The organism is Tsukamurella hominis, from assembly GCF_965137015.1.
Lineage (GTDB): Bacteria > Actinomycetota > Actinomycetes > Mycobacteriales > Mycobacteriaceae > Tsukamurella > Tsukamurella hominis.
Window position 1 is genome coordinate 1 of record NZ_CBCRZG010000004.1, and the last position, 56839, is coordinate 56839.

Consider the following 56839-nt stretch of genomic DNA (forward strand, 5'->3'; position numbering starts at 1 on the left):
GTCCCCGCCGCCGACGTTCCGACCTGGGATCTGGAGGCCGACGTGGTGATCGCCGGGTACGGCATCGCGGGCGTCTGCGCGGCGATCGAGGCGGCCCGCGCCGGCGCCGACGTCCTCGTCCTCGACCGCACCGGCGGCTGGGGCGGCGCGGCCGCCCTGTCCGGCGGGTGGATCTACCTCGGCGGCGGCACCCCGCTGCAGCGCGCACTCGGCTTCGAAGACAGCGCCGAGAACATGGAGACCTTCCTGACCGCCGCGCTCGGGCCCGGCGTCGACGGGGCGAAGATCCACGCCTACGCCCACGGCAGCACCGAGCACTACGACTGGCTGACCGGCTGCGGCGTGGTCTTCAAGGAGAAGTTCTGGGGCGAGCCGGGCTGGGAGGTGCCGCATGACGAGGGCCTCGGATACTCCGGCGGCGAGAACGCCGCGCCCTTCAACGCCGTCGCGGCGCCCGCGCCGCGCGGGCACGTCCCGCAGATGACCGACAAGCGGACCGGCGTGCGCGGGGCCGGATACATGCTGATGAAGCCGCTGGTCGAGACGGCCGAAGCGCTCGGGGTGCGCGCCGAGTACGACGTCCGCGCGCAGACCCTGGTGACCGGCCCCGAGGGCCGGGTCGAGGGCTTTCGCGCGCGCCGGTTCGGCTCGGACCTGTACGTCCGGGCCCGACGGGGCGTCGTCCTCGCCACCGGCAGCTTCGCCTACAACGCGGAGATGATCGAGACCTACGCGCCGCGGCTGATCGGGCGCCCGGCAGCGGCGATCGAGGAGCACGACGGGGCCGGGATCCTGATGGCGCAGGCCGCGGGCGCCGCGCTGGCCCACATGGACGCGACCGAGGTCGCCTTCTTCGGCGACCCCCAGATGATGGCCCGCGGGATCCTCGTCAACGGCCACGGCCAGCGGTTCATCGCCGAGGACACCTACGGCGGCCGGATCGGCCAGGCCGTACTGATCCAGCAGGACAACGCGGCGTACCTGGTCATGGACATGGACGCGCACGAGGAGGCACTCGCCACCGAGACCTCGACGCCCTACTTCAGGCAGCCGCCGACCTGGGCCGCCGAGACGGTCGCGGAGCTCGAATCCGACATGGGCCTGCCCGCCGGCGCGCTGACAGGCACCGTCGACACGTACAACCGGCACGCGGAGAACGGCACCGATCCCCTCCTGCACAAGAAGGAGCAGTGGGTGCGGCCGCTCGCCGGGCCCGTGGCCGCCTGGGACATGCGCGGCTTCACCGCCGGATTCACCCTGGGCGGGTTGCGCACGGACGTCGAGGCGCGGGTGCTGCACGTCGACGGTGCGCCGATCCCCGGCCTGTTCGCGGCCGGGCGGTGCACGTCGGGGGTGTGCGCGGGCGGGTACGCCAGCGGGACCAGCCTCGGCGACGGGAGCTTCTTCGGTCGTCGCGCGGGCATCGCCGCCGCAACCGGATAGCGGTTCGATTTGCAGTGACGGTTCACTCCGTGCCACCTTCGACCTGGGGATTGTCGAAGTCGCAAACATCGCGACGGATTCACCTCGGCGCAGGATCGACGCGGCATCGAATTCCTTGTGCGACAACCACACCGGCTCGCATCCCGACCTCCCGCAAAAGGCCGAGGACTGCGAAGATGGAGCGATGACTGCGACAGCGTCCGCCGCACCCTCGACCGTCCGGGACCGGTACACGGCATGACCCACCGGGTGAACACATCGGGCTCCGCACGCCTCGGCGGCTTCACCGGGCGGGTGCTCGCGATCGCGGCCGCGACAGCGCTCTGCGTCGCGGCGATCGCGGTCAGCGTGAGCATGTGCAGCGGCCCGTCGACCGACCCGCGACCCGTCGTGGCACCGTCGGGCTCGCTCCCGTCGACCGAGGCCGTGCCGAGCGTCTCCCCGTCGTCCACGACACCGTCGAGCCCTGCTCGCGCGAGCACGACCGCGCCGTCGGCGCCGAGCCCCACTCCTCCGTCGACGACCGTCGCACCGCCGCCCGAGCCGGTCACCACCACCCCCGCGCCCGTGCGGACCGCGCCGCGCGTCACCACGCCGGCCCCGACGCCGCGATGCACGCCGCAGCCCAAGTGGGTCTTCCGTCCCAGTACCGGGACCTACGAGCGGATCACCATCCCCTGCTGATCGCCTGACGATCGACCTCCTCGGCGGCGGCGCCGCGTGGCGCCGCGGCCCGATCACCGCTGAACCCTGGCGAGTGAAACGTGTTCTAGTCTATGCTGCAGTTGTAGCGCGTACCTGCTGCCCATCGGCGCAGGTGAGGCTAGAGAACTTGTTTCATCAGCGAGGAGAGTCGATGACGGCGGAGACCACCGAATACGACGTGATCGTGGTGGGGAGCGGCGCGGCGGGCATGACCGCCGCGCTCAAGGCTGCGGACAGCGGGCTCAGCGTGCTGGTCGTGGAGAAGGCGGCGCACTACGGCGGGTCCACCGCCCGGTCCGGCGGCGGCGTCTGGGTGCCCGGCAACGAGTCGCTGGTGAAGGCGGGGATCAAGGACACCCCCGACGAGGCGCGCAAGTACCTGCACGCCATCATCGGCGACGTGGTGCCGGCCGAGCGGATCGACACCTACATCGACCGCGGCCCCGAGGTCATCTCGATGGTGCACCGCATGAGCCCGCTGGAGCTCACCTGGGTGCCGGGCTACTCCGACTACTACCCGGAGGCGCCGGGCGGCCGGGCGCACGGCCGCTCCTGCGAGCCGAAGCCCTTCGACGGCAAGCAGCTCGGCGACGAGCTGAAGAACCTCGAGCCCGATTACACCAAGGCCCCCATGAACCTGGTGGTCACGCAGGCCGATTTCAAGTGGCTCAACCTGATCATGCGCCACCCCAAGGGGCCGCTGCGCGCGCTCCGGGTGGCCGGTCGCTACTACGGCGCCCGGGTTCGCGGCAAGCACCTGCTCGGCCGCGGCCAGGCGCTGATCGCCGCGCTGCGCGTCGGCCTGCAGCGCGCGAACGTGCCGCTGTGGCTCAACACGTCCCTCGTCGGGCTCACCGAGGAGGACGGCCGGGTCACCGGCGTCACCGTCGACCGCGACGGCACGCAGGTGCACCTCACCGCCCGGCGCGGCGTGATCCTGGCCGCCGGCGGCTTCGAGTCCAGCGCGGAGATGCGCGCGCAGTACCAGCGCGCCCCCATCGGCACCGAGTGGACCAACGGCGTCCCCGCCAACACCGGCGACGCGATCCGCGCGGGAGCGGCGGTGGGCGGCGCCCTCGAGTTCATGGATGACGCCTGGTGGGGCCCGTCCATCCAGCTACCGAAGATGGCCTGGTTCGCCCTGTCCGAGCGCTCGCTGCCGGGCAGCGTCATGGTGAACACCGCGGGCGAGCGCTTCGTCAACGAGTCCGCGCCCTACGTCGAGGCCGTGCACGCGATGTACGGCGGCCGGTACGGCCAGGGCGAGGGCCCCGGCGAGAACGTGCCGTGCTGGCTCGTCTTCGACCAGCGCTACCGCAACCGGTACATGTTCGCCGGCCAGCCGCCGCGCCAGCCGCTGCCCAAGCGCTGGTACGAGTCCGGCAACATGGTCCGCGCGAACAGCCTGGCCGAACTGGCCGAGAAGATGGACGTCCCGGCGGCGGCGCTGACCGCCACCGTCGACAAGTTCAACGGCTTCGCCCGCGCCGGGCGCGACGAGGACTTCCACCGCGGCGAGAGCGCCTACGACCACTACTACGGCGATCCGCGGAACAAGCCGAACCCCAGTCTCGCCGAATTGAGCACCGGTCCGTTCTACGCTGCACGCATGGTCCCCGGTGATCTCGGTACGAAGGGCGGCCTGCGCACCGACGTCGCGGGCCGGGTCCAGCGCACCGACGGCACCGTCATCGACGGCCTGTACGCCTCGGGCAACACCAGCTCGCCCGTCATGGGCCACACCTACGCGGGCCCCGGCGCCACCATCGGCCCTGCCATGGTCTTCGCCTACCTCGCGGTCGAGGACATGGCCGGTAAGGAATCAGCCCCCGCGGCGGCAGCCCCCGCCCGCGCGGAAGAGGAGATCGCATGAGCAGCACCAACACCGAGGCGGCAGCCCGCCTCATCGACAGCGGCACCGCGCCCACCCGGTACGCCCGCGGCTGGCACTGCATCGGCCTGCTGAAGGACTTCGCCGACGGGAAGCCCCACTCCGTCGAGGCCTTCGGCACCAAGCTCGTCGTCTTCGCCGGCGAGGACGGCAAGGTCAACGTGCTCGACGGCTACTGCCGGCACATGGGCGGCGACCTCACGCAGGGCACCGTCAAGGGCAACGAGATCGCCTGCCCGTTCCACGACTGGCGCTGGGGCGGCGACGGCAAGTGCAAGGCCATCCCCTACGCCAAGCGCGTGCCGCTGCGGGCCCGGACCCGCACCTGGCCCACCATGATCGAGAACGATCAGCTCTTCATCTGGCACGACGTGGAGAACTCGAAGCCGCCTGCGGAACTGGACATCCCGAAGATCGACGGCGACGTCGACGGGCCCGAGTGGTCGAACTGGGTGTGGAACGAGATCATCATCGAGGGCAGCAACTGCCGCGAGATCGTCGACAACGTGGTCGACATGCCGCACTTCTTCTACATCCACTACGGCCTGCCCACGTACTTCAAGAACGTCTTCGACGGGCACATCGCCTCGCAGTACCTGGACACCAAGGGCCGCAACGACGTCACCGACATCGGGCTCTCCGGCGGAGACGACGTGCTGCTCAAGTCCGAGGCGCACTACTTCGGACCGTCGTACATGATCAACTACCTGCACAACGACTACAAGGGCTTCCAGATCGAGAACATCCTGATCAACTGCCACTACCCGATCGATCAGCACTCGTTCAAGCTGATGTACGGCGTGAAGGTCAAGAAGCTGCCCGGTTTCGACGACGAGAAGTCCGACTACCTGGCCGGCAAGTTCGCCAAGAACGTGGGCCTGGGCTTCCTGCAGGACGTGGAGATCTGGAAGAACAAGACCCGCATCGACAACCCGCTCCTGTGCGAGGAGGACGGCCCCGTCTACCAGCTGCGCCGGTGGTACGAGCAGTTCTACGTCGACGCCGCCGAGGTCTCCGAGGACATGACCCAGCGCTTCGAGTTCGAGATCGACACCACCCACGCCGTCGAGGCGTGGGAGGCCGAGGTCGCGCAGAACATCGCGCGGCAGGAGTCCGAGAAGGCCGCCGCGGACGCGTCCGGGGCAGGAGCCTGATCCCATGTCCCCCACGGTGACGATGTTCGGCGAGCCGGTCGTACTGCCGTCGACGGTGTCCGATCGGGAGGGCTTCCTCACCGACGGTTTCACCCCGCTGAACTGCGGCACCTGCGGCGTCGCGGTGCAGGTCCGCAAGAACAGCCGGGAGCACACGTCGATCCAGTGGTGCGGTTCCGCGCGCGAGTGCGCGGTCTTCGCCACGGACGGGGCCGGGTCCGCGCTGCGGGCCACCTGCCCGCGCCTGATGGAATCGATCACGCGCGCCGCGAAACTCGGCGAGGTACCCGTGCCGACGGAGACGGATCCGCCGGACACCGACGAGGAGATGACGAAGAAGTGAGCATCCACCGACTACTCGTCGCCAAGGTGGTCTCGGAGACGCACGACGCGCACTCCATCGAGTTCGAGGTGCCCGCCGACCTGGCGGATGAGTTCACCTACAAGCCGGGCCAGTTCCTGACGTTGCGCGTGCCGAGCGACGAGACCGGCTCGGTGGCGCGCTGCTACTCCCTGTGCAGCGCGCCCCACGACGGCGGCCCGCTGCGGGTCGCCGTCAAGCGCACCGCCGACGGGTACGCATCGAACTGGCTGTGCGACAACGCCACCCCCGGCATGGAGATCGACGTGCTGGTGCCCGCGGGCATCTTCACGCCGAAGTCCGTCGACGTGGACATGCTGCTCTTCGCCGGCGGCAGCGGCGTCACGCCCATCCTGTCGATCCTGCGGTCGGTGCTGGAGACCGGGACCGGATCCGTCGCACTGATCTACGCGAACCGCGATGCGCAGTCGGTGATCTTCGCCTCCGCGCTCGCCGAACTGACCCGGACGTACCCGGAGCGGCTCGTCGTGGTGCACTGGCTCGAATCCGTACAGGGCCTGCCCAGCGCCGCGAACCTCGCCACGCTCGCCGCGCCATACGCCTCCCGCGAGGTCTTCGTCTGCGGTCCGGGCCCGTTCATGGACGCGGTCTCCGAGGCCATGACCTCGCTGGGCAAGGGCCGCCGCGAGGTGCACATCGAGAAGTTCCGCTCCCTGCCGCGCAATCCCTTCGAGGTGGAGGCCGCGCAGGAGGAGGCGGAGGAGAAGGCCGCGATCGCCGAGGCGGAGGATCTGCCCGCCGACGACGCACCGGCGACCGCGGACGACGGCGGCACCGTCACCGTCGAACTCGACGGGACGACCACCGAGCTCGCCTGGCCCGCCGAGAAGAAGCTGCTGGACGTGATGCTCGAGGCGGGCCTCGACGCGCCGTACTCGTGCCGCGAGGGCGCGTGCAGCGCCTGCGCCTGCCGCATCGTCGAGGGGAACGTGGAGCTCGCCCACAACGAGGTGCTCGACCAGGAGGACCTCGACGACGGGCTCATCCTGGCCTGCCAGTCGATGCGCCGCACCCCGTCCGTGCACATCACCTACGAATAGTCCGTCCCCGACGGACCCACTGCTGAGGGAGTCCCATGCCCATCGACCCGTCGGTCGCGATCGGTGCCGAGCTCGGCACCGCCGAGTTCTCCTGGAGCACCTCCGACGTGCTGCTCTACCAGCTCGCGCTGGGCGCGGGGGCGGACCCGCTCTCCGCCCGCGAGCTGCGCTACGCCACGGAGCAGGACACCGTCGTGCTGCCGACCTTCGCCACCGTGGCGCAGAACTTCCACGCCACCGAGCCGCCGAAGGTCTCGTTCCCCGGCGTCGAGATCGACCTCGCCAAGGTGGTGCACGGCAGTCAGTCGGTCACCGCGCACCGGCCGCTGCCCGCCTCCGGGACCGCTGTGGCCCGCACCAGGATCAGCGACGTGCACGACAAGGGCAAAGCCGCGGTCATCTGGCAGGAGACCGAGGTCGTCGACGGGGCCGGAGAGCCGCTGTGGACCGCGCGGTCGTCGATCTTCGCCCGCGGCGAGGGCGGTTTCGGCGGGGAACGCGGGCCGTCGGAGAGGATCGAGCTGCCCGAGCGGGACGCCGATGTGACGGTGGACGTGGCGACGCTGCCGCAGCAGGCCCTGCTCTACCGGCTGTGCGGCGACCGGAACCCCCTGCACTCGGATCCCGCGTTCGCGAAGGGCGCCGGCTTCGACGCGCCGATCCTGCACGGGCTGTGCACCTACGGGATCGTGGCCAAGGCCGTGACCGATGCGGTGGTGGACGGGGACGCCTCCGCGGTGGGCTCCTGGTCGGCGAAGTTCGCGGGGATCATGCTGCCGGGCGAGACGCTGCGCGTGCGGATCTGGCGCGACGGCGACCGTCACCTGGTGACCGCGGAGTCGGTGGAACGCGCCGCCCCGGTACTCGCGGACGCGGTGTTCACCGCGCGCTGAGCCGGCTGTAGCGCGCCAACACAGCGCTCCCGACGCGCACCTACCCTATTGGATGGGGCGCTGTTGAGGAGCCATGCGCGCGACGCATACCTGATGCGCTTCTCGCACACCCCGACGGTCGTCGCGGAGTAACCGGCCTTCGGGGCGCGACGGGCTCGGCGCCGTCGGTCACCCGCCCCCACCGCCATGCCGGACCGCAGTCCACCGATCGGTTCGTGCTGTTCATAGCGTTGCAACGCTATGACGAGATGGAAATGGTAGCGGGAGGGCCGGATTCAGGAGTTCGACGATGCGTGGCGGCGGCATCACGATCACCACCAGCGAGATGATGGCGGCACCACGGCATCATGACTGCTCCATCCCGTGCCAAGACCCGGCTCCGTGAATCCACGGCTGAGGTGTTCAGACGGGGCGGGCGGTGGCCATGGCGCGGTCGACCTCCCAGAAGGCGCGCAGCGCCACGATCTTCCCCGCGTCGTCGACCTTGTAGGTGAACACGCCCTCGGCGTCGATGACGTGCCCGCCGATGACCGTGCGGATGAGGCCGGTGAAGGCCACCTCGTTGCCGCACGCGAAGCCGTCGCCGAAGAGGAACTCCAGCGACTCCGCCACGCCGATGGTCTTGTCGTAGAACGCCGCGATCTCCTCGCGGCCGTGGTGCCCCTTGCCCTCGGGGTCGAAGCCGGAGGGGCCGACGGGGTCCTCGACCACGCCGTCGGCGGCGAACAGGTCGAGCCACTCCTCCTTGCGGCGGCCGCTCGCCGCCGCCTGCGAAGCGCGGCCGGCCAGGACTGCGGGGTGATCGTCCTTCATGAGCCCTCCTAGAACTTGCTGATGACGGAATCGGCGTAGCGGCGCAGGTGGTCGATCTTGGGCTGCAGCGGCTCGGTGTCAGGGCCGAGCTGGTAGGGCAGCCGGAAGCCGACGATCACGTCGGTGACGCCCTTGTCCTCGAGTCGCTTGATGCCGTCCACGGTGTAGGCGTCCAGCGAGATCACGTGGATCTCGAACTCCTTCTTGTCGTGCTCGGCGCGCAGTTCGTCGATCCGCGCGAGCATCCGGTCGAGCTCCTCGCCGTCGCCGCCGGCGTGCATCCAGCCGTCGCACAGCCGCACCGCGCGGCGCAGCGCCGCGTCCGCGTGGCCGCCGACCAGGATGGGTAGCGGCTCCGTGGGCACGGGGGAGATCTTGATCGACGGGATGTCGAAGAACTCGCCGTGGTACTCGAAGTACTCACCCGTCGACAGGCCCTTGATGATCTCGATGCACTCGTCCATCCGCTTGCCGCGGCGCGCGAAGGGCACGCCCATGATCTCGAAGTCCTCGGGCCACGGGCTGATGCCCACCCCGAGCGAGAAGCGGTTCCCGCTCAGGGAGGCCAGCGACGCCGCCTGCTTCGCGACCAGCACCGGCGGGCGGATCGGCAGCTTCAACACGAACGGGGTGAAGCGGAGGGTCTTCGTGGACGCGGCGAGGGCCGACGCCAGCACGAAGGTCTCGACGAACTCCTTGCCGTCGAGGAACTCCCGGCTGCCGTCGGGGGTGTACGGGTACGTCGAGTCCGAGACCTCGGGATACGCGATGCTGTCGGCGACGCACATGCTGTGGTAGCCGGCCTCCTCCGCCGCCTGCGCGAGCGGGACGTAGTACGACGGATCCGTCATCGCCTCGGCGTACGTGAATCGCATGGTCACCCTTTCGTCGAACTGCTTGCGAGCGTTCACTCCACTTGCTAAAAATAGAACACGTTTCACCGTTTGTACGCGGTATCGAGATCAGGAGTGCGCGTGGACTTCCGTCCGGACGAGAACCAGGTGGCCGTCGCCGGCCTCGCGGCCGACGTGCTGGGGCACGCCGCCGCGCGCGAGAGCGGAGGCGCCGAGACCGGGGACGCCTGGCGCGCGACATGGGCGGACCTCGCCCGGGCCGATCTCCTCGGCCTCCCCGCCCCCGAGAGCCTCGGCGGCGCCGGGCTCGGCGCCGAGGAGGTGGCAGCCGTGCTCACCGAGGCCGGCCGGCTCGCAGTCGCCGCCCCGCTGCTCCCCGCCCTCGCGCTGGGCATCCTGCCCGTCGCGACCCACGGCACCGTCGAGCAGCGCGAGCGGCTCCTGCCCGCCGCCCTGACCGGCGACGAGCTGATCGTGGGCGCGCTGGGCGAGGCCGGGGCCGCCGTGCCGTCCGCACCGTCCACGCGCGCCGTGCGCACCGCGAGCGGCTGGGCGCTGACCGGCCGCAAGGTGGCCGTCGGGTATGCGCAGCACGCCGCGCACCTCCTGGTCAGCGCCGCCACCGACGACGGCGCCGCAGTCTTCGTCGTGCCCGCGTCCGCGCCCGGCGTCACCGTCTCCCCCAGCCCCACGTCCGCCGGGACGCCGGAGGGCACCGTCGACCTCGCCGGCGTCGAGGTGCCGACCGAGGCCGTACTGGGCGGTTCCACCGACGGAACCGTCGCGCAGGCCGTGCGCGAGTGCGGGCTGGCCGGCGCGGCCGCCGTCGCCGACGGTGCGCTCGCCGGAGCCCTCGCGCTCACCGTCGACCACCTGCGCAAGCGCGAGCAGTTCGGGCGCCCGCTAGGGGCCTTCCAGGCCGTGGCGCAGCAGATCGCCGACGTCTACATCGCCTCCCGCACGCTGCACCTGGCCGCGGTCTCAGCCGCCTGGCGGATCGGCACCGGCTCGCCGGCCGAGGAAGCCACCGCGCTCGCGGCGCACTGGCTGGCCGCGGAGGCACCGTCGGCCGTGCGGACCTGCCACCATCTGCACGGCGGTATCGGCGTGGACGCGACCTACCCGCTGCATCGGTTCTACTCGGCGATCAAGGACCTCACCCGGTTCGTGGGCGGCGTCCCGCAGACCGTACGGGCGCTGGCGACCGCGCACCGCGACGACGCGACCAGCGCGGACGAATCGGGCCGGTTCCTCGCCCTCACCACCGCACAGCGCGCCCTGCAGGCCGAGCTGCGTGACTACTTCTCGACCCTGATGACGCCGGAGGAGCGCACCGCGATGCTGGTGCAGCGGCACGGCGACGTCTTCCGGGACGTGGTGCTGCGCATGGGCCGCGACGACCGGCTGGGCGTCGGCTGGCCCACCGAGTTCGGCGGCAAGGGCTTCGGGCCGATCGAGCAGTACCTCTTCGTCAACGAGGCCTCCCGCGCCGACGTGCAGCTGCCCTCGGTGACGCTGCAGACCGTCGGGCCGACGCTGCAGGCCTTCGGCACCGAGGAGCAGAAGGCGAAGTTCCTGCCGAAGATCCTCTCGGGCGAGGTGCATTTCGCGATCGGGTACACCGAACCGGAGGCGGGCACCGACCTGGCGTCGCTGCGCACCACCGCGGTCCGCGACGGCGACCACTACGTGGTCAACGGGCAGAAGATCTTCACCACCGGCGGCCACGACGCCGACTACGTGTGGATGGCCGTCCGCACCGATCCCGATGCGCCCAAGCACAAGGGCATCTCGATCCTCATCCTGGACACGAAGGACCCCGGCTACAGCTGGACGCCGATCATCACGGCCGACGGCGCGCACCACGTGAACGCCACCTACTACAACGACGTCCGCGTCCCGGTGGACATGCTCGTCGGGGTGGAGAACGAGGGCTGGAAGCTCATCACCACCCAGCTCAACCACGAGCGGGTCATGCTCGGCCCGTCGGGCCGGATCGGCGCGCTCTACGACCGGGTCGACGCCTGGGCCCACGAACAGGAGCTGTTGGGCGTGCCCGACGTCGCGGAGGCGCTCGCCCGCGTGCGCGCCGCGGAGCTCATCAACGAGCTGCTCAACTGGCAGGTCGCCGCCGCGGAGGCCGGCGGCCCCGTCGACGTCGCGGACGCGTCCGCCACCAAGGTCTTCGGATCCGACCGGATCCAGGGCCTCACCGCGCTGCTCGAGGAGACGGTCGGGACGCACGGCGACCCGGCCGAGCCGGCCACGGCGGAGCTGCTGCACTGGCTCGACGTGCAGGCCAAGCGCCACCTGGTGCTCACCTTCGGCGGCGGCGTCAACGAGATCCAACGTGAACTGATCGCCCTCATGGGCCTGCAGCTGCCGCGGGTGCCCCGATGACCGCGCCCGACACGACGGCGGACACGACCGCGGCCGTGCTCGCCGCGGCGGAGCGGATCCGCGCGCTCGGCGATTCCGCGCCGCGCGCCGGCCGGGATCCCGTGAACCAGCCGATGATCAACAACTGGATCGAGGCGATCGGCGACGCCAACCCGCTGTACTCGGACCCCACGTTCGCGGAGCAGTCGGTGTTCGGCGGGCCCGTGGCACCGCCCGCGATGGCGCAGGTGTGGTCGATGCGCGGGCTGCACGGCACGCGCGCCGGCGACGATCCGCTCGGCCTCATGACCGAGGCGCTCGACGAGCTCGGCTTCACCTCGGTCGTCGCCACCAACTCGGATCAGACCTACCACCGGCACGTGCGCCCGGGCGAGGAGATCACGGCCTCGTCTCGCCTCGAGGACGTGGTGGGCCCCAAGAAGACCGGGCTCGGCGAGGGCTGGTTCTTCACGACCCGGACGCTGTGGCGCGTGGGCGAGGAGGTCGTCGCCGAGATGACCTTCCGGATGCTGAAGTTCCGCCCGCCGTCGGCCGACGCGCCTGACGCCACCGTGCCCGATGCCGGGCCGAGCGGCCGGATCGTGGACGCCTCCGCGTACGCGGGCGGCGTACTGCGGCCCGTGATCTCGCGCGACACCGCCTTCTACTGGGAGGGCGCCAAGGCCGGGGAGCTGCGGATCCAGCGCTGGGGCGACACGCTCCGCCACCCGCCGGGCCCGATGGACCCGGGCGGCGACCTGGGGCTCGTCCCCGACTACGTGGTCTCCCCCGGCACCGGCACCGTCTTCAGCTTCGTGGTGCACCACCACCCCAAGGTCCCCGGCAAGCGCCTGCCCTTCGTGGTGGCGCTCGTGGAACTCGACGAGGGCGTGCGCGTGCTCGGCGAGCTGATCGACGTGGACCCCGCGAGCGTCGAGATCGGCATGCCCGTGCACAGTGTGTTCCTGCGCGTCGACGACGACCTGACCCTGCCCGCCTGGGAGGCACGATGACGTACCCCACCACCGTACGCGCGGACGCGGTCACCGTCGGGACCGCGCTGCCGCCCATGACGATCCACGCGAGCACCACCTTCGTGGCGACCACGGCCATCGCGACCCGCGACTTCCAGGACGTGCACCACGACCGCGACGCGGCGCACGCCCGCGGTAGCAAGGACATCTTCGTCAACATCCTCACCGACAACGGCCTGGTCCAGAAGTACGTGACCGACTGGGCGGGCCCGGAGGCCTTCGTGCGGAACATCTCCATCCGGCTCGGCGCGCCCTGCTACGCCGGCGACACCCTGCACTTCTCCGGCGCGGTCACCGCGGTCGACGGTGCCGCCGTCACCATCGCCGTGACCGCGAAGGACAGTCTGGGCGACCACATCTCGGGCACCGCGACCGTGGTGCTGCCGGCATGAGCGGGCTGAGCGGCAGGGCCGCGATCGCCGGCATCGGCGCCACCGAGTTCTCCAAGGACTCCGGCCGCAGCGAGTTGCGCCTGGCGGTGGAATGCGTGCGGGCGGCGCTCGACGACGCCGGCCTGACGCCGCAGGACGTCGACGGCCTGGTGACCTTCACGATGGACACCAACTCCGAGATCGCCGTGGCGCGCGAGCTGCGGATCCCCGAGCTGAAGTTCTTCAGCCGCATCAACTTCGGCGGGGGCGCCGCGGCCGCGACCGTGCAGCAGGCGGCGATGGCGGTCGCGACCGGCGTCGCCGACGTGGTGGTGGCCTACCGCGCCTTCAACGAGCGGTCGGGACACCGGTTCGGGCAGGTCTCGAACGCCGCCGCGCAACAGGTGAACACGAACGGCATCGACAACGCCTTCCACTACCCCGCCGGGATCGCCACCCCGGCGGCCACCGTCGCGATGGCGGCCCGCCGCTACATGCACGACTTCGGTGCGACGAGCGAGGACTTCGGCCGCGTCGCCGTGCTCGACCGGGCGCGCGCCGCGACCAACCCGAAGGCCTGGTTCTACGGCAAGCCGATCACGCTGGAGGAGCACCAGGCGTCGCGGTTCGTCGCCGAGCCGCTGCACCTGCTGGACTGCTGCCAGGAGTCGGACGGCGGTGTGGCACTGGTGATCACAAGCGCCGAACGCGCCCGCGACCTGAAGCAGACACCCACGGTGATCGCCGCCGCGGCCCAGGGCAGCGGCCCCGATCAGTACGTCATGACCAGCTACTACCGCGACGGGCTCACCGGCCTGCCCGAAATGGGCGTCGTCGGCGGACAGCTGTGGGCGCAGGCGGGGATGGCACCGTCGGACATGGATCTCGCGGTGCTCTACGACCACTTCACCCCCTACGTGCTCATGCAGCTCGAGGAGCTCGGCTTCTGCGGGCGGGGCGAGGCCCCGTCGTTCCTGGCGTCCGGGACCTGCGAACTCGACGGGCCCCTGCCGCTGAATCCGCACGGCGGGCAGCTGGGCGAGGCGTACATCCACGGGATGAACGGCATCGCCGAGGCCGTGCGGCAACTGCGCGGGACGGCGGCCAACCAGGTCGCCGGCGCCGAGCGGGCCGTGGTCACCGCCGGGACCGGGGTTCCGACCAGCGGTTTGGTGCTGAGTAAGGTCTGACGGATGAGCGAGTCGGATTCGGACAAGGTGGACCTGCGGAGCGAGATCCCGCGATTCCGGGAGGCCACGCCCCCGCCCGCGTTCGGCGAGTTCGTCGAGAACATGCGGCGGCTGCAGGACCTCGCGGTGTGCGTCGACGCCCCCGACGAGGTGTACGCGGCCGCGCGCGACCGGGCCGCCGAGCTCGTCGAACTGCTGGCGCCGTACGCGGCGCGGGAGGGCAAGGGGCCCGCGAACCGCAGCATGTCGCTGCCCGGGCGCGGCAGCCTGCTGATGCCGCCCTTCCACGTGGAGAAGTTCGACGAGGAGTCCGTCGTCGCCCGCGGCGTGCTGCGCCGGTACCACCTGGGCGGCGGCGGGGTCGCGCACGGCGGCGTGCTGCCGCTCATCTTCGACGACAACTTCGGCAACGTGGTCTACGCCGCGAAGCGCCCGATCAGCCGCACCGCGTACCTGCACGTGAACTACCGCAAGGTGACGCCGCTGGACGTGCCGCTCGTCATCGAGGGCAAGGTCGACCGGGTGGACGGGCGGAAGACCTTCATCACCGCCCGGCTCACCGAGGAGGACGGCACCCTGCTCGCCGACGGCGAGGGACTCATGGTGCAGTTGCTGCCCGGCCAGCCCTGACCCGCAACCCCTGACACGACGAACGGCGCGGACCCTGAGGTCCGTGCCGTTCGTGTGGAGCCGCTACTTGCCGGACAGGGCGGCGTCCATGCCGCGCACGTCGCTGATCTTCCAGTCCTGCTTGGTGTCGATCGTGAGCGTGTAGGTGGCCGTCGAGGGGATGCCCTCGGGGCGCTGGGTGCTCTTGGTGATCATGTTGACGAAGACATTGACCGTGATGAGGCCGTCCTTGGTGGACGCGACGATGGTCCCGAGCGGCGTCGCGGTGGACTGCCACTGCAGGGGCACGACGACCTGCTCGAACTGCGTGGACGCCTCGCGGAGCTGGTTCGCGAGCTCGTCCGTGGTGCCGGCCGTGAGCGCGGTGCGCCACGCGGCCAGGTTCTGGTAATCGATGGTGGCGGCGCCGATCGCATACTTCTTCGCGATGTCCTCAGCGCGCGCGTCCGTCTCCTGCGTCGCGGTGACGGCGGCGAGCTGATTGCGGGCGTCGTCCCGGTCGGACGCGGCCGACTGCCAGAGGAAGCCGAAGGCCGTGGCGGCGACCGCGAGGAGCACGACGACCGCCGACAGCGCCAGCATGAGCGGCGTGACGACGATGCCGCCCCGCGCGGCCTCGTCGGCCTTCTCCGCCGGGCGGGGCTTCGCGGCCTTCGGCGCGGGCGCGGGAGCCTTGGTGGTGGTGATCTTCGCCGTGGTCTCGGACGCCTCGGATTCGTTCGCGCCGGCGCCGGGCTGGTCGACGGAGTCGACGGTCACGTCGTCGGTCTCGGGCTGTGATGTCGCCATGGTGCTACCCCTCTCCCGCAGCGCCGCCGGAAAAGCCCAGGCAGGACAACTCGACGCTCACGGTCTCGTGGGCAGAACTGTAACACGTTCCATTTTTGGCGGGAGCCGATCGCGCGATTGCACGAACGTCACGTCACCGCCGGACGCGGTGCGAAGGCTACCCGGCGCGCCGGTGCTGCGCCGCCGGATCGTCGAAGACGGCCGTGGACTGCGCGGCGGCGATGCGCCAGGCACCGTCGTCCTTGGACAACACGTACAGCGGCGCCGCGTCCGGCACCGCGGGGTGCGGCGCACCGTCGGGACCGAGCGGCCGGACCCGCACACTGACCGCGGCCACGTCCGGGCGGATGAACAGGACCCGCTCGACGACGTAGTCGGCGGCGCCGCGCGCCATCGAGCCGCTCACCGTGCGCGCCAGGAAGGCGTCGATCGCGGCGCGGCCGTGGAGGCGGCGTCCGTGGGCCGTGGTCCAGACCGCGTCGTCGCGGAACAGCGAGCGCACGCGCGGGACGCTGCCCGCGCGCTGCGCCTCGAGCACCTCGGAGACGAAGTCCACGATCGCCGTGGCGTCGCCGGGCGCGCCGTCGCCGAGGATGTCCGGAAGGTCGCGGGAGGGATCCCGCGCGAGGTCGTCAGCCATGCCTCCAGGCTCGCTTATCAACCCCGGTTGAGGTCAAGCCTTCGGTTCAGCGCGATTCGATCGGAAGGCGATCGACGCGGCGGTAGTACAGCTCGTTGACCAGGCGCAGGAGCAGCAGCACGCCCGTCACGATCAGCAGGAAGGTCATGGCTCGGAACGCTATTGCCGGCCCCTCCCGGCGGGAAGAGTCGTTGACGCGATCCTGACGCGTCCTTGACGTCGCGAACGAAAAACTGATATCACTTACTTAAGTGATATCAGAATAAGGAGGGGTGATGACTAGCATCGTTCAACCCGAGGACACCCAGGTCGCGATCACGGAGCGGGCGGCGTGGCACGCCGGGGCCGGCGCGGCGGTGGCCGCGTTCTTCGGATGCCTCGCTCTCGTCGCGGGGGCCGTCGGCCTCGTCGTGCTGTCGATCTCGGCGAACGCGCCGGCGCTCATCGTCGTGAGCGTGCTTCTCGGCATCGCGGCGCTGCTGCTCATCAGCATGGTCGTGGTCGTCGCGCCCGGACATACGCTCGTCGTGCAGCTCTTCGGCCGGTACGTGGGCACCGTGCGCACGCAGGGCCTCGGCCTCGTGCTGCCGCTGACCACGCGGCAGCGGGTGTCGGTGCGCGTGCACAACTTCGAGACCGCCGAACTCAAGGTCAACGACTTCACCGGCAACCCGGTGAACATCGCGTCGATCATCGTGTGGCAGGTCGCCGACACCGCCCGCGCGACGTTCGCGGTGGAGGACTACGAGGAGTTCATCGTCTCCCAGGCGGAATCGGCCCTGCGGCACGTGACCACGAGCCACCCGTACGACGCCGACGACGCGGTCGCCGGCGCCACTTCGCTGCGCGGGTCCACCGATCAGGTGGCCGCGGAGCTGGCCGAGCAGGTGGCCGCCCGCGTCGAGCTGGCCGGCCTGGAGATCCTCGAGGCGCGCATCTCGTCGCTGGCCTACGCCCCCGAGATCGCACAGGCGATGCTGCAGCGGCAGCAGGCGTCCGCGCTGCTCGCGGCGCGCGAGAAGATCGTCGAGGGCGCCGTCGGCATCGTCGAGAACGCGCTCACCCGGCTCGAGGACAACGGCACCGTCGAGCTCGACGACGACCGGCGCGCGGCGATGGTCTCGAACCTGCTGGTGGTGCTGTGCTCCGACAGCCGCACCACGCCCGTCGTGAACACGGGGAGCCTGTACAGCTAGTGGGCTCGACCGATTCCCCTGGCACCGGGGGCGAGCGATCGGAGCGGGGCCGCAAGGCGGTCCCGCTCCGCATCGACCCCGAGGTGTACCGCGCGCTGGCCAAGTGGGCCGCCGACGATCTGCGCAGCGTCAACGCGCAGATCGAGTTCCTGCTGCGCCGGGCGCTCGACGACGCCGGCCGCATGCCGTCGCGAGCCCGGCCCATGCGAGGGCCCGGACGGCCTCCTGCAAACCCTGACCAGCGCTCATAACCTTTGCCGATCACGGTAAGGCCAGCGTAACCTTCCCTCTCGCGAAGCTCGCGATACTCGCGAGGAGGAAGGACGTCCCACCCATGAAGCTCTCCCTGGCGCGCGTAGCGCTCGCCGCTCTCACGATCGGCGCGCTCACGGCATGCGGCAGCGGCGCACCGTCGGACACGGCGACCAGCGGCAGCGCGGCCGCCGGCGGATTCCCGCGGACCGTCGAGCACGCGATGGGCAGCACGACCATCCCGAGCCAGCCGCAGCGCGTCGCCGCGTTGGACGCCTCCTTCACCGACGCGACGCTGATGCTCGACACCAAGGTGGTCGCGTTCACCGAGTACAACACCCTGGGCAGCAAGCTCCCGGACTACCTCGGGGCGTCCGCGACGAACTACGGCGCCGAGGCGCAGAGCGTGGGCAAGCTGGCCGCGCCCTCGCTCGAGAAGATCATCGCCACCAAGCCCGACCTCATCGTGAGCGCCAAGGTGCGGCACGCCAAGGAGTACACGCAGCTGAGCGGCATCGCGCCGACGGTCTTCAGCGAGACCACCGGCCCGACGTGGAAGAACAACATCCGGCTGCTGGCGAAGGCCCTCGGCAAGGAGACGCTCGCCGACCAGCGCCTCGCGGAGTACGAGGCGCAGGCACGCCGCGTCGGTGACGCGGTGAAGGCCAAGTCCGGGCCCGACACCACGATCTCCGTGGTCCGCTTCCTCGACGGCCCCACCCGGCTCTACGCGAAGAAGTCCTTCTCCGGCATCGTGCTGCAGGACGCCGGCCTCGCGCGGCCCGCATCGCAGAACATCGACGAGTTCATGACCGAGATCAGCGCCGAGCGCATCCCGTCGGCCGACGGCACGAAGATCTTCGTGACCACCAACGGAGACAAGGGCGTCGACTCCCTCAACACCTACCGGCAGAACCCGCTGTGGGCGCCGCTCGAGCCGCGGACCGTCGAGGTCAAGGACGCCGAGTGGATGAGCGCCGTGAGCGTGCAGGGTGCGTACCACATCCTCGCGGACATCGCGAAGGCCTTCGACGTGCCCGGTCCCGTGATCCCCTCCTGGATCTCGGGGAAGTAGTCCGACGATGCCGGGGCGGGCGCGAACGCGGCCCGCTCCGGCGCTAAGGCCCCAGTTGAGCGGTGCATTTGGTGGTCGCCGGGCCGGTCAGTACACTTGGTCCTCGGTCCTGCACCCGTGTGGGGCCACGCCGCCTTAGCTCAGTCGGTAGAGCGCTTCACTCGTAATGAAAAGGTCGGGGGTTCGATTCCCCCAGGCGGCTCCACAATCACAGGTCAGGCCGGGTCTCGCACCCGGCCTGACCTGTCTCTCGACCCGGGTCGGCGGCCGAGTGGACTAACGTCTGGACCCATGTCCAGCCCGACCGACCTCCCCCGCAGGCGGCTGTCCCCCGCCCAGGCCGAGACGGTGTCCAAGCTGTGCGCCGCGGTGCCGGCGACGCTCGCCGAGCACGGCGTCGACGGGTTCACCGTGCGCCTAGCCGCGCGGGCCGCGGGCGTCTCGCCCGCGACGGCGTACACGTACTTCTCGTCGAAGAACCACCTGATCGCCGAGGTCTTCGCGCGACGGGTCGAGGCGGAACTGGCCGAGCCCGACCCGGCGGCCGCGCCGCGGGACCGGGTGCTGCACGTGCTCACCGGCCTCGTCGAACTGGTGCTCACCGATCCGCAGTTCGCGACCGCGGTGAACACCGCACTCCTCGGCCACGAGGCCGACGCGCAGGCCGCGCGGCTGCGGGTCGGCGTGCTCATCCGCGCTCGGCTGACGGACGCCCTGGGGCGCGGCGCACCGTCGGGCCTGGTGGAGTCGGTCGAGCTCGCGTACTCCGGCGTGCTCGTCCAGGCCGGCATGGGGTACCTCGACCTCGAGGCCTCGAAGGCCGCGCTGGCACGCGCCGTCGACCTGATGATGTCGCACTGACGAACAAGAACCTGTTCCCCTTCGAGCGATTCTGGACTACTGTCTGGACACATGTCCAGCCAGATCCTCGATCCGTACTCCTACGCCTTCCACGACGATCCGTACCCGGTCTTCGAGCGGCTGCGCGCGGAGCAACCCGTGTACTACAACGCCGAGCGCGACTTCTGGGCGCTGTCGCGGTACGACGACGTCCGCGCCGCCTTCCGCGACACCGAGCGCCTCTCCAGCGCGTGGGGCGTCACGCTGGAGCCGGCGGCGTACACCCCCGATGCGGAGTACGCGATGAGCTTCCTCGCGATGGACGACCCGCGGCACCTGCGGATCCGCCGGCTCGTCGCCAAGGCCTTCACCCCGAAGCGCGTCGCCGCGCTACGGCCGTGGATCGAGCAGCGGGTGCGCGCGCACTGGGCCGCATGCCTGGACCGCACCGAGTTCGACTTCGTCGCCGACTTCGCCGCGCTCGTCCCGATGGAGGTGATCTCCGAGATGATGGGCGTCCCCAACGCCGACCGCGACGAGCTGCGCCGCCTCGGCGACGTCCTGATCCACCGGGAGGACGGGGTTTTCGACGTGCCGCAGCCCGCGGCCGAGGCGTTCTTCGGGCTGTACCAGTACTACGCCGACCTGGTCGCCGCGCGTCGCGCGCGACCGGCCGACGACCTGATCTCCGCGCTGATCGCAGCGCAGGTCGAGAATGAGAGCGGCGCACGGGAATCGCTCTCCGATGCGGAGATCGTCGGCATCCTCATCCTGATGATCGTGGCCGGTAACGAGACCACGACGAAGTTGCTGGGGAACGCCATGTATTGGGGTGCACGACATCCCGACGAGGGCGCGAAACCCTTCGACGCGCCGTCGGCCGTGCCGGACTGGTCGGCGGAGACCCTGCGCTACGACACGTCGACGCAGATGCTGTTGCGGCGCGCGGCCGTCGACGTGGAGTTCGCGGGAACCGTGATACCCCAGGGGGATCGGGTGCTGCTCCTGGTGGCGTCGGCGAACCGCGACGAGGGGGTGTTCGACGATGCCGCCGCCTACCGGATCGGGCGGGACACCTCCGCCTCACTGAGCTTCGGCTTCGGCAGCCACTTCTGCCTCGGCTCGCACCTGGCGAAGCTGGAGGCCGACATCGCGCTGGGCGAGGTGGTGTCGACGGTGCGGGGCTACGACGTGGACTTCGAGAACATCGAGCGGGTGCACTCGCTCAACGTGCGCGGACTCTCGTCCCTACCCATTCGCGTCGCACGGCGATGACTAGTCGATGAGGACGAGCCACCAGTCGTCCGACAGATGTCGGCAGCGGTTCGTTCCGCAGCGATCCGGGGAACTCCCGTCGGGACGGTACTCGAGCGTCGTGATGCTGAAACCCCCACCGAAGATGGAGAAGGTGACCACTCCGTCGACCTTGGCGGTGTTGTACACCTCCTGCGTGCCGATCCGGCGGTCGCCGTGGTCGTAGAACTCCGTCCTCGGATCGGCCAGCGCCGTCTGCGCTGCTGCGGTGAGCCGGGGTTCGTCGTAGGCCCACCGTGCCTTGTGCGGCAGACCGGTGAACGCGGCGGCGATCCCGAGCAGGCCGATCGCCGGAATGGTCAGCAGGTGCCAGGCGAACCGCTTGCGGCGAGCCGCCCAGGTCACGAGGTAGATGAGCCACGCCACAACGAGCACACCGCCGACCACTAGGGACAACGCCTGCCACAGCAGGTCCGTGCCGACGGTCTGTCCCCACAGCCACGCGAGCACCTCGATCGCGACGAGGACGGCCAGAACCGCGCCGACGACGCCGAGGGGCGTCGCCCGCCGAGCAACGATCTGACCGGAATCCGCACCCATCACGTCAGGATAGCGATCGGCGAATCTCGGCTAGCGGATCAATCGCGGGATCAGGCGGACGAAGAGGACCATCACCACCAGCTCGACGAGGGTCTGCGTCACCACCACCAGCGGCGCCAGCGCGTACTCGGCGGGCAGGGCGAGGACCAGCGGCAGGATCACCAGCGAGTTCCGCGTGACGCCGCTGAAGACCACGCTCCGCCGGCCCGGCACGTCGAGCCCGGCGAGTCGGCCCGCGGCCGCGCCGACGGGCGTCATCACAGCGGCGAACAGCACGTACACCGGGACCGCGAGCAGCAGCGACGAGAGCTGGTCGCGCACGCCCGCGATCTGCGAGGCCACCACGACGGCCAGCGTCAGCACCATGACCGGCACCATCGCGTCCGTCACGGCCGACGCCACCGTCGCGCCCCACCGCGTGCGGGCGGCCGCCCACTGCGTCGCCCCCGCGAGCAGGAGCGGCACCACGATCACCCACACGAAGGCCTCCGCGAACGGCCCGAACTCGACGGTCCGCACCACGTCCGCGCCGACGAACAGCCACAGGTACACGGGCAGCAGCACCATCTGCACGAGCATGAGCAGCGGCGCGGCGGCGAGCAGTCGGTCCTTCGCACCGCCCGCGAGGCCACTGAACACGATCACGTAGTCGACGCACGGCGTGAGCAGCACGAACAGCACCCCGACGAGCAGCACCCGGTCGTGCGCGACGATCCGCGACAGGGCGAACACCACGACCGGCACCGCCACGAAGTTCACCGCCAGCACCGTGCCGAGGAACCGGACGTCGCGCAGCGCCTCCCCCATCCGCGCGAACGGGATGCCGAGGAAGGTCGCGTAGAGCAGCAGCGCGAGCACCGGGTTGATGACGGCCTCGGCGGGGCCCGCCACCGTCGGGACGGCGAGCCCGAGGGCGGCCCCGAGAACCAGTCCCGCGACGTACAGCGGGACCTGGTGGTCCTCCGCCCAGCCGGCCGCCGACCGCATTCGCGTCACGCGCACACCCTAGTTCCGGCCGCGGGTCAGTAGGGTTCCACCCATGGGTGCGCCGACGGAACAGAGCTGGCCCGAGCCCTCGGACCGGGTCAAGGAGCTGATCCGCCGCGCCGCGGAGTTCGCGAGCAACGCGCCCGAGGAGTGGGTGACCGCGCTGCAGGACGCGACGCTGACCGGCGTCATCCTCTCGCCGATCGCCTCCGACCCGACCCTCGCCGAGCTGGTCCGCAACTCCGACACCGCCGTCATGCTGCACTGGGCGGCGCACAACCTGGCCCAGCCCGGCCGCCGGGTGCCGCCGAACATCGACTCCGCCGACGCGCTCGCCGTCGCCCGCGACCTTGTCCGACGGGGCCTCGACCTGCACGGCATCGACACCTACCGCAAGGGCCTCAACACCGCCTGGACGCTATGGATGAACGTCTGCTTCGAGCTCACCGACGACCCCGCCGAGCTGCGGGAACTCCTCGCGGTGACGTGGGCGTCGATGTCGACCTACGTCGACGACACCATCGACGCCATCACGATCCGGATGGCCGGCGAACGCGAGCAGCTGACCACCGGGACCAACGCGGACCGTCTGGCCGCGGTCTCGCTGATCCTCGAGGGCGCCCCCATCACCCGGCCCCGCGCCGAGCAGCAGCTCGGCTACCGGCTCACGGGACCGCACACCGCGGCCGTCATCTGGACCACCGGCACCGTCGGCGACCTCGACGCGGCCGCTCACGCCCTGGCCCGCCGCTCGGGTACCCCGAGGCCGCTGACCGTGGTCGCGAGCGCCTCGGCGCTGTGGCTGTGGCTGCCGGGCACCGTCGACCTCGATTCCGGCGACCTCGCCCGAGAACTGGCCGACCACCCCGAGGTCCGGGTCGCGATCGGCAGGCCGGGCGAGGACCTGGACGGCTTCCGCCGCAGCCACCTCGACGCCGGCACGACGCAGCGCCTGATGGCGCGGCTGCGCACCCGGCGGCGCGTCGCGCGGTACGAGGACATCGCGCTGATCTCCCTGGTCACGAGCGATACGGGCAAGGCCGACGAGTTCGTCCGCGACACCCTCGGCGAGCTGATGGACGCCGATCAGGAGACCCGGGAGACCGTCGCCGCGTACGTGGACGAGCAGTTCAACACCTCCCGGACGGCGGAGCGCCTCTACACCCACCGCAACACCGTGATCCGGCGCCTGACCAGGGCTGACGAGCTGCTGCCCCGCCCTCTGGCAGAGAACCCCACCGGGGTGGCGGTGGCCCTGGACGTGCTGCGCTGGCTCGGGCCCGACGGCCCCGCGTGACGATCTGCACCACACCGCGAGGCAAGCGGGTGCACTCTGCGCTGGCCGCGACGGGCCGCCGGGCGAGAGAGTAGGTCATCGGTTCTATCACTGAGCCCAGCCGATCCGTCGGAGACCAGGAGAGACAGCATGACGAGCACCACGCCCGAGCACCTCGACATCATCGTGATCGGCGCCGGCATCTCCGGCATCGGCGCCGGCCACTACATCACCACCGAGCTGCCCGGGAAGTCCTTCGCGATCCTCGAGGGACGCGCGACCTTCGGCGGCACCTGGGACCTGTTCAAGTACCCCGGCATCCGCTCGGACTCCGACCTGCACACCTTCGGCTACGAGTTCAAGCCGTGGGAGTCGAAGGACTCGATCGCCGACGCGCACAAGATCCTCGACTACCTGCACGAGACCATGGAGGAGAACGACCTCCTCGACAAGGTCCGCTACGACCACAAGGTGGTCTCCGCCGACTGGTCGAGCGAGGACGGCCGCTGGACCGTGCAGGTGGACCACGCCGGCGAGCGCATCGCGCTGACCGCGAACTGGGTGCTCTTCGGCAGCGGCTACTACGACTACGAGCAGGGCTTCACGCCCGAGTTCGCCGGCCGCGAGACGTTCGCCGGGCAGATCATCCACCCGCAGTTCTGGCCCGAGGACCTGGACTACGCGGGCAAGAAGGTCGTCGTCATCGGCTCCGGCGCGACCGCGGTGACCCTGGTCCCGTCGCTCCTGACCAGCGACAAGCCGGCCGGCCACGTCACCATGCTGCAGCGCACGCCGACGTACATCATGCCGGTGCCCAAGCAGGATCCGATCACGAACACCCTGCACAAGGTCTTCGGCCACAAGATCGGCCACGACCTGAGCCGCAAGCGGTTCATCTGGCAGCAGCGCGGCGTGTACGTCTTCGCTCAGCGCTTCCCCGACCTCGCCCGCAAGATCATCCGGAACGAGAACGCCAAGCGCCTCCCCAAGGGCTACCCGGTGGACGTGCACTTCAACCCGCCGTACAACCCGTGGGACCAGCGCCTGTGCGCCGTCCCCGACGGCGACCTGTTCAAGGCCATCCGGTCCGGCAAGGCGGACGTCGCGACCGACAAGATCGTGACCTTCGACGAGACCGGCATCGAGCTGGCGAGCGGCGAGCACCTCGACGCCGACATCATCGTGACCGCGACCGGCCTCAAGCTGAAGCTGCTCGGCGGGGTGACCCTGTCGGTCGACGGCCGCGACGTCGACGTGCCGAACGCCGTCATCCACCGCGGCGCCATGCTCTCCGGCGTCCCGAACGCGGCCCTTGCCATCGGCTACACGAACTCGTCGTGGACGCTCAAGGTCGGGATGCTGTGGAAGTACATCACCCAGCTCATCTCGACGATGGACGCGAAGGGCCTGGACACCGCGGTCGCCGTCGCCGATCCCGACATGGCGACCCGCCCGGCCCTCGACTTCGAGGCCGGCTACGTCCAGCGCGCCCTGAAGGAGCTCCCCCGCCAGGGCGAGGCCGACGACTGGCGCATGTCCATGAGCTACTTCGAGGACGCCAAGCGCCTGAACAGCGAGCTGTCCCTCGGCGAGGAGTCCGGCCTGCGCCTGAGCTCCAGCAAGCAGGCCAAGGTCACCGTCTGACCTGCAACGATCGCCGCTTCCGCCCGTCTACCGCTACCGTTGATTCGGTGCGGCCGACGGGCGGACGCGTTTGAGGGAGCGGATGAACGAGCAGCAGATCGCGGGCTACCGGGTGGTCCGCAAGCTCGGCGGCGGCGGAATGGGCGAGGTCTACCTGGTCCAGCACCCGCGCCTGCCCCGGCAGGACGCGCTGAAGCTGCTGCACACCTCCGTCAGCAGCAACCCGCAGTACAAGGCGCGGTTCGACCGCGAGGCCTACGTGCTCGCGCAGCTCAACCACCGCAACATCATCCACCTCTACGACCGCGGCGAGGTCGACGGCCGCCTGTGGATCACGATGGAGTACGTCGCCGGGCCCGACACCGCGCGGATGGTCGCCGAGCGGGGCCCGATGCCGCTGTCCCTCGCCATCGACATCGCCGACGGTGCCGGGGCCGCCCTCGATTACGCCTACCGTCGCGCGAACATCACCCACCGCGACGTCAAGCCCGCCAACATCCTCGTCGCCTTCGACTCCGACGGTGCGCCGCAGGTCAAGCTCGCCGACTTCGGCATCGCCAAGGCCGCGGGCGATGCGGTGGGCGTGACGTCGACCGGGATCACCGTCGGGACCATGGCCTACATGTCGCCCGAGGCCTTCGACAACAAGATCCTCGACAACCGCGCCGACCTCTACTCGCTCGGCTGCACCGTCTTCGAACTTCTCACGGGCGAGCCGCCCTTCCCCGGCGACTCCCCCGCCGCCGTCATCGCGGCGCACCTGAACCAGCCCGCGCCGAAGATCACCGCCCGCAACACGTCGCTGCCGGGCCACCTCGACGCCGTCTTCCGCAAGGCCCTCGCCAAGCGCCCCGAGGACCGGTACGCCACGTGCGCGGAGTTCGTCGCCGGGCTGCGGGGGGAGGCACCGTCGTCGATGCCGTCGGGCACCGCACCACAGTCGATCCCGGCCGGTACCGCCCCGCAGGCGGCGTACACGGGCGAGCACACGGGCGCCCAGGCCGGTCCCGGCACCGCGCCCTACCCGGGGCCGCCGACGGGGCAGTACGTCCCGACCGGCGAGTACCCCGGCCCGCACACCGCCGCCCAGCCGGCGCCCACCCGCGCCGAGCAGCTGCCCGCCTCGGCCCGGCAGGAGGCGCCCGTCGCGCCCCCGCCCGCGAAGCCCCGCCGATGGGGTCGGGCCGTCGCCGCGCTCGCCGCCGTCGTGATCATCGCCCTCGCCGCGGGCGTGTTCTACCTGGTCAAGCCGTCCATCGGCAGCATCGGCGGGACCGGGGCCGGTTCGACGGTGACCGCCTCCTCGGTCAGGCAGGTGTACTTCCAGGGCGGGGCCGAGAGCTCGAACTACGCCGCGAACGTCCTCACCGGCGACAAGCCCTCGTGGCGCACCGACCTGTACTTCTCCGGCCCCGGCTTCGGCGGTCTCAAGAAGGGCACGGGCCTGCTCATCACCCTCGACAAGGCCACGAGGATCACCTCCGGCACCATCACGTCGCCGAGCTCCGGCTCGACGGTCGAGATCCGGATCGCCGACTCGGCGTCGCCGAGCTCGATCGACGACACGCAGCGGGTGTGGAGCGGGACCCTGTCGAACGGCGACACGGAGTTCACCGCGAGCGACGCACCGTCGTCGAGGTACGTGCTGGTGTGGATCACCGGGCTGGTCAAGGTCGACGGCGGCAAATGGTCGACGACCCTCGAGCAGGTGCAGCTCAAGGGCGACTAGCGGCGGTTCTCCCGCAGCGCCGACGAGACGCCCGCGGCCATCGCGTCCAGCGCGACGACGGGCTTGACGTTGAGGTCGATCGCCTCGCGGCACTGCAGCACCGACTCGACGCAGCGCAGCAACCCCTCCGGCCGGGCGTAGCCGGCGAGCCGGCGGGTCTGCTCGGCCTCATCGGGGTGCATGAGCGTGACCTGCGCGCCCGAGCCCTGCACCAGCGCGTCGCGGAAGAGCGCGGCGAGGTCGATGAGGGCGCGGTCGAGCGCGTCGCGCACCGCGCGGGTGCCGCGGGCCTTCTGCCGCTTCTCGAGGTCCTTGAGCTGCCCGGCCGAACCGCGCATCACGCCCGCGGTACCGCGGCCCACGCCGCCGGCGCCGAGCGCCGTCTTGAGGTCCTCGGTCTCCCGCTCGTTGAGGTCGGCGTTGAGCTCCTTGGCGGTGCTCTCCGCGTCGCGCAGCAACTGCTCGACGACGCCGTAGACGCCCTCGGACGTGGCCGCCCGCGCCAGGCTCAGCGCCTGCTTGCGCTGCTTCTGCGCCTCCGGGTCGGTGGCGAGGCGCTTGGCCCGCCCGACGTGCCCGCCCGCGACGCCCGCGGCCCAGGCCGCGCGCTCGGCGTCGATGCCGTCCCGCTCCAGCACGGCCGCGATCGCAGGCGCCGACGGTGTGACGAGCGGCACGTGCCGGCACCGGGACTTCAGCGTGACCGAGATGTCCTCGGGGTCGACGGTCGGCGCGCACAGCAGCACGATCGTCTGCGCGGGCGGCTCCTCGACCATCTTCAGCAACGCATTGCCGGCCTGCTCGGTGAGCCGGTCGGCGTCCTCGATGAGCACGATCTGCCAGTGCCCGACGGACGGCCGCCGCGACGCATCGGCCACCACCTCGCGCATCTGCTTGACGGCGATGGAGAGCCCGTCGGGCGCGATGCCGCGCACGTCGGCATGGGTGCCGGCCAGCACCGTCGTACAGGCCCGGCAGCGGCCGCAGCCGGGCTCGTCCGGATCGTCGCACTGCAGGGCCGCGGCGAGCGCGCGGGCCGCGACGGACCGCCCCGAGCCGGGCGGGCCCGTGAACAGCCAGGCGTGCGTCATGGACGATCCCGCCAGATCGGCGACGGTGCCCCCGCTCGCGACGACCTCCCGTGCGGCCTCCGCGGCGGCCCGCAGGCCCACCACCACCGCTTCCTGCCCCACCAGGCGATCGAACACTGAGCTCACCCCCACACCCTAGCCCTCCCGTCCGACGCCGAGCGCACGCTAAGTTGGAGCGGTGGCAGCACCGAAGAGCAGACTCAGTCGCGCACTGCGACTGGCGCGGTGGCTCGCCAAGACCCCCTGGCCAATCTTCGCGCTGGACATCCTGCGGTCGAACATCCTGGGCGCGGTCTTCGTCTTCGGCTTCCTCCGGTTCGCGCTGCCCGTGCAGCAGTCGGTGCAGCTGCAGGAGATCAGCGGCGTCAACCTCCTGGTCTTCATCACCTACCTGGTCGCCGCGAGCGTGCTCGGCATGCTGATCGGGCTCCGCCTCGTGCTGCCGGTCCTGCGCTGGCACCGCCGCAGTGCCCCGTACGACCCCGAGATCTCCCGCCGAGCCCTCGCCATTCCCCTGCGGATGGCGCTCATGCAGGCGATCTTCTGGCTCATCGGCGGCGCCATCTTCGTGGTCATCAACTACAACTCGCCGGGCGGCATCCGGGTGGTCGTCGCCCTGACGGTGCTCCTGGGCGCCATCACGACGTGCGCGCTCAGCTACATGCAGACGGAGCGGGTGCTGCGACCCATCACGGTCGCGGCGCTGGCGCAGGAACCGCAGGGCTCGGCCGGCCTGTCCGTGACCACCCGGATCCTGCTCAGCTGGGTGCTGGGCACGGCCACGCCGATCGTCGGCATCATCATGGTCGTCGTCTCGCAGGAGTCGGGAGTGATCGATCCCGACGCCCCGACCCTGATCAATCCGGTACTGCTGCTGTCGGTGGTCGCGCTCGGCGCGGGTCTGCTCGGCACGGTCCGGGCGGCGAAGTCGATCGGCGACCCGATCCGCGACCTGTTCCAGGCGCAGCGCAAGGTCCGCGACGGCGACTTCACCGCCTCCGTGAAGATCTACGACTCCAGCGAGCTGGGGCTGCTGCAGGCCGGCTTCAACGACATGGTGCACGATCTGGCCGAGCGGCAGCGGATGCGCGACATGTTCGGCCGCTACGTCGGGCAGGACGTCGCGCGGCAGGCCCTCGAGCACGGCACCCACCTGGGCGGCGAGATCAACGAGGTCAGCGTGCTCTTCGTCGACCTCGTGGGCTCGACGAAGATCGCGGTCACCGAGGAGCCCGCGGCGGTCGTGGACCTGCTCAACGACTTCTTCAAGGTGGTCGTCGACCTCGTCGACCTGCACGGCGGCTTCGTCAACAAGTTCCAGGGCGACGCGGCGCTGGCGATCTTCGGCGCCCCGCTTCCCCACCCGGACGCCGCGGGCGCCGCGCTGGCCGCGGCCCGGGAGATGCGGATCCAGCTCGGCGACGTGCTCGGCGGCACCGGCTTCGGCATCGGCGTCTCCGCCGGTCAGGTGGTGGCCGGGCACATCGGCGCGAAGGCCCGGTTCGAGTACACCGTGATCGGCGACCCGGTGAACGAGGCCGCGCGGATCACCGAGATCGCCAAGTCGGAGCCGTCGTCCCTGCTGGCGGCCGGGCGCGCCGTCGAGGCCGCGACGCCCGCCGAGCAGGCCCTGTGGGTGCTCGGCGAGGCCATCGAGCTGCGCGGACGCGGCCAGCTCACCCGGCTGGCGCGCCCCGTCGACGACTGATCAGACGCTCTCGTTCGCGGGCGCCTCGGCGGCCTTCGCGGGAGCCTTCTTGGCGGCCGTGGTCTTCTTCGCGACCGTCTTCTTCGCGGTGGTCTTCTTCGCCGCCGCCTTCTTGGCCGGTGTCTTCTTCGCGGCCGTCTTCTTCGCGGGCGCCTTCTTGGCCGCGGCCTTCTTGGTGGCCTTCTTCTTCACCGGTCCCCGGGCGCGACGGTCGGCGAGCAGTTCGGAGGCGCGCTCGTCGGTGATGGTCGCGACCTCGTCGCCCTTCCGCAGCGAGGCGTTGGTCTCGCCGTCGGTGACGTACGGACCGAACCGGCCGTCCTTGATCACCATCGCGGTGCCGGAGACGGGGTCGTTGCCCAGCTCGCGCAGCGGCGGCGCGGCGGCGGCGCCGCGGCCCCGTCGCTTGGGCTCCGCGTACAGCTTGAGCGCCTCCTCGAGGGTCACCGTGAACATCTGGTCCTCGGTGGCCAGAGAGCGGGAGTCGGTGCCCTTCTTCAGGTACGGCCCGTAGCGGCCGTTCTGGGCGGTGATCTCCTCCTTGGACTCGGGATCGACGCCCACGACGCGGGGCAGCGACAGCAGCCGCAGCGCGTCCTCGAGGGTCACGGTCTCGATGTCCATGGTCTTGAGGAGCGAGCCGGTGCGCGGCTTCGGCGCGTCGGCCTTCTTCTTGCGGGTCTTGGGCTTCGCGGACTCGGCGTCCAGGTCCTCCGCCTCGGGGTCCTTCTCGGGCTCCGGCAGGATCTCGGTGACGTACGGGCCGAAGCGGCCCTCCTTGGCGACGATCTCGTGGCCCGTCGCCGGGTCGATGCCCAGCGGACGGCCGTCCTGCGGGGTCGCGAACAGCTTCTCCGCGACCTCCTCGGTCAGCTCGTCGGGGGTCATCGACGCCAGGATGTTGGCGCGCTGGACCTCCGGCTCGCCCTTCTCGCCGGTGACGGTGCGCTCCAGGTACGGGCCGTAGCGGCCCACGCGCACGTAGACGACGTTGCCGTCCGGGTCGGTGTAGAGCGGGATCGAGTTGACCGCGCGGGCGTCGATCGCGTCGAGGTTCGCGGCGACGAGGTTCTTCAGGCCGGGGCTGTCCGGGCCGGGGCCGTCGGCACCGGCGACCGCGGCACCGTCGCCCTCGGGCCCGCCGTCGCCGAAGTAGAACCGGGTGAGCCAGTCCACCCGGCCCTCGCGGCCGCCGGCGATCTCGTCGAGATCGTCCTCCATCGAGGCGGTGAAGTTGTAGTCGACGAGGCCCCCGAAGTGGCCCTCGAGCAGGCCGATCACCGCGAACGCCACCCACTGCGGGACGAGGGCGTTGCCCTTCTTCACGACGTAGCCGCGGTCCTGGATGGTCTTGATGATCGAGGCGTAGGTCGACGGTCGGCCGATGCCCAGCTCTTCGAGGGTCTTGACCAGCGATGCCTCGGTGTACCGCGCGGGCGGGCTGGTCACGTGGTCGGCGGCGGACAGCTCGGCGGCGGTGATCGCCTGCCCCTTGACCAGCTGCGGCAGCCGCGACTCGGCGTCGTCGGCCTCGCCGCCGGCCTGGTCGTCGACGGTCTCGACGTAGGCCGAGAGGAAGCCGGGGAAGGTGATGGTGCGGCCCGAGGCGGCGAATTCGACGCTCTCGCCGGTCGAGGCGGCACCGCCGATGCGCAGGCTCAGAGTGGTGCCCTTGACGTCGGCCATCTGCGAGGCGACGGTGCGCTGCCAGATCAGCTCGTAGAGCCGGAACTCGTCGCTGTTCAGTACGGACGCCAGCGCGCCGGGCGTCTGGAAGGTCTCGCCCGCAGGGCGGATCGCCTCGTGCGCCTCCTGCGCGTTCTTGACCTTGCGGGTGTACTGCCGCGGGGTCGGGTGGACGTACTCGGCGCCGTACAGCTGCCGCGCCTGGTCGCGGGCCGCGGCGATCGCGGTCTCCGACAGCGTGGTCGAGTCCGTACGCATGTAGGTGATGTAGCCGCCCTCGTAGAGGCGCTGCGCGATCTGCATGGTGCGGTCGGTGTTGAACCGCAGCTTGCGGCTGGCCTCCTGCTGCAGCGTGGAGGTCATGAACGGCGCGTAGGGCTTGCGGGTGTAGGGCTTCTCCTCGACGGAGGTCACCGTCAGGTTCGCGCCCTGCAGGCCTGCCACCAGGGCGTTCGCCCGGGCACCGTCGAGCACGGTGATCCCGGCGGGCTTCTTGAGCTGCCCCTGCGCGTCGAAGTCGCGGCCGGTGGCGACGCGGTCGCCGTCGACGGTCACGAGGCGCGCGCCGAAGGTGCGCGGGGTCGCCTCGGCGCCGGCGTCGAGCTGCGCGGCGATGTCCCAGTACCCGGCGGTCCGGAAGGCGATGCGCTCGCGCTCCCGGTCGACGATGATGCGGGTCGCGACGGACTGCACGCGGCCGGCGGACAGGCCCTGGTTGACCTTGCGCCACAGCACGGGGCTGACCTCGTAGCCGTAGAGGCGGTCGAGGATGCGGCGGGTCTCCTGCGCGTCGACGAGATTCATGTCGAGCTCGCGCGGCTCCTCCGCGGCGGCCTGGATGGCCTGCTGGGTGATCTCGTGGAAGACCATCCGCTTGACCGGGACCTTCGGCTTGAGCACCTCCTGCAGGTGCCACGCGATGGCCTCGCCCTCGCGGTCACCATCCGTCGCGAGGTAGAGCTCGTCGGCCTGCTTGAGCAGGGACTTCAGTTCGGAGACGGTGGAGCGCTTGCTGGCCGAGGTGACGTAGTGGGCCTCGAACTCGTGGTCCACGTCGACGCCGAGGCGGGCCCAGGGCTTGCCCTGGTCGGCCTCGGGCAGCGGGTTGTCGCGGCTGGGGAGGTCGCGGATGTGGCCCATCGACGCGCGGACCGTGTAGTCCGGGCCGAGGAAGTCGCCGATCTTCTTGCCCTTGGCGGGGGACTCCACGATCACCAGACGATGCAGGCCGTCTCCAGCTGCTGCCTTCCCTCGTGCCGCCATGGACCCTCCTGATCTGTTCCGGTGGCACCTGCGTCACCACCTCGACCCCGTGCGTCACTTCCGACGTAGGCGGTCACTCCGGTGCCCATTCTGCCGCACCTCGGGCCCCACCTTATATACAGGGGCCGCTGCACGCCTCATGGATTCCGTCGGACGCGCCCGATCGGGGCGTCAGGGCTGCGGCCAGTGCGCGGCCGCGTCGGGGTGCGCGGGCGGGTCGCCGATGCTCTCCCGCAGCCGCAGGAGACGACGGTGCCCGGACACCCGCAGCGCCGGTTTCGTCCCCCGTGTGCCCACCAGGGTGGGCGCAACGCCGGCGCGCATGAGCGCCGTCGCCAGCACGGGGGCGCTCTCCGGCGCGTGCTGGTCGAGCGCGAGCAGGTAGTGCACGCCGTCCACGTCGCCACCCGCGAGCGCCCAGGCCCGCAGCGCGCGCGGGCCGGGAACCCAGGTCGACGGTGCCGTCTTGGCCGCACCGCGCGTCCAGGCGACGGCCATCGGCTGCAGTTCCGGTGCCGCGAGGGTCCGGACCAGCGGGTTCCCCTCCTCCGAGGTGTCGAGCTGCGGCCGCAGGCCGGCCTCCTCGATCATCACGGCGATCGCTTCCGCGCGCCACGGATCGGCGACGACCACCGAGACCCGCGCGCTCCCGCCCACCTGCACGATCTGCCCCGTCGACGCGAGCAGGCCGGCGAGGTCGCGGGGCGACGGCTCGGTCTGCTCGGCGGAGAAGAGTGACAGTTGGGACACATGATGAGCCTAGAGGGCCATGGTGCGGTGCGGCACCGTCGACACGACTAACGGGCTGTGAAATGCACAGCACCCCTCCGCCGAGAAGGCGGAGGGGTGCTGCGAGAAACTCTTATCGCGTGGTGCGGGGTTTCTTAGAGAGCGCGGACGCCGGTGGCCTGCGGGCCCTTGGTGCCCTGGCCGACCTCGAACTCCACGAGCTGGTTCTCCTCGAGGGTACGGAAGCCGTTGCCCTGGATCTCCGAGTAGTGGACGAACACGTCATCCGAGCCGTCGGCCGGTGCGATGAAGCCGAAGCCCTTCTCCGCGTTGAACCACTTCACAGTTCCCTGTGCCATTGAGATGTTTCCTAACTTGTCTTTCTACCGGTGTAGGAACCGTTCCCCGAGTGGGGCGCGACTCCTGGCCGGTTCCGGCCGCCATACTTTCTGGAGCCGTTTGCGGAGACCGCACACAAAAACCTTCAGTACCACGCCCGCAACATCGATCCCCCGATGGCCCCTGACGGACCCCCGGCGGGAGCTGCGACCGCATACAGTCAATCACGATTTCCCATCGAGCGACAGCGGGCGGAGCGATTTCGCCTTCCGTTCACCCGCCGTCCTACCGGACGACGGTCCGTTACCGTCGCCGCTAGACTGGACGATCGGCGCGTCCGCAGCCCTTCCGGCCGCACGAGCGCCGGATCGACGCGGGGGCTATCACGATGGAGCACAACACTTTCGGCAGGGAACTGCTGGACCGCGTCATGGCCGGATCGGGCTCCGGCGCCGAGAGCCTCACCCACGTGGCGGACATCCCGTCACGCCGAGCGGAATTCGCCCCCTGGCCGGCGTGGGTTCCGCCCCGCGTACGGGACGGGCTCGTCGAGGAGGGTGTGCGGGAGCCGTGGCGGCACCAGGCGGAGGCCGCCGAGCACGCCCGCGCGGGGCGGCACGTGGTGGTCTCGACGGGGACCGCCTCGGGCAAGTCGCTGGCCTACCAGTTGCCGGTGCTCGCGGCCCTCGCGGAGGATCCGCGCGCGACGGTGCTGTACCTGTCGCCGACGAAGGCGCTCGGCACGGACCAGCACCGGGCGGCGGTGCGCCTGACCACCGACTACGGCCCGAACGACGCCTCACCCGCCATGTACGACGGCGACACCTCGCAGGAGATGCGGCGCTGGGCACGCTCCGACAGCCGCTGGGTGTTCACCAACCCGGACATGCTGCACGTGGGACTGCTTCCGCGGCACGCGAAGTGGGCACGCTTCCTCCGCGGCCTGCGATACGTGGTGGTCGACGAATGCCATCACTACCGCGGCGTCTTCGGCTCGCACACCGCCGTCGTCCTGCGGCGCCTGCTGCGGGTGGCGGCGAAGTACGGCAGCACCCCCACCGTGATCTGCGCGTCCGCGACCACCTCCGATCCGGCGGGCGCCGCGTCGCGGCTGATCGGCGCGGACTGCGTTGCCGTCACCGAGGATTCGTCCCCGCACGGGCCGCGGACCGTCGCGCTGTGGGAGCCGCCGCTGCTGCCCGACCTGGAGGGCGAGAACGGTGCGCCCGTGCGGCGCCCGGCCACCACGGAGGCGGCGCGGATGCTGTCCGACCTGGTGGTCGAGGGGGCGCGCACCCTCGCCTTCGTCCGGTCCCGACGGTCCGCCGAGACCGTCGCGCTCTCGGCCCGGCGGATGCTCGCCGAGGCGACGCCCGAGCTCGCGGAGCGGATCGCCGCCTACCGCGCGGGCTACCTCGCGGACGACCGTCGCCGGCTGGAGCAGGGTCTCAACGACGGAGCGCTGCTCGGCGTGGCCACGACGAACGCGCTGGAACTGGGCGTGGACATCGCGGGCCTCGACGCGGTGCTCATGGCCGGATTCCCCGGCACCGTCGCCTCGTTCTGGCAGCAGGCCGGGCGCAGCGGGCGGCGCGGGCAGGGCTCGCTGATCCTGCTGATCGCCCGCGACGATCCGCTGGACACCTACCTCGTGCACCATCCCGAGTCGCTGCTCGGGCGGCCCGTGGAGGCCACGATCACCGACCCCTGGAACCCGTACGTGCTGGGCCCGCAGCTGCTGTGCGCCGCGAGCGAGATCCCGCTCACCCGCGCGGAGGTGGCGACGCTGGGCGCGGTGGACGTGGTCGGCCGGCTGGTGGCCGACGGGCTGCTGCGCGAGCGGCCCGCGGGCTACTTCCTCGCGGCGGGCATCGATCCGCATGCGGGCGTGAACATCCGGGGCGGCGCGGGCAGCGAGATCCTCATCGTCGAGGAGGCGACCGGGCGGCTGCTCGGGACCGTCGACTTCACGCGGGCGCTCTCGACGGTGCACCAGGGCGCGGTGCACGTGCACCAGGGCGAGTCGTACGTGGTGGACGAGCTGGACCTCGACGACGGGCTGGCGCTGGTGCACGCGGAGGAGCCGGAGTGGACGACGTCGGCGCGCGAGGACCTGGATGTGCATGTCACCGCGGTGCATTCGACGGAGGTTCTCGGCGACGTCACCGCGCGGTTCGTCTCGGTGGAGGTCACCAGCCGCGTGGTCGGCTATCTGCGGACGCTGCGCAGCGGCGAGGTGCTGGACGCCGTCGAGCTGGACCTGCCGGAGACCACGCTGGCCACCCGCGCCGCGCTGCTCACGCTGACCCCGGAGGTGCTCGAATCTGCGGGCCTGGTCCCGGAACGCTGGCCGGGGGCGCTGCACGCCGCCGAGCATGCGGCGATCGGCCTGCTGCCGCTCGTCGCGTCGTGCGACCGCTGGGACATCGGCGGGCTCTCGACGGCGCTGCACGACGACACCGGCCTGCCGTCGATCTTCGTCTACGACGGCTACCCGGGCGGCGCGGGCTTCGCCGAGCGCGGCTACGAGTCCCTGGCGACGTGGCTCGTCGCGACGCGCGACGCGGTCGCGGCGTGCGAGTGCCCGTCGGGCTGCCCGTCGTGCGTGCAGTCCCCCAAGTGCGGCAACGGGAACGACCCGCTCGACAAGGAGGGCGCCGTCCTCGTGCTGGACCTGGTGCTCGCCGCCGTGGCCGCGGGCTGAGTCACCTGTGCGGCAGCGACCGCGCGTAGTCGACGGTGCGCCGCACCCACTCCGCGAGCTCGGTGTCCGACGCCGTCGCCTCCGCGTCGAGGTCGAGCCAGCCGCGCATCTCGCGGCCCCGCATGACGGTGCGCGTCACGTGCGGCCCGAGCAGTTCGTCGGCGGCGTCCGGGTCCAGGTGCACCATGGTCTCGCCCTTGCTGTTCGCGGCGATCGCCATGTGCCCGTCGACGAGGAACGCCAGCCCGCCGAACATGCGCTTCTCCACCACACCGGGCTGCCCGCCGAACGCGTCCCGGATCCTGTCCGCCAGCCCCTCGTCGTACGCCATCGCCCCAGTGTGCGCCGGTCATCGGCGGCGCGCAGCACGTCGCCGGTGATCGGGAACTATGGTGACCCGGCCGGCCGGAAAACGAGGCGACAACGGTCACCGGCGCGCTCTACCGTGGACCCACGATGTCCAGTTCGACCCTTTCCGCCGCGCCGACCTCGACGCCGCCGATCCCGCCGATCAGCCCCGAACGCCAGGTCACCTGGCGGCGGCTTCGCAGCCCCGTGGCGGTCGGCGCGATCGTCGCCGTCTGGGTGGCCGCGCTCGGCTCCGCCGCCGGCACGGTGTTCGCCGGCCGGCTGGCGGAGAACCCGGCGGGCCACCTGATCGTCGCGCTGGCGGTGTGCCTGCTGGGGGCGGCGGTGATCGAATCGGGCGGCAAGATCGCCTGGGTCGGAGTGGTCGACCGCGCCGAGGGCGCACTGCGCGACGACGTCCTGCAGTCGGCGATGCGTCAGCCCCTGTCGGTGCTCACCGAGCAGGCGGTGGGCGAGATCCTCGACCGGGTCGACGACGACACCCACGAGATCGGCAACCTGGCGCGCTGGCAGTTGTGGTCATTGTTCCGCACAGTCGCGTCGTGCCTGCCGATCTGGTTCATCGCCGGCGTCTCGTGGTGGCCGGCGTTCCTCCTGTTCCCGATCCTCGCGGCCCTCACCTGGTTCGCCATCCGGCGACTGCTCGGCGAGATCGCACGCCGCAAGGTGATCGAGGAGATCGCGTGGACGGACCAGGCGGCCGCCCTGGAGGAGGGCATCGCCGGCCGCGACGACCTGCGCACCAGCCTGGGTCAGTCGCATTCGATCGCCCGGCTGGCACGGCTCTCGGCCGTCATCCACGCCCGGTTCAACGACGTGGTCCGCGTCGAATCGCGGCTGGCGCGCCGCGCCGGACTGTTGCTGCACGGCCTGCTCGCCGGGATCGCGGTCGCCGGAATCGCGCTGGCGGTCGACGGCTCGATGTCGGTCGCCCGGCTGGTCACCCTGTTCCTGGTGACCTCGATGTTCGTCGGTCAGGTCGCCCAGCTGGCCGAGCAGCTGCCCGATCTGCAGGCAGGGATGGGTGCGGTCATCCGGATCCGGCAGATGCTCGCCTCCGAGCCGGAGCCCGAGGGCGGCGCGGACATCCCCACCCCCGACGGCGATCAGGGCGTGACCATCGAGATCCGCGACCTCGACTTCAGTTACGCCGAGGGCACCTTCGCACTGAGCGGTATCGACCTCACGATCCCTGCGGGGCGGACCGTCGCCCTGGTCGGGCGGACCGGGTCCGGCAAGTCGACGCTGGCGGCGCTCCTGTCGCGCGCCGTCGATCCCCCGGCGGGAACCGTCTTCCTCAACGGGATGGACATCGATCGGATCGACCTGCACCGACTGCGGTCCCGGGTCGGCGTCGTCACGCAGCGGACCGAGATCCTGATCGGGTCGCTGGCCGACAACATCGCCCTGTTCGACCCGGCGATCACCCACGAGCAGATCGACGCCACCATTCGCCGGCTCGGCCTGCAGGCCTGGGTCGACGGCCTGCCCGACGGGGTGGACAGTCCGCTCGGGCCGGGCGGAACGACGCTGTCGGCGGGTGAGGAGCAGTTGGTCGCGTTCTGTCGGCTCATGGTCCGCGACGTCGATGTGGTGATCCTGGACGAGGCCACCGCGCGGATGGACCCGCTCACCGAGAGGCTGGTCATCGCCGCGTCGGACCGGTTGCTGGCGGGCCGCACCGGAATCCTGATCGCGCACCGGCTCACCACCATCGAGCGGGCGCCGCTCGTGGCCGTGCTCGACCGAGGTCGGATCGTGCAACAGGGATCTCGGGCGGCGCTGGCCGAGATGCCCGGGCCGTTCTCCGCGCTGCTCGCCGCCAGCAGGACCGACGCCCCGGCCGAGGGAGCGTCCTCCGCGGCTCCGGCGGCGCCACCGGAGGCCACCGTCGGGGGGCGCCGGCGGCTGGGACCGCCGCCCCCGCTCCGGGAGGTCGGCAACGGCCCGTCGCTGACCCGGGGGATCGTCCACGTGCTGCTGGTCCGGCCCCTCTGGGGTGTCGTCGGCGCGGTCCTGTTCCTCGTGGCGGCGCTGACCGGCGCGCAGGGCGCGGTGACCGGACTTCTCTGGGGCCAGACCGTGGAGGCGATCAGCCGGGGCGAACGGCCGACGTGGCTGACGCTGGGGGTGGTGCTGTCGATGATCGTCGCACCGCTGGCGATCTCCGAGGCCTTCCGGCTGTACCCGCGGTGGTGGATCGAGGTCATGCTGCGGGTCCGGATGGCGGTCCTGCACGGCCAGACCCAACCGCATCGCCTCCCCCGCACCCCGCCGGGGGAGGTCGTCGCGCGGACCATGGACGCGGACCGCTACGCGCGGTACGCCGATCGCTGGGTGGATTTCGTCAACGGGATCCTGATCGCTGCGGCGACCTCGGTCCTCGGCGGGACCTGGGCGGCGGGCGGGATCCTGCTCGTCGTTCTGGTCGCCTCCGCCGTCGCCTCCAGCTTCGGCCGCCCGATCGCCGGCCGGTCCGCGGCGGCGGCGTCCAGGGCCCGAGCGCGATTCGGCCGCGCCCTGGTGTCGGCGCTGGAATCGGCGCGCACCGTCAAGCTCTCCGCCACCACCCCCGCGGTCCTGGCGCACCTGCGCCGGGTCGACACCGGCCGCGTCCAGGCCGCCGTGACCGAGCATCGCGTGCAGGCCGCCCTGGAGGGCGTGCCGGTCGTGATGGTCAGCGCCGGGGTCGTGGCCGCGTGGGCGGCGTACGTGGGCGGGGCCTGGGAGCTGGCGACGACGCTGCTGGTCGCCAACGCGGTCAGCGGCTTCGGCTGGTTCGGCCGGGTCGCCGGCAGCGTCGTGACCGATGCCCCCGGTACCCGGGCCTGGCAGGCAGACACGAGCCGCTTCGCCGGCGGCGTGGATCTGATGACCGTGCCGCCGGGCGTCGACCTGGTCACCGGCGCCGCACCGGAGCCCCCTGAGGTGCCCCGGGTTCCGCTGGCCGAGCTGGAACTGCGCGACGTCGCCGCCGTCCACGACGACGGGACGATCGGCGTCGAGCACGTCGACCTGCGCGTCTCGGCGGGCGAGCTGGTGCTGCTCGTGGGCCAGGTCGGATCCGGCAAGTCGAGCCTGCTGGCGGCCCTGGCCGGCCTGGTCTCGCACCGCGGCGAGATCCTGTGGAACGGTCGGCCGGTGGCCGACGCCGAGGTGTTCCTGCGGCCGGGACAGGTGGCGCACATCGCCCAGGTGCCCCGGGTGCTGTCCGGGACCTTCGCCGACAACGTCCGGCTCGGCCACGAGCGCGCCTTCGACGGCCCCGTCGCCGACGCCCGACTCGGATCGGACGTCGCCGCGGCGGGCGGACGGGACGCGCTGGTCGGACACCGGGGCGTGCGGCTCTCCGGTGGGCAGGTGCAGCGGCTCGCGCTCGCGCGGGCGCTGGCGACCGACGCCGAGTTGCTGCTCGCCGACGACGTGTCGAGCGCGTTGGACGCCACCACCGAGATCGAACTGTGGAGGGCGCTGCGCCAGCGCCGCGCCACGGTGATCGGTGCGACGTCGAAGCGTGCCGCGCTGGCCCAGGCCGACCGGGTGGTGGTGCTGGTCGACGGTCGGATCGCCGCGATCGGGCCGTGGTCCGAACTGGCGCCGGAGTGGGGCTACCTCGCCGGCTGAGAGCGCTCACGCCGGGCCCGCCCGAGCCGCGGCGACGGCCTCGTCGGATCCGAAGACCGACAGGGAGACCGGGACGCTCACGCGCACCGTCACCGTGAAACCGTCCACGCCGCATGCCCGGAGCGATCCCGCGTTCGCCCGGGCCAGACGGTCCGCCGCCGCGCACGCCTCGTCCGCGTCGATCGCGCTCGCGGCCCCGGCGAGCGCCGCCAGGTCGGCCGCCGTCTGCGCGCGGTGGCGGGCGGAGACGGCGGCGCCCACGTCGACCACCATGACCGCCACCACGACGATCGCGGCGACCATCACGGCGGCGAGCACCGTCGCCACGCCGTCCTCCCGCCCGCCACGCGGGCGGATCGCCGGACCCCCGCAGGGCCCCGCGGTCACGGCGCCGCCCCCGGTTCCACCGCGGCGACCGCGGTGGCGGAGACGGTCAGCCCCGGCAGCAGCGCCACCGGGGCCCGGACCTGCACCGTCACCGTGTCGTCGTTCCGGCTCACCGTCGACGTCGCGCCCGGCGGGCCGACCGACTCGACCGCACGGGAAGCGCGGGCGTCGTCGCCCCGGGCGCTGAGCCGGGCCGCCTCGCGGGCGGCATCCACACACCGCACATGGGCGGTGACGCCCACGACCGCGCCCACGCTGAGCACCAACACGGTGATCAGGCTGGCGACGGCGAACGCGGCCTCGACGGTGACCGCACCCGCCTCACCGGCGAGCCCGCGCGCTAGCCGGTGGAGGTGCCGAGCGCCTTGCCGATGATGTCCGTCAACCCGCTGACGATGTTGTCGCCGGTGACGACCCCGTACAGCACGGCGCCGAACGCGGCCGCCGCTATCGTGCCGATCGCGTATTCGACCGTGCTCATGCCGTCGTCCTCCAGCATCATCTCGGTCATCCTGCATCGCAGTCGAATCCACATTCCATCCCCCTTCCGTCGGGCCGCTAGAGCAGCCCCTCGCCGAGCACCTTGCCCGCGAGTCCCATCACCACCGGCACGATGCCCAGGCACACGAACGCCGGTAGGAAGCACAGCCCGAGGGGTCCGGCCACGGCGACGCCGGCGCGCTCGCCCGCCGCGACCGCGCGGTCCTCGGCTTGCGCCCGTTCGGTGCGCGCGAGGTCCGCCAGCCCGGCGGCCGGCGACGAACCCGCGCGGGCGGACCGTCGGAGCATGCGGGTGAGCCCGACGACCTGCGGGTCGGCCGATTCCGTCCGCCACGCGGTCTCGGCGTCGGAGCCGAGAGCGAGCAGTTCCGCCGCGCGGGTCAGCACCTCCGCGAGCGCGGGCGGCGCGCCCGCGGCGACGGCGCGGGCCGCGTCGGCGGTCGGCATGCCCGCGCGGAGGCAGACGGCGAACAGGTCGTAGGCCGCGGCGGCCTCGAACGGGTCCGGAGCCGCGGCCCGCCGCGGCAGTCGCATCCCGCGCAACCGCGCCGTCTCCCCGGAGACGGTGGCCGCCACCGCCGACCGGGCCGCCACCGGCAGCACGAGCAGCGCCGCCGCCAGCAGCGCCAGCGCGGCGGCGAGCGGACCGTGCCCGCTCACGACCGCTCCCCCGATCCGGCGGCACCGTCGGCGATGGCGCGGGACCAGAGCAGCCCGGCGCACGTCAGACACGTCCCGACCACCAGGAGGACGCCGCCCGCGCCGGTGCCCAGCAACGTGCCGAGCGGGTCGGCGCCGATGAGTTGCCCCATCGCGACGCCGAGCACCGGAAGGGCGGCGAGCACCTGCGCGGTGGCGCGCGCCCCGGCCAGCGACGAGTGCGCCCGCCGCTCGTACCGCTCGCGCGCCCGCAGGTCCTCCCGGACAGAGGCCAGCAGCTCCCCCATCCCGATGCCGTGCCGCGTGCCGGTCTCCCAGGCCGCGGCGATCCGGGACCATGCCGCGCTCTCGCCGACGTGCGCCCGGAGGCCCACGGCCACGTCGCCGCCGAGCTCGGCCCGGCCGGCCATCTCCGCGAACACGGCCCGGACGTGCGGGTCGTCGGCGTCGCGGCCCGCGGTGGTGCAGGCGGCCGCGGGGTGGGCGCCGACGGACAGCTCGGCGACCATCGCCTCCACGCCGGCGAGGATCGCCGCGAGCCGGGACATCCGCTCCCGCGCGGCGCGGTTCCGCGCCCGGAGATCGCGGACGGTGCCCGCGGCGAGTGCCGCCGCCAGCGCCTGGCCGGGGCCGATGAGCAGCGCACCGAGCGGCACCGCGACGACCAGCCAGCCCCAGCGCACCGCGGCCGGCGACGAGGCGGGCGCGTACTGCGCCCGGAGCCGCGCGGCGGCGGGACCGCCCGGCCAGGCCAGCGCCGCCGCGGCGAGCAGGACGATCGCGGCGGTCACGGGACACCCCGCTCGGCGAGCAGAACCTGCACACGCTCCGCCTCCGCCGTGAAACCGCCCTCGCGGTCCCACACGGGCAGAACCCGGACGTAGCCGTCGTCGCCCCGATCGACGACGCCGATGCTGCGCAGCCCGCGCCGCCCCGAGGGCCAGCGGTGCACCGCGAACACCACCTGGAAGGCCGCGGCCAGCTGGGCGTGGAGCGCCTCCCGGCCGAGGCCGCCGAGCGCCGCTAGCGCTTCGAGCCGGGCGGGCACCTCCCGCGGCGAGTTGGCGTGGACGGTGCCGGCACCGCCGTCGTGGCCCGTGTTGAGGGCGGTGAGCAGGTCGACCACCTCGGCGCCGCGGACCTCGCCGACCACGATGCGGTCGGGCCGCATCCGCAGCGCCTGCCGCACCAGGTCCCGCACCGTCACCTCGCCGACGCCCTCGACGTTCGCGCCCCGCGCCAGCAGCGAGACCACGTGCGGGTGAACGGGATCGAGCTCGTGCGCGTCCTCGACGCACAGCACCCGCTCCGCCGGATCCACCGCGCCGAGCAGGCCGTTGAGCAGCGTCGTCTTGCCGCTGCCAGTGCCGCCGACCACGAGGAAGGCGAGCCGGGCCGCCACCACCCGCCGCACGAGGCCGGCCACCTCGTCCGGCACCGCCCCGCCGTCGACGAGCGTGTCGAGTGTCTGGGTGGCCGGTCGCAGCACGCGCAGCGAGATGCAGGTGCCGCCGTGCGCGAGGGGCGGCAGCACCGCGTGCAGCCGGATCCCGCTCCCCGCGCGGCCGCCAGGCCCGGCGGGCAGGTGCCCGTCCACCCAGGGCTGCGCGTCGTCGAGCCGCCGCCCGGCCGCGAGCGCGAGGCGCGCGGCGAGGCGCCGCACGGCGTCGTCGTCCTCGAAGACGACGCCCGCTGCCTCGAGCCCCCGGCCCCGGTCCACCCACACCTTCCGCGGGCCACAGACCAGCACGTCCGCGACGTCCGGATCCGCCAGCAGGGGCTCCAGCCGGCCGGCGCCGACGAGCTCCGTCTCGAGGTAGGCGAGCCCGTCGAGGAGGTCCGTATCGCCCAGCACGCCCCCGCATTCGGCGCGGAGCGCGGCCGCCATCACGTCGGGCGTGAGGACCGTGGCCGTGTGCGCGAGCCGTTCCCGCACCCGGGCCAGGAGGTCGCCGTCCGGGGAGGTCATGCCGCACCCCGCCGCAGGCCGTCGAGCACGCGGCCCGCCGCCACGGCCAGCGGCGTGCCCCGGCGCAGCCGCAGCCCGCCGTCGTCCAACTGGGCGGCCAGGCCGGGCTGCGGGCGCATCGACGCCAGCAGCGGCACTCCGACGGCCCGCTCGACGTCGCGCGCCGAGAGCCCGCCCGGCGCGGGGCCGCGCACCACCAGCCCGACCTGCCGGGCCCGGGCGGCCACCCCGTCGACGACGGTGCGCGCGGCGGCGCACCCCCGCACCGTGGCAGCGGAGACGACGACCACCACGTCCGCGACCTCGAGGCACGCGGAGGTCGTGGGGTCGTCCCGCCGGGGCAGGTCGACGACGGTGACGCCCACACTGCGGCGGCCCGCGTCGATCACCGCGAGCAACCCCTCGACCGGTATCTCGGTCGACGGTGCCCCGCCGCCGGGGTCGCGCGTCCCGGCGGCCGCCGTTCCGCCCGCCGACAGCACCGCGACGGCACCCGCCCGCCCGGGCAGCGCCGCGACCAGGGCGTCGGACGGCACGTGCCCGCCGCGCAGCGCCAGATCGCCCCAGCGCAGGCCGGGCATGTCCGCGCAGCCGAGCACCAGGTCGAGGCCGCCGCCCCACGGGTCCGCGTCGACGGCCAGCGCCGTGATCCCGCGGCCGGGCGCCGTCACGGCGACGGCCGCCGCCAGGACGGAGGCGCCCGCCCCGCCGTGCCCGCCGAGGACCGCGACCACGCGGGAGCGCGCACCGTCGTCCTGTTCCCGGGCCGCGAGGAAACGTGCCAGGTCACGGACCTGCGCGGGGAGCGCGAAGACCTGCGCGGCACCGACCTCGACCGCCGCGGCCAGCTCCGCCATCCCCGCCTGCGCCGCGACGATCGCGACCCCGTCGCGGCGGGCCAGGCCGCCGGCGCGCGCCGCCTCCGCCATCGCCGTCGCGGCGGCCAGATCCAGCACGAGCCCCGCGGCCGAGGCCCAGCACACCCGGGGCCGGCCCCGGTCGATGTCCGTGACCGACCGCGCGGCAGCCGCCGCGGCCCGCCGCACGTCGTCGGCCAGGGCCCCGTCCGACACCGCCATCCCGATCTCGATCCCCCGCATGGCACCAGCGTCACCGACGACCGTGTCCGGTTCGGCCGGTTCTCGGCCCGCCTGTGGATGAATCCGTCCGATTCGAGAAAGTTGTGGAGGAATCCGGTCTCCCCTCTTGCGGGGTGCGCAGCGCTGCGGCACCGGTAGGCTGAATCGCGTGAGCCCTACCGCGCCCGACGAGGCCCCGGTGCGCCGGGTCGCCGCCTTCTTCGACCTGGACAAGACGATCATCGCGAAATCGTCCGCGCTGGCCTTCTCGCGTCCCTTCTTCGACGAGGGCCTGCTCAACCGCCGCGCCGTGCTCAAATCGAGCTACGCGCAGTTCCTCATGATGCTGACCGCCGCGGACCACGACCAGATGGAACGCATGCGCGACCACCTCACGCAGATGTGCGAGGGCTGGAACGTGGAGCAGGTCTCGACCATCGTTCGCGAGGCGCTGTACGACGTGGTGAACCCCCTGGTGTTCGCGGAGGCCTCGGAGCTCATCGCGGGTCATCACGCGCGCGGGCACGACGTGGTGATCGTCTCCGCCTCCGGCGAGGAGATGGTGAGCCCCATCGCGGAGATGCTCGGCGCCGACTACTCGGTGGCGTCGAAGATGAAGGTCGAGGACGGCAAGTACGCCGGCGAGGTCGAGTTCTACTGCTACGGCGAGAACAAGGTCGTCGCCATGGAGGCCCTGGCCGCCGAGCACGGCTACGACCTCGAGCAGTGCTTCGCCTACTCGGATTCGATCACCGACGTGCCGATGCTCGCCGCGGTCGGGCATCCCACCGCGGTCAACCCCGACCGCGGCCTGCGCAAGGAGGCGGCGGAGCGCGGCTGGCCCGTGGTCTCCTTCTCGAACCCCACGCCGTTGCGCGACCGGATACCCACACCGTCGCGGAATTCCGTGCTCGCCAGCGCCGGCCTCGGCGTGGTCGCCGCGGGCGCCGGCGTCGCGACTTACCTTGTGCTGCACCGCAAGAAGCACTGATACCCGCCAGTAGCAACTGGTCCGAGAAATTTCCTGTCTACCCCTTGCTGTGACGACGCTCACAGGGTAGAAAGGAGTCACGGAGCGGCGCAAAGCCAAACCCCCACCGGAAGAGAAGGTCGAGGGTTCCTGAGCGTCAAGGCTCCCAGCACGGACACCAGGCACCCACGCGGAGCTCGCCACCTATGGCGGAAAGCGCTGTGAGCCTGCGTCGCCGGGGAAATCAGTGGTCAGCACAAGATCCGCGGATAGTGGATCTCTCCGCCGGTGCACGCCGAGGCCGTAATACAGCCCACCCTCACGCACGCTTGGTAACCGGGATCCGTGCTAGCGAACGGCGATTCGGACCCGTTCTGAGGAAAGCACCGTGAGTGCCCCTTCCTCAGCTCAGGCCGGGTCGCCGTTGCGCATGTCCGGGGTCCGGCAGCCGATCCCGGACCGTCGCAACGGGTTCCGAGGTCAGCGCTCCGCGAGCGCCAGTGCCTCGCGCCCGCCGGCTTCGAGCGCCTGGCAACACAGCACCACCCACGCCACCACCCCATCGGGGTCGCCCATCCCGAACGCGTCCGCGGCGTCCGCATAGCTCGGCGCGAACTTCAGCCACGTGGTCTCGGGGATGCCGAGCGCGTGCGGATCGAGACCTGACGCGACCGTCACCAGCCGCGACGCTGCGCGCGCGACCACGCCGTCGGCGACCTCGAAGGGCCGGAGCGAGAGCAGTTCCCCGTGCACGATCGCGGCCACCACGGGCGCGGGGGCCTGGGTTCCGCCGGTCACGAGCTGCGCGAGCAGCCCGAGCCGCTCCCCCGCACCGGCGCGCGGCCGGCCGAGCCGGGAGTCGTCGCCGTCGACGAGATCCGCCGCCGCGAGCGTGTGCAACCGGGCCAGCACCTGCAGCGGCGCCCGCCGCCACACGCCGACCGAGGCGTCGAGCAGGTCACCGTCGATCGCCTGGTAGGCGCGCATCGCGCCCGCGAGGACCGGGTCGTTGATCAGCTCGTCCCGGCTCAGCGCGACGGCCGCACCGTCGAGGGCGGCCGAGGCGCGGGCGCCGCGCAGCGACGACTCCGTCGCGGTGGCCCGCCACTCCCGGCGGTTCGCGGGATGACGGTGCACCGTGGCGAGCGCCTCCCGGGCGGCGGCGGCCGCCTCCGCGACGGCGGGGACGGCGACGAGCGGGCTCAGCGGGTCGGTCACACGCCCCACCCTAGTCCGCTCGACGCCGGTCCCCGCGGGTCAGCCCGCCAGCTCGATCGAACCGCCAGGGATGGCGTCGATCAGCTTGCGGGTGTAATCCGACGACGGGTTGTCGTAAACCTGATCGGTCGGACCCGCCTCCATCACCTTGCCGCCCGCCATCACCAGCGTCTGGTGCGCGATCTGCCTGACCACCGCCAGGTCGTGCGTGATGAACAGGTAGGTCAGCCCCAGCTCCTGCTGCAGCCCCTCGAGCAGCGTCAGGATCTGCGCCTGCACCAGCACGTCGAGCGCCGAGACCGCCTCGTCGAGCACGATCACCTCGGGGTTCAGCGCCAGCGCCCGCGCGATCGCCACGCGCTGCCGCTGCCCGCCCGACAGCTCGTTCGGGTATCGGTGCATGGTGTCCGCAGGCAGCGCCACCATCTCGAGCAGTTCCTTGGCCCGCTCCAGCCGGGACGCCTTATCGCCGATGCCGTGCACCACCAGCGGCTCCGTGATCGCCCGGTAGATCGAGTACATCGGATCCAGGGAGCCGTAGGGGTTCTGGAAGACGGGCTGCACCCGCCGCCGGAACGCCTTCGCCTCCGCGCCGCGGAGGGTGGTGACGTCCTTGCCGTCGAATTCGACGGTGCCGCTGGTCGGTTCGAGGAGGCCGAGCACCATGCGGGCCACCGTCGACTTACCGGAGCCGGACTCGCCGACCACGGCGGTCGTCGTTCCACGCAGCATGGTGAAGCTGACGTCGTCGACCGCGCGGAAGTCGCTGCTCTGGAACGGCAGCGAGCCGCGGATCGGGAAGTCCTTCACCAGGTTCGCGGCGACCACGACCTCCGCAGGACCGGTCGCGGCCGAGTCCTTCAACTCGCCCTTGACCGTCGCCAGCTCGACGTCCGAGCCGCCCGCACCCGATTCCATGACGTCGGCGACCGCGGCGGCGACGGGCGGGATCTCGGTCCGGCGGGCCGAGAGCGACGGGGCCGCCGCGACGAGCCGCTTGGTGTACTCGTGCTGCGGATCCTGCAGGATCTCCAGCGCGGGACCGGATTCCACGACGCGCCCCTTGTACATCACGACGAGGTGACTGGCGCGCTCGGCGGCCAGGCCCAGGTCGTGCGTGATCAGAAGCACCGCGGTGCCGAGATCGGAGGTGAGCGTCTCCAAGTGGTCGAGGATCTGGCGCTGCACCGTGACGTCGAGAGCGGACGTCGGCTCGTCGGCGATCAGGAGCTTCGGCCGGCAGGCCAGGCCGATCGCGATGAGCGCGCGCTGCTTCATCCCGCCCGAGAACTCGTGCGGATACTGGTTCACCCGCTTGTCCGGATCCTTCATCCCGGCCTCGGCCAGCAGCGCGATCGCCCGCTTCTTGGCGTCGCCCTCCTCGGCGTTGTTGGCCTTGAGGGTCTCCCGGACCTGGAAGCCCACGCGCCACAGCGGATTCAGGTTCGTGTTCGGATCCTGCGGCACCAGTCCGATCCCGCTGCCGCGGATCTTCTGGAAGTCCTTCTCCGAGGCCTTGGACAGGTCCTGGCCGTCGAAGACGATCTGCCCGCTCGCCACCTTGCCGGTGCCCTGCAGCAGGCCCATCACGGCTGCGGCCGTGGTGGACTTGCCCGACCCGGACTCGCCGACGATCGCCACCGTCTGGCCCGGATAGACCGTGAGGTTGGCGCCCCGCACCGCGGGGACCGGCTTGCCCTGGACCTCGAATTCCACGACCAGGTCGCGGATCTCGAGCAGCGGCGACGGCGATTTGCCGAGCGCCGAGGCGACCTTGTCCTTGACCTTGCTCAGGCCGTGCTTGTGTTCGTCGGACATCAGCGCTTCCTCGCCTTCGGATCGAGTGCGTCGCTCAGGACGTCACCGAGCATCATGAACGTGAGAACGGTGATCGCCAGGGCGGTCGCGGGGAAGAACAGGATCGGGCTGCCCTCACGCAGACGCGGCTGCCCCGAGGCGATGTCCATGCCCCAGGAGATCGAGCTCTCCGGCAGGCCGATGCCGAGGTACGACAGCGTGGCCTCGGTGACGATGAACACGCCCAGAGCCACGGTGGCGACCACGATGACGGGTCCCAGGCAGTTCGGGATCACGTGCGTGAACAGCGTGCGGACCTTGGAGGAGCCCAGGGACTTCGAGGCGTCGATGAACTCCTCGTTGCGGATAGAGATGGCCGCCGAGCGCGCGATGCGGGCGATCTGCGGCCAGCTGAAGATCGCGAGCACCAGCACCACCGAGTAGACGGTGCGCGAGGTGACCATCTGCATGACCACGACCGCCGCGAGCATGAGCGGGACGCCGAAGAAGACGTCCGACAGGCGCGCGATGAGCGAGTCGAGCCAGCCGCCGAAGAAGCCCGCGGTGGCGCCGAGCAGGCCGCCGATCACGACCACCGCGGCCGTGGTGAGCACTCCGACGATGACCGAGGCGCGAGCACCGTAGATGGTCCGGGCGTAGATGTCGTGGCCCTGCATATCGGTCCCGAACCAGTGCTCGCCACTCACGGGGAGCATGGACCGCTCCAGGGTCGCGTACTGCGGGTCCTTGCCGAAGGCGAAGACACTGGGAAACAGGACGATCAGCAGGATGAGCGCGAGCAGCGCGATGCAGACCCAGAACAGGGGACGCACCTTGAGCTGCAGCCACGCCGTCTTCCAGAAGCCGGTGGGTTCCGCGTCCTGGTCGACGGCGTCGATCGCGCCGACCACGACGTCGTCGGCCGCGGCGACGAACCGTTCTTGTCCGGGGTAGGTGTGCTTGTCATGCATAGCGGATCCTCGGGTCGAGGGCGGCGTAGAGCAGGTCGACCACCACGTTGCAGATGAGGTAGATGACGATGAGCACCGTCACGAAGGAGACCACCGTGGCGGCCTCGCCGCGGATGATCGCCTGGTAGATGGTGCCGCCCACGCCGGGGATGTTGAAGATGCCCTCCGTGACGAGCGCACCGCCCATGAGCGCGCCGATGTCGGCGCCCAGGAAGGTGACCACCGGGATGAGCGAGTTTCGCAGCACGTGCACCAGCACGACGCGCGAACGCGGCAGGCCCTTGGCCGTCGCGGTCCGCACGTAGTCCGCGGTGAGGTTCTGCGAGACCTGCGAGCGGGTGAGCCGGACGACGTACGCGAACGACACCAGACCGAGCACGATGCCGGGCAGCAACAGGTGGTAGAAGTCCAGGTTGCCGCCGACGGTGACCGGGAACCACTCCAGCTTGATGCCGAAGACGAACTGGGCGACGAAGCCCAGCACGAAGATCGGCACCGCGATGATGATCAGGGAGACGAACAGGATCGACGTGTCGAAGAGCTTGCCCTTCTTCAGGCCGGCGATGACGCCGAAGAAGATGCCCAGGATCGTCTCGACCGCGAGCGCGATGAGCGCGAGGTTCACCGTGACCGGGAATGCCCGCTTCATCACGTCCCACACCGGCTGGCCGGAGAAGGACGTGCCGAAGTCGAGCGAGAAGACGCCCTTGATGTAGTACCAGTACTGCACGAGGAAGGGCTGGTCGAGGTGGTACTGCGCGCGCAGGCCCTCGACGATCTCCGGCGGCAGCTTGCGGTCGCCGCCGAGCGCCGCGATCGGGTCGGCGGGTACCAGGAAGACGAGCGCGTAGATGAGCAGCGTCGCCCCGAAGAAGACGATCACGAGCTGCCCGAGGCGGCTCAGCAGATATCTCGCCATGGGCCTACTCCTTCGTCATGTTCGGGTAGTCGGGCCGGCCGTTCCAGGTGAGCTCGCCCCGGACGCCCTCGCCCACGACGGCGGCCTGGATGTAGTCCCACATGGGGATGATCGGCAGGTCGCGGAGCAGGATCTCCTGCGCCCGGTTCACCAACTCGGTGGACTTCGCCGGGTCGAGGGTGCTCTCCGCCTGGTCGATCAACGCGTCGAACTGCGGGTTGCTGTAGTCGCCGTCGTTCGAGCCGCCACCGGTCACGTAGTTCGGCACCAGGAAGTTCAGCTGCGTCGGGTAGTCGCCCTGCCAGCCGTTGCGGCCCGCGGCGGTGAGCGTCTTCTTGGTCAGCTCGTCGCGGATCTGCTTGAACGTGGCGTAGGGCTTGCCCGAGGCCTCGATGCCCAGGGTGTTCTTGACCTGGTTCGTCACGGCGTCGATCCAGACCTTGTGGCCGCCGTCGGAGTTGTACGCGATCTGGAAGGCGCCGGTCCACGGCTTGATCGCGTTCGCCTGCGCCCAGCGCTGCTTCGCGAGCTCCGGGTTGTACTTGACGGTCTCGTTGCCGGGCAGGTCCGGCCGCCAGCCGGGGATCGCCTGCGCGGTGAAGTCGACCGACGGGTTCCGCATGCCGCGGAAGACCTTCTCGATGATCTGCGGCCGGTTGATCGACATCGAGATCGCCTGGCGTCGCAGGCGCCCCTCCTCGTCGGGCCCGAAGTGCTCGAGGAACTGCGGGATCACGAAGGACTGGGTCTGCGCGGTCGGCCGGGTGATCGCCCGGTCGCCGAAGGTCTTCCGGAAAGAGCCCAGCGCGCTGTCGGGCAGCTCATCCTGCAGATCGAGGTTCCCCGACAGGATGTCCGTGTAGGCCGCGTCGTAAGACTCGTACATGATGAAGGTGATGCCGCCGTTCTTCGGCTTCGCCCCCTTGTACGCCTCGTTGCGCACGGTCTCGAGCTGGACGTTGTGCCGCCACTGCTTGAGCTTGTACGGGCCGTTGCCCACCGGGTTCTGGCCGAACTTCTCCTTGCCCTCGGTGAAGAAGACGTCGGGGAGCGGCGAGAACGGATAGAAGCCGAGCGCCAGCTTGAAGTCGATGTTCGGGGCCGCAAGCCGAATCGAGAAGGTGTAGTCGTCGATCACCCGCAAGCCCCGCAGCTCGGTGGCCGGAGAATCTTTGCCCTTGACCTCATCGAAGCCGTCGATCGGAGCGAAGAAGTCCTGCTGCTTCTGCAGGTTCTTCCCCGCGGCACCGAAGTTCCACGCACGCACGTAGTTCGAGGCCTTGACCGGCGTGCCGTCGGTGAACGTCCAGTCCCGCTTGAGCTTGACCAGGAAGTTCTGGTTGTCGGAGGTCTCCACGGACTCCGCGTTGGCCAGCTCGGGCGTTCCGTCGGGCCGGTAGTCGTAGAGCCCGTCGAAGAGCATCTCGATCACCTGGCCGCCGCCCTTCTCGTTGGTGTCGCTCGGGACGAGGCCGCTCTGCGGCTCGGTCGAGTTCACCCGGACGGTGGCGTCGGGCCCCTTGGTATCGGCCGATTTCGCGCCGTCCATGCTGCACCCGGACACCGCCAGGCTCGCGGCGACGGCGACGGCGAGGATCGCCCGCGTCGTCGACCACCGCTTACTTCGTATTCTCACAACTACCTCCGCCGGAGTTGGTCAGTTCAGTGCTCAGCACTTTAAGCCCACCTCACTACTCTGTCCCGGCAATGCGCGCCGCAGGGGCCGCTCGCGGCGAGTCGGGCCCGAACATCGTCGGCCCGGGGTATAAGAGGAGGGCAACCCCGTGCAACCCCGGCCTTCGGCGTCCCAGATTCGGGAAAGCCCTGCCCGGGCCCTGACGGGGTCCCTACGATTGACCCATGACTGATTCCGCGACAGCCGCTTACCCGCCCTCCGCTGAATTCGCAGCTCAGGCCAACACGCAAGGTCGTGACCTGTACGACCGTGCCGAAGCGGACCGTCTGGGTTTCTGGGCGGAGCAGGCGAACCGGCTGCACTGGGACACCCCGTTCGGCGAGGTGCTGGACTGGAGCGGCGCCCCCTTCGCCAAGTGGTTCGTCGGCGGCAAGCTCAACGTCGCGTACAACTGCGTCGACCGCCACGTCGACGCCGGCAACGGCGATCGCGTCGCGATCCACTGGATCGGCGAGCCCGGCGACAGCCGCGACCTCACCTACAACGACCTCAAGGACGAGGTCAGCCGCGCGGCCAACTACCTGAGCTCGCTGGGCCTGCAGCCCGGCGACCGCGTCGCGATCTACATGCCGATGGTGCCCGAGGCCATCGTCGCCATGCTCGCGTGCGCGCGCCTGGGACTGACGCACTCCGTGGTCTTCGGCGGCTTCTCCGCCGCGGCCCTGCGCTCGCGCGTGGACGACGCCGAGGCGAAGGTCGTCATCACCACCGACGGCCAGTTCCGCCGCGGCAAGCCCGCGCCGCTCAAGGCGAACGTCGACGAGGCGCTCGACATGGACGTCGACGGCGCGAAGGCCACGTCGGTCGAGAAGGTCATCGTCGTGCAGCGCTGCAAGAACGACATCGACTGGCACGACCGCGATGTCTGGTGGCACGAGTCGGTGGGCGCGGCCTCGTCGGAACACACCCCCGAGGCGTTCGACGCCGAGCACCCCCTGTTCCTGCTGTACACCTCCGGAACCACGGGCAAGCCGAAGGGCATCGTGCACAGCTCGGGCGGCTACCTGACCCAGGCCGCGTACACCCATTACTACCTCTTCGACCTCAAGCCGGAGAAGGACGTCTACTGGTGCACGGCCGACATCGGCTGGGTCACCGGCCACACCTACATCGTCTACGGGCCGCTGGCCAACGGCGCCACGCAGATCGTCTACGAGGGCACGCCGAACTCGCCGAACGAGCACCGCCACTTCGAGGTCATCGAGAAGTACGGCGTCTCGATCTACTACATCGCCCCCACCCTGGTGCGCACGTTCATGAAGTGGGGCCGCGAGATCCCCGACGCGCACGACCTGAGCTCGATCCGCGTGCTCGGCTCGGTGGGCGAGCCGATCAACCCCGAGGCGTGGCGCTGGTACCGCGATGTCATCGGCGCCGGCACGGCCCCGATCGTCGACACCTGGTGGCAGACGGAGACCGGTGCGGCCATGGTCGCGCCGCTCCCCGGCACGACGGTGCTCAAGCCCGGCTCGGCGATGGAGCCCGTGCCCGGCATCAGCGCGAACATCGTCGACGACGACGGGAACAGCCTGCCCCGCGGCGAATCCGGCCTGCTGGTCCTCGACAAGCCGTGGCCGGCCATGCTGCGCGGCATCTGGGGCGACCCGGAGCGCTTCGTGGACACCTACTGGTCGCGCTACGCCGACCAGGGCTGGTACTTCGCGGGCGACGGTGCGCGGTACGACGAGGACGGCGCCCTCTGGGTGCTGGGCCGCGTCGACGACGTCATGAACATCTCGGGCCACCGCATCTCGACGGCCGAGGTCGAGTCGGCGCTCGTCGGGCACCCCGCCGTGGCCGAGGCCGCCGTCGTCGGCGCCTCCGACGCGACCACGGGCCAGGCCATCGCGGCGTTCGTCATCCTGCGCCAGGGCGTCGACGACTCCGACCCCGACAAGCTCATCGCCGAGATGACGGCCCAGGTCTCCAAGGACATCTCGCCGATCGCCAAGCCGCGCGAGATCAACATCGTGCCCGAGCTGCCGAAGACCCGCTCCGGCAAGATCATGCGCCGCCTGCTCCGCGACGTGGCCGAGGGCCGCGAGCTGGGCGACACGTCGACGCTGGTCGATCCCAGCGTGTTCGAGAACATCCGCAAGCAAAAGGGCTAGCAGCCCACCGACGAGGGCGGTAACGTCCGGTAGCTGTGTCGTCGCCAACCGCGGCCGCAGTCCCCGGGCGTGCCGCCCTCCTCGCTGTCCGTACCGCCCTCCGGCCCTACGTCCGCCTGACGGTGGCCGGATTCCGCCAGCAGTCCACGTATCTGGGCGCGGCGGCCGCCGGCGTGTTCACCAACGCCGTCTTCGGCTTCGTCAAGATGGCGATCCTGCTCGCGACGCTCGCCGGCGCGGGCGGCGTCGCCGGCGGGTACACGCCGGAGCTCATGGTCAGCTACATCTTCCTCTCGCAGGGCATGCTCACGGCGATCGGCGCCTTCGGCGGCGACGGGTCCCTCGCCGAGCGGATCCGCACCGGCGACATCGCCGTCGACTTCCTCCGCCCGCTCGATGTGCAGCTCGCCACGCTGGCGACCGTGCTCGGCGGCGCGGTCTACTCCCTGATCCCGCGGGCCCTGCCTCTCGCGGTGATCGGCGCTGCGACCTCGATGATGGCGTGGGCGAGCGCGCCCGCCGCCTATCCGCTGGCCGCCGTCAGCGTCGTGCTGTCGATCGTGCTGGCGCAGGCGCTGCTCTACTGCGTGCAGATCCTCGGCTTCTGGGTCGTGGACACGCGCGGCATCCAGATGTTCTACGTGGTCGCGGGCACGTTCCTCATGGGCATGTTCGTGCCGGTGGGCCTGTTCCCCGGCTGGCTGGCCCGGATCGCGGAGGTGACGCCCTTCGGGTGGATCCTGATGCCGCCGTGCGACATCCTCTCCGGCCGCATCGACGCCGCGGCGGGCCTGGCCGCCGTGGGGATCCAGGCGGGGTGGACGGTGGCCGTGCTCGCGGTCGGCGCGCTGCTCACGGCGGCGGGCCGCCGCCGGTTGGAGGTGCAGGGTGGCTGACACCGCCGCCGAGGCCCGGCCCGGCCCGCTCGCGCCGTACCGCGCGGTGCTGACCTCGCGGGTGCAGGCGCAGGTGAGCTACCGCGCCTCGCTCGCGATGGACCTGTTCGCCGCGCTGCTGCTCGGCCTCGTCGAGCTCGCGGAGGTGTGGCTGCTGTTCCACAACGCGAAGGTCATCGGCGGACTCACCTTCTCCGCGGTGCTCCTGGTCTTCGCGCTCGCCGACCTCTCGTTCTGCGCGGCGGACATCCTCTTCGGACACCTCGACAAGCTGCCCCGGTACGTGCGGGCCGGCACCATCGACGTCTTCTACCTGCGCCCGCAACCGATCCTGCTGCAGCTCATGACCAGCGACATCCGCATCCATCGGCTCACCCGGCCGGCGGTCAGCCTGTTCGCGCTCGGCTACGCGCTCACGCACAACGCGATCGCCTGGGGCCCGGGCACCGTCGGCATGCTGGTCCTCGCGCTGGTCTGCGGCCCGATCATCTACTCGGCGGTCTTCGTGATCGCCGCGGGGCTCCAGTTCGTGCTCGTCAACGGCGCGGAGTTCACCAGCTCCTTCGTCTACGGCGGCCGGTACGCGGCCTCGCAGCCGGCGTCGGTGTGGCCGGGCGCGATCAAGGTCACCTTCGGCTTCGTCCTGCCGCTCGCCTTCACCGGCTACCTTCCGGCCCTGTACATCCTGGGCCTGCCCGGCGACGGGATCTTCCGGCCGGAGCTGGCGTGGGCGCTACCGTTGGCCACCGCGTGGGTCGCGCTCCTGGCGGGCGCGACCTGGCGCTGGGGACTGCGGCACTACCGGGGAGCGGGCGGATGACCGAGCACATCATCGAGACGACCGGCCTGACACGCACCTTCGTCAAGCGGGGCTGGAACGGACGTACCAGGACCGTCACGACCGCCGTCGACCACCTGGACCTGAGGATCGCGCCGGGCGAGTCCGTCGGCTACATCGGCGCGAACGGCGCCGGGAAGTCGACCACGATCAAGATGCTCATGGGCATCCTGGTGCCCACATCGGGGACGGTGCGCACCGTCGGGCTCGATCCCCTGGCCCGGCGGCGCGACGTGGCCCGGCGCGTGGGCGT

The 56839-nt window shown here is 71.3% G+C and carries 50 protein-coding genes, 1 tRNA gene and 1 pseudogene (1 of these 52 cut by a window edge); 29 read left to right on the forward strand and 23 right to left on the reverse strand.

From position 1 onward, the window contains the following. From ACM9LD_RS06690 to ACM9LD_RS06720, 7 genes are all read left to right on the forward strand, one after another. The coding region (locus ACM9LD_RS06690) for an FAD-dependent oxidoreductase (RefSeq protein WP_415675973.1) at positions 1 to 1443 on the forward strand (1443 nt) is incomplete at its 5' end. 237 nt (positions 1444 to 1680) lie between these two features. Beyond that, positions 1681 to 2127 carry a hypothetical protein gene (locus ACM9LD_RS06695; protein WP_415675974.1) on the forward strand — a complete coding sequence of 149 codons (447 nt, stop codon included), beginning with the start codon at positions 1681 to 1683 and terminating at the stop codon, positions 2125 to 2127. Between the two features lie 172 nt (positions 2128 to 2299). Further along, the gene (gene kstD / locus ACM9LD_RS06700) at positions 2300 to 4021 is read left to right on the forward strand and encodes a 3-oxosteroid 1-dehydrogenase (RefSeq protein ID WP_415675975.1); all 1722 of its coding nucleotides are present in this window, start codon (positions 2300 to 2302) and stop codon (positions 4019 to 4021) included. Further along, positions 4018 to 5193 carry a Rieske 2Fe-2S domain-containing protein gene (locus ACM9LD_RS06705; RefSeq protein WP_415675976.1) on the forward strand — a complete coding sequence of 392 codons (1176 nt, stop codon included), beginning with the start codon at positions 4018 to 4020 and terminating at the stop codon, positions 5191 to 5193. Before kstD ends, ACM9LD_RS06705 begins: the two co-directional genes overlap by 4 nt. A 4-nt stretch (positions 5194 to 5197) precedes the next feature. Then, positions 5198 to 5536: a hypothetical protein gene (locus tag ACM9LD_RS06710; RefSeq protein WP_415675977.1), complete on the forward strand. Its 339-nt coding sequence runs from the start codon at positions 5198 to 5200 to the stop codon at positions 5534 to 5536. Further along, a complete protein-coding gene (locus tag ACM9LD_RS06715) occupies positions 5533 to 6615 on the forward strand; it encodes a 2Fe-2S iron-sulfur cluster-binding protein (RefSeq protein ID WP_415675978.1) in 1083 nt (360 codons plus the stop codon). Before ACM9LD_RS06710 ends, ACM9LD_RS06715 begins: the two co-directional genes overlap by 4 nt. Before the next feature lie 35 nt (positions 6616 to 6650). Further along, on the forward strand, positions 6651 to 7508 hold the full coding sequence (locus ACM9LD_RS06720) for a MaoC/PaaZ C-terminal domain-containing protein (protein WP_415675979.1): 858 nt from the start codon (positions 6651 to 6653) through the stop codon (positions 7506 to 7508). Between the two features lie 402 nt (positions 7509 to 7910). Here the strand turns inward: ACM9LD_RS06720 and ACM9LD_RS06725 are convergent, their stop codons facing one another. Both ACM9LD_RS06725 and ACM9LD_RS06730 read right to left on the reverse strand, forming a co-directional pair. Beyond that, the gene (locus ACM9LD_RS06725; RefSeq protein WP_068741289.1) at positions 7911 to 8321 is read right to left on the reverse strand and encodes a nuclear transport factor 2 family protein; all 411 of its coding nucleotides are present in this window, start codon (positions 8319 to 8321) and stop codon (positions 7911 to 7913) included. Between the two features lie 8 nt (positions 8322 to 8329). Beyond that, positions 8330 to 9196 carry a TIGR03619 family F420-dependent LLM class oxidoreductase gene (locus ACM9LD_RS06730; RefSeq protein WP_415675980.1) on the reverse strand — a complete coding sequence of 289 codons (867 nt, stop codon included), beginning with the start codon at positions 9194 to 9196 and terminating at the stop codon, positions 8330 to 8332. Between the two features lie 99 nt (positions 9197 to 9295). Between ACM9LD_RS06730 and ACM9LD_RS06735 the strand changes: the two genes are divergently transcribed. Genes ACM9LD_RS06735 through ACM9LD_RS06755 form a run of 5 tightly spaced genes read left to right on the forward strand, consistent with a single transcriptional unit; the run spans position 9296 to position 14779 of the window. Next, positions 9296 to 11575, forward strand: a complete 2280-nt coding sequence (locus tag ACM9LD_RS06735; protein ID WP_415675981.1) for an acyl-CoA dehydrogenase — start codon at positions 9296 to 9298, stop codon at positions 11573 to 11575. Beyond that, positions 11572 to 12567 (forward strand): bifunctional MaoC family dehydratase N-terminal/OB-fold nucleic acid binding domain-containing protein, encoded by a 996-nt coding sequence (locus ACM9LD_RS06740; RefSeq protein WP_415675982.1) that lies wholly within the window; start codon positions 11572 to 11574, stop codon positions 12565 to 12567. Before ACM9LD_RS06735 ends, ACM9LD_RS06740 begins: the two co-directional genes overlap by 4 nt. Continuing rightward, the gene (locus ACM9LD_RS06745) at positions 12564 to 12980 is read left to right on the forward strand and encodes a MaoC family dehydratase (RefSeq protein WP_415675983.1); all 417 of its coding nucleotides are present in this window, start codon (positions 12564 to 12566) and stop codon (positions 12978 to 12980) included. Before ACM9LD_RS06740 ends, ACM9LD_RS06745 begins: the two co-directional genes overlap by 4 nt. Further along, positions 12977 to 14149 (forward strand): lipid-transfer protein, encoded by a 1173-nt coding sequence (locus ACM9LD_RS06750; RefSeq protein ID WP_415675984.1) that lies wholly within the window; start codon positions 12977 to 12979, stop codon positions 14147 to 14149. The genes ACM9LD_RS06745 and ACM9LD_RS06750 overlap by 4 nt, the downstream gene beginning before the upstream one ends. A 3-nt stretch (positions 14150 to 14152) precedes the next feature. Beyond that, the gene (locus ACM9LD_RS06755; protein WP_415675985.1) at positions 14153 to 14779 is read left to right on the forward strand and encodes a PaaI family thioesterase; all 627 of its coding nucleotides are present in this window, start codon (positions 14153 to 14155) and stop codon (positions 14777 to 14779) included. 63 nt (positions 14780 to 14842) lie between these two features. On the opposite strand, the gene ACM9LD_RS06760 is transcribed toward ACM9LD_RS06755, so the two are convergent. Then, positions 14843 to 15568: a hypothetical protein gene (locus ACM9LD_RS06760; RefSeq protein WP_415675986.1), complete on the reverse strand. Its 726-nt coding sequence runs from the start codon at positions 15566 to 15568 to the stop codon at positions 14843 to 14845. Positions 15569 to 15725: 157 nt separating this feature from the next. Continuing rightward, the gene (locus ACM9LD_RS06765; protein ID WP_415675987.1) at positions 15726 to 16208 is read right to left on the reverse strand and encodes an SgcJ/EcaC family oxidoreductase; all 483 of its coding nucleotides are present in this window, start codon (positions 16206 to 16208) and stop codon (positions 15726 to 15728) included. Positions 16209 to 16483: 275 nt separating this feature from the next. On the opposite strand from ACM9LD_RS06765, the gene ACM9LD_RS06770 reads away from it, so the two are divergent. From ACM9LD_RS06770 to ACM9LD_RS06795, 6 genes are all read left to right on the forward strand, one after another. Next, entirely contained in the window at positions 16484 to 17404 is a 921-nt protein-coding gene (locus ACM9LD_RS06770; RefSeq protein ID WP_415675988.1) for an SPFH domain-containing protein, read from the forward strand. Then, the gene (locus tag ACM9LD_RS06775; protein ID WP_415675989.1) at positions 17404 to 17655 is read left to right on the forward strand and encodes a type II toxin-antitoxin system antitoxin; all 252 of its coding nucleotides are present in this window, start codon (positions 17404 to 17406) and stop codon (positions 17653 to 17655) included. The genes ACM9LD_RS06770 and ACM9LD_RS06775 overlap by 1 nt, the downstream gene beginning before the upstream one ends. Before the next feature lie 83 nt (positions 17656 to 17738). After that, a complete protein-coding gene (locus ACM9LD_RS06780) occupies positions 17739 to 18731 on the forward strand; it encodes an ABC transporter substrate-binding protein (protein ID WP_415675990.1) in 993 nt (330 codons plus the stop codon). 129 nt (positions 18732 to 18860) lie between these two features. Next, positions 18861 to 18936, forward strand: a tRNA-Thr gene (locus ACM9LD_RS06785). An 86-nt stretch (positions 18937 to 19022) separates the two neighbouring features. Then, complete coding sequence (locus ACM9LD_RS06790; protein WP_415675991.1) at positions 19023 to 19592, forward strand: TetR/AcrR family transcriptional regulator; 570 nt, start codon at positions 19023 to 19025, stop codon at positions 19590 to 19592. 51 nt (positions 19593 to 19643) lie between these two features. Then, on the forward strand, positions 19644 to 20846 hold the full coding sequence (locus ACM9LD_RS06795; RefSeq protein WP_415675992.1) for a cytochrome P450: 1203 nt from the start codon (positions 19644 to 19646) through the stop codon (positions 20844 to 20846). On the opposite strand, the gene ACM9LD_RS06800 is transcribed toward ACM9LD_RS06795, so the two are convergent. Then, positions 20847 to 21425, reverse strand: a complete 579-nt coding sequence (locus ACM9LD_RS06800) for a hypothetical protein (RefSeq protein WP_415675993.1) — start codon at positions 21423 to 21425, stop codon at positions 20847 to 20849. A 30-nt stretch (positions 21426 to 21455) separates the two neighbouring features. Next, the gene (locus tag ACM9LD_RS06805) at positions 21456 to 22412 is read right to left on the reverse strand and encodes an arsenic resistance protein (RefSeq protein ID WP_415676223.1); all 957 of its coding nucleotides are present in this window, start codon (positions 22410 to 22412) and stop codon (positions 21456 to 21458) included. A 52-nt stretch (positions 22413 to 22464) separates the two neighbouring features. Here ACM9LD_RS06805 and ACM9LD_RS06810 point away from each other — a divergent pair, with 52 nt between their 5' ends. From ACM9LD_RS06810 to ACM9LD_RS06820, 3 genes are all read left to right on the forward strand, one after another. Further along, complete coding sequence (locus tag ACM9LD_RS06810) at positions 22465 to 23709, forward strand: PucR family transcriptional regulator (RefSeq protein WP_415675994.1); 1245 nt, start codon at positions 22465 to 22467, stop codon at positions 23707 to 23709. A gap of 129 nt (positions 23710 to 23838) precedes the next feature. Beyond that, complete coding sequence (locus ACM9LD_RS06815; protein WP_415675995.1) at positions 23839 to 25332, forward strand: flavin-containing monooxygenase; 1494 nt, start codon at positions 23839 to 23841, stop codon at positions 25330 to 25332. An 82-nt stretch (positions 25333 to 25414) separates the two neighbouring features. Then, a complete protein-coding gene (locus tag ACM9LD_RS06820; protein ID WP_415675996.1) occupies positions 25415 to 27061 on the forward strand; it encodes a protein kinase domain-containing protein in 1647 nt (548 codons plus the stop codon). Here the strand turns inward: ACM9LD_RS06820 and ACM9LD_RS06825 are convergent. Next, positions 27058 to 28278: a DNA polymerase III subunit delta' gene (locus ACM9LD_RS06825; RefSeq protein WP_415675997.1), complete on the reverse strand. Its 1221-nt coding sequence runs from the start codon at positions 28276 to 28278 to the stop codon at positions 27058 to 27060. The two genes, ACM9LD_RS06820 and ACM9LD_RS06825, sit on opposite strands and share 4 nt — an antisense overlap. A 52-nt stretch (positions 28279 to 28330) precedes the next feature. Here ACM9LD_RS06825 and ACM9LD_RS06830 point away from each other — a divergent pair, with 52 nt between their 5' ends. After that, positions 28331 to 29860 carry an adenylate/guanylate cyclase domain-containing protein gene (locus ACM9LD_RS06830; RefSeq protein ID WP_415675998.1) on the forward strand — a complete coding sequence of 510 codons (1530 nt, stop codon included), beginning with the start codon at positions 28331 to 28333 and terminating at the stop codon, positions 29858 to 29860. On the opposite strand, the gene topA is transcribed toward ACM9LD_RS06830, so the two are convergent. The 3 genes from topA to ACM9LD_RS06845 all read right to left on the reverse strand — a co-directional run bounded on the left by topA (position 29861) and on the right by ACM9LD_RS06845 (position 33897). Then, positions 29861 to 32809 carry a type I DNA topoisomerase gene (topA, locus tag ACM9LD_RS06835; RefSeq protein WP_415675999.1) on the reverse strand — a complete coding sequence of 983 codons (2949 nt, stop codon included), beginning with the start codon at positions 32807 to 32809 and terminating at the stop codon, positions 29861 to 29863. Between the two features lie 171 nt (positions 32810 to 32980). Beyond that, a complete protein-coding gene (locus ACM9LD_RS06840; RefSeq protein WP_415676000.1) occupies positions 32981 to 33559 on the reverse strand; it encodes a hypothetical protein in 579 nt (192 codons plus the stop codon). 134 nt (positions 33560 to 33693) lie between these two features. After that, on the reverse strand, positions 33694 to 33897 hold the full coding sequence (locus ACM9LD_RS06845; protein WP_068523077.1) for a cold-shock protein: 204 nt from the start codon (positions 33895 to 33897) through the stop codon (positions 33694 to 33696). Between the two features lie 368 nt (positions 33898 to 34265). On the opposite strand from ACM9LD_RS06845, the gene ACM9LD_RS06850 reads away from it, so the two are divergent. Then, a complete protein-coding gene (locus ACM9LD_RS06850; protein ID WP_415676001.1) occupies positions 34266 to 36581 on the forward strand; it encodes a DEAD/DEAH box helicase in 2316 nt (771 codons plus the stop codon). A gap of 1 nt (position 36582) precedes the next feature. Here ACM9LD_RS06850 and ACM9LD_RS06855 read toward each other — a convergent pair whose 3' ends face one another. Beyond that, positions 36583 to 36912, reverse strand: a complete 330-nt coding sequence (locus ACM9LD_RS06855) for a TfoX/Sxy family protein (protein WP_415676002.1) — start codon at positions 36910 to 36912, stop codon at positions 36583 to 36585. Positions 36913 to 37037: 125 nt separating this feature from the next. On the opposite strand from ACM9LD_RS06855, the gene ACM9LD_RS06860 reads away from it, so the two are divergent. Further along, positions 37038 to 40574, forward strand: coding sequence for an ATP-binding cassette domain-containing protein (locus tag ACM9LD_RS06860; protein ID WP_415676003.1), 3537 nt, complete (start codon positions 37038 to 37040; stop codon positions 40572 to 40574). A 6-nt stretch (positions 40575 to 40580) separates the two neighbouring features. Here ACM9LD_RS06860 and ACM9LD_RS06865 read toward each other — a convergent pair whose 3' ends face one another. The 7 genes and pseudogenes from ACM9LD_RS06865 to ssd form a co-directional block, all read right to left on the reverse strand. Continuing rightward, positions 40581 to 40961 (reverse strand): Rv3654c family TadE-like protein, encoded by a 381-nt coding sequence (locus tag ACM9LD_RS06865; RefSeq protein WP_415676004.1) that lies wholly within the window; start codon positions 40959 to 40961, stop codon positions 40581 to 40583. Further along, positions 40958 to 41254, reverse strand: a pseudogene (locus tag ACM9LD_RS06870) (TadE family type IV pilus minor pilin); the annotation flags it as partial. The gene ACM9LD_RS06865 and the pseudogene ACM9LD_RS06870, both read right to left, overlap by 4 nt. A 47-nt stretch (positions 41255 to 41301) precedes the next feature. Then, positions 41302 to 41496: a DUF4244 domain-containing protein gene (locus tag ACM9LD_RS06875; protein ID WP_415676005.1), complete on the reverse strand. Its 195-nt coding sequence runs from the start codon at positions 41494 to 41496 to the stop codon at positions 41302 to 41304. Positions 41497 to 41519: 23 nt separating this feature from the next. Next, positions 41520 to 42122: a type II secretion system F family protein gene (locus tag ACM9LD_RS06880; RefSeq protein WP_415676006.1), complete on the reverse strand. Its 603-nt coding sequence runs from the start codon at positions 42120 to 42122 to the stop codon at positions 41520 to 41522. Next, positions 42119 to 42913: a type II secretion system F family protein gene (locus ACM9LD_RS06885; RefSeq protein ID WP_415676007.1), complete on the reverse strand. Its 795-nt coding sequence runs from the start codon at positions 42911 to 42913 to the stop codon at positions 42119 to 42121. The genes ACM9LD_RS06880 and ACM9LD_RS06885 overlap by 4 nt, the downstream gene beginning before the upstream one ends. Continuing rightward, positions 42910 to 44091, reverse strand: coding sequence for a TadA family conjugal transfer-associated ATPase (locus tag ACM9LD_RS06890; protein ID WP_415676008.1), 1182 nt, complete (start codon positions 44089 to 44091; stop codon positions 42910 to 42912). The genes ACM9LD_RS06885 and ACM9LD_RS06890 overlap by 4 nt, the downstream gene beginning before the upstream one ends. Next, positions 44088 to 45191 (reverse strand): septum site-determining protein Ssd, encoded by a 1104-nt coding sequence (ssd, locus tag ACM9LD_RS06895; protein ID WP_415676009.1) that lies wholly within the window; start codon positions 45189 to 45191, stop codon positions 44088 to 44090. Before ssd ends, ACM9LD_RS06890 begins: the two co-directional genes overlap by 4 nt. A gap of 139 nt (positions 45192 to 45330) precedes the next feature. On the opposite strand from ssd, the gene ACM9LD_RS06900 reads away from it, so the two are divergent. Further along, on the forward strand, positions 45331 to 46161 hold the full coding sequence (locus ACM9LD_RS06900; RefSeq protein ID WP_415676224.1) for an HAD family hydrolase: 831 nt from the start codon (positions 45331 to 45333) through the stop codon (positions 46159 to 46161). A 459-nt stretch (positions 46162 to 46620) separates the two neighbouring features. Here the strand turns inward: ACM9LD_RS06900 and ACM9LD_RS06905 are convergent, their stop codons facing one another. The 5 genes from ACM9LD_RS06905 to ACM9LD_RS06925 are packed head-to-tail and all read right to left on the reverse strand — an operon-like array spanning position 46621 to position 52675. Continuing rightward, a complete protein-coding gene (locus ACM9LD_RS06905; RefSeq protein WP_415676010.1) occupies positions 46621 to 47358 on the reverse strand; it encodes a Fic family protein in 738 nt (245 codons plus the stop codon). Positions 47359 to 47397: 39 nt separating this feature from the next. Next, positions 47398 to 49176 (reverse strand): dipeptide ABC transporter ATP-binding protein, encoded by a 1779-nt coding sequence (locus ACM9LD_RS06910; protein WP_415676011.1) that lies wholly within the window; start codon positions 49174 to 49176, stop codon positions 47398 to 47400. After that, positions 49176 to 50126 carry an ABC transporter permease gene (locus ACM9LD_RS06915; protein WP_415676012.1) on the reverse strand — a complete coding sequence of 317 codons (951 nt, stop codon included), beginning with the start codon at positions 50124 to 50126 and terminating at the stop codon, positions 49176 to 49178. Before ACM9LD_RS06915 ends, ACM9LD_RS06910 begins: the two co-directional genes overlap by 1 nt. Beyond that, complete coding sequence (locus ACM9LD_RS06920) at positions 50119 to 51045, reverse strand: ABC transporter permease (protein ID WP_068742362.1); 927 nt, start codon at positions 51043 to 51045, stop codon at positions 50119 to 50121. The genes ACM9LD_RS06915 and ACM9LD_RS06920 overlap by 8 nt, the downstream gene beginning before the upstream one ends. A 4-nt stretch (positions 51046 to 51049) precedes the next feature. Next, on the reverse strand, positions 51050 to 52675 hold the full coding sequence (locus ACM9LD_RS06925) for a peptide ABC transporter substrate-binding protein (protein WP_415676225.1): 1626 nt from the start codon (positions 52673 to 52675) through the stop codon (positions 51050 to 51052). A gap of 230 nt (positions 52676 to 52905) precedes the next feature. Between ACM9LD_RS06925 and acs the strand changes: the two genes are divergently transcribed. The 4 genes in view from acs to ACM9LD_RS06945 are tightly spaced (at most 35 nt apart) and all read left to right on the forward strand, a layout consistent with a single transcriptional unit that may run on beyond the window. Continuing rightward, positions 52906 to 54852: an acetate--CoA ligase gene (acs, locus tag ACM9LD_RS06930; protein ID WP_415676013.1), complete on the forward strand. Its 1947-nt coding sequence runs from the start codon at positions 52906 to 52908 to the stop codon at positions 54850 to 54852. A 35-nt stretch (positions 54853 to 54887) separates the two neighbouring features. Further along, on the forward strand, positions 54888 to 55748 hold the full coding sequence (locus ACM9LD_RS06935) for an ABC transporter permease (RefSeq protein WP_415676014.1): 861 nt from the start codon (positions 54888 to 54890) through the stop codon (positions 55746 to 55748). Further along, positions 55741 to 56568, forward strand: a complete 828-nt coding sequence (locus ACM9LD_RS06940; RefSeq protein WP_415676015.1) for an ABC transporter permease — start codon at positions 55741 to 55743, stop codon at positions 56566 to 56568. Before ACM9LD_RS06935 ends, ACM9LD_RS06940 begins: the two co-directional genes overlap by 8 nt. Continuing rightward, a protein-coding gene (locus ACM9LD_RS06945; RefSeq protein WP_415676016.1) for an ABC transporter ATP-binding protein crosses the window boundary here: on the forward strand, positions 56565 to 56839 show its 5' end (the start). It continues 685 nt past the right edge of the window; the window shows 275 of its 960 coding nt (coding positions 1-275); it begins with the start codon at positions 56565 to 56567; the stop codon falls past the right edge of the window. The genes ACM9LD_RS06940 and ACM9LD_RS06945 overlap by 4 nt, the downstream gene beginning before the upstream one ends.

What these genes read in the sequence shown, in the direction of transcription:
- ACM9LD_RS06695 (WP_415675974.1), top strand. Translation starts at nt 1,681, where the DNA reads ATGACCCACCGGGTGAACACATCGGGCTCCGCACGCCTCGGCGGCTTC.
- kstD (WP_415675975.1), top strand. Translation starts at nt 2,300, where the DNA reads ATGACGGCGGAGACCACCGAATACGACGTGATCGTGGTGGGGAGCGGC.
- ACM9LD_RS06705 (WP_415675976.1), top strand. Translation starts at nt 4,018, where the DNA reads ATGAGCAGCACCAACACCGAGGCGGCAGCCCGCCTCATCGACAGCGGC.
- ACM9LD_RS06710 (WP_415675977.1), top strand. Translation starts at nt 5,198, where the DNA reads ATGTCCCCCACGGTGACGATGTTCGGCGAGCCGGTCGTACTGCCGTCG.
- ACM9LD_RS06720 (WP_415675979.1), top strand. Translation starts at nt 6,651, where the DNA reads ATGCCCATCGACCCGTCGGTCGCGATCGGTGCCGAGCTCGGCACCGCC.
- ACM9LD_RS06725 (WP_068741289.1), bottom strand. Translation starts at nt 8,321, where the DNA reads ATGAAGGACGATCACCCCGCAGTCCTGGCCGGCCGCGCTTCGCAGGCG.
- ACM9LD_RS06730 (WP_415675980.1), bottom strand. Translation starts at nt 9,196, where the DNA reads ATGCGATTCACGTACGCCGAGGCGATGACGGATCCGTCGTACTACGTC.
- ACM9LD_RS06740 (WP_415675982.1), top strand. Translation starts at nt 11,572, where the DNA reads ATGACCGCGCCCGACACGACGGCGGACACGACCGCGGCCGTGCTCGCC.
- ACM9LD_RS06745 (WP_415675983.1), top strand. Translation starts at nt 12,564, where the DNA reads ATGACGTACCCCACCACCGTACGCGCGGACGCGGTCACCGTCGGGACC.
- ACM9LD_RS06750 (WP_415675984.1), top strand. Translation starts at nt 12,977, where the DNA reads ATGAGCGGGCTGAGCGGCAGGGCCGCGATCGCCGGCATCGGCGCCACC.
- ACM9LD_RS06755 (WP_415675985.1), top strand. Translation starts at nt 14,153, where the DNA reads ATGAGCGAGTCGGATTCGGACAAGGTGGACCTGCGGAGCGAGATCCCG.
- ACM9LD_RS06760 (WP_415675986.1), bottom strand. Translation starts at nt 15,568, where the DNA reads ATGGCGACATCACAGCCCGAGACCGACGACGTGACCGTCGACTCCGTC.
- ACM9LD_RS06765 (WP_415675987.1), bottom strand. Translation starts at nt 16,208, where the DNA reads ATGGCTGACGACCTCGCGCGGGATCCCTCCCGCGACCTTCCGGACATC.
- ACM9LD_RS06770 (WP_415675988.1), top strand. Translation starts at nt 16,484, where the DNA reads ATGACTAGCATCGTTCAACCCGAGGACACCCAGGTCGCGATCACGGAG.
- ACM9LD_RS06780 (WP_415675990.1), top strand. Translation starts at nt 17,739, where the DNA reads ATGAAGCTCTCCCTGGCGCGCGTAGCGCTCGCCGCTCTCACGATCGGC.
- ACM9LD_RS06790 (WP_415675991.1), top strand. Translation starts at nt 19,023, where the DNA reads ATGTCCAGCCCGACCGACCTCCCCCGCAGGCGGCTGTCCCCCGCCCAG.
- ACM9LD_RS06795 (WP_415675992.1), top strand. Translation starts at nt 19,644, where the DNA reads ATGTCCAGCCAGATCCTCGATCCGTACTCCTACGCCTTCCACGACGAT.
- ACM9LD_RS06800 (WP_415675993.1), bottom strand. Translation starts at nt 21,425, where the DNA reads ATGGGTGCGGATTCCGGTCAGATCGTTGCTCGGCGGGCGACGCCCCTC.
- ACM9LD_RS06805 (WP_415676223.1), bottom strand. Translation starts at nt 22,412, where the DNA reads ATGCGGTCGGCGGCCGGCTGGGCGGAGGACCACCAGGTCCCGCTGTAC.
- ACM9LD_RS06810 (WP_415675994.1), top strand. Translation starts at nt 22,465, where the DNA reads ATGGGTGCGCCGACGGAACAGAGCTGGCCCGAGCCCTCGGACCGGGTC.
- ACM9LD_RS06815 (WP_415675995.1), top strand. Translation starts at nt 23,839, where the DNA reads ATGACGAGCACCACGCCCGAGCACCTCGACATCATCGTGATCGGCGCC.
- ACM9LD_RS06820 (WP_415675996.1), top strand. Translation starts at nt 25,415, where the DNA reads ATGAACGAGCAGCAGATCGCGGGCTACCGGGTGGTCCGCAAGCTCGGC.
- topA (WP_415675999.1), bottom strand. Translation starts at nt 32,809, where the DNA reads ATGGCGGCACGAGGGAAGGCAGCAGCTGGAGACGGCCTGCATCGTCTG.
- ACM9LD_RS06845 (WP_068523077.1), bottom strand. Translation starts at nt 33,897, where the DNA reads ATGGCACAGGGAACTGTGAAGTGGTTCAACGCGGAGAAGGGCTTCGGC.
- ACM9LD_RS06850 (WP_415676001.1), top strand. Translation starts at nt 34,266, where the DNA reads ATGGAGCACAACACTTTCGGCAGGGAACTGCTGGACCGCGTCATGGCC.
- ACM9LD_RS06855 (WP_415676002.1), bottom strand. Translation starts at nt 36,912, where the DNA reads ATGGCGTACGACGAGGGGCTGGCGGACAGGATCCGGGACGCGTTCGGC.
- ACM9LD_RS06860 (WP_415676003.1), top strand. Translation starts at nt 37,038, where the DNA reads ATGTCCAGTTCGACCCTTTCCGCCGCGCCGACCTCGACGCCGCCGATC.
- ACM9LD_RS06875 (WP_415676005.1), bottom strand. Translation starts at nt 41,496, where the DNA reads ATGTGGATTCGACTGCGATGCAGGATGACCGAGATGATGCTGGAGGAC.
- ACM9LD_RS06890 (WP_415676008.1), bottom strand. Translation starts at nt 44,091, where the DNA reads ATGACCTCCCCGGACGGCGACCTCCTGGCCCGGGTGCGGGAACGGCTC.
- ssd (WP_415676009.1), bottom strand. Translation starts at nt 45,191, where the DNA reads ATGCGGGGGATCGAGATCGGGATGGCGGTGTCGGACGGGGCCCTGGCC.
- ACM9LD_RS06910 (WP_415676011.1), bottom strand. Translation starts at nt 49,176, where the DNA reads ATGTCCGACGAACACAAGCACGGCCTGAGCAAGGTCAAGGACAAGGTC.
- ACM9LD_RS06915 (WP_415676012.1), bottom strand. Translation starts at nt 50,126, where the DNA reads ATGCATGACAAGCACACCTACCCCGGACAAGAACGGTTCGTCGCCGCG.
- ACM9LD_RS06920 (WP_068742362.1), bottom strand. Translation starts at nt 51,045, where the DNA reads ATGGCGAGATATCTGCTGAGCCGCCTCGGGCAGCTCGTGATCGTCTTC.
- acs (WP_415676013.1), top strand. Translation starts at nt 52,906, where the DNA reads ATGACTGATTCCGCGACAGCCGCTTACCCGCCCTCCGCTGAATTCGCA.